42 protein-coding genes (1 of these 42 only partly in view) are annotated in these 42,028 nt (G+C 39.1%); 32 read left to right on the plus strand and 10 right to left on the minus strand.

Features of this window, described 5'->3' with window-relative positions; translation table 11 throughout:
• The 4 genes from hemY to SLH51_RS11750 form a co-directional block, all read left to right on the plus strand.
• Positions 1 to 144, plus strand: the 3' portion of a protein-coding gene (hemY, locus tag SLH51_RS11735; RefSeq protein WP_335961449.1) for a protoporphyrinogen oxidase. It extends 1,260 nt beyond the left edge of the window; only the last 144 of its 1,404 coding nucleotides appear in the window; its start codon lies beyond the left edge, outside the window; it ends in the stop codon at positions 142 to 144.
• Between the two features lie 348 nt (positions 145 to 492).
• Positions 493 to 2,076 carry a sigma-54 interaction domain-containing protein gene (locus SLH51_RS11740; protein ID WP_335961450.1) on the plus strand — a complete coding sequence of 528 codons (1,584 nt, stop codon included), beginning with the start codon at positions 493 to 495 and terminating at the stop codon, positions 2,074 to 2,076.
• Positions 2,077 to 2,234: 158 nt separating this feature from the next.
• On the plus strand, positions 2,235 to 3,431 hold the full coding sequence (locus SLH51_RS11745) for an iron-containing alcohol dehydrogenase (protein WP_335961451.1): 1,197 nt from the start codon (positions 2,235 to 2,237) through the stop codon (positions 3,429 to 3,431).
• 48 nt (positions 3,432 to 3,479) lie between these two features.
• Positions 3,480 to 4,934, plus strand: a complete 1,455-nt coding sequence (locus tag SLH51_RS11750; protein ID WP_335961452.1) for a CoA-acylating methylmalonate-semialdehyde dehydrogenase — start codon at positions 3,480 to 3,482, stop codon at positions 4,932 to 4,934.
• 66 nt (positions 4,935 to 5,000) lie between these two features.
• Here SLH51_RS11750 and SLH51_RS11755 read toward each other — a convergent pair whose 3' ends face one another.
• The 5 genes from SLH51_RS11755 to SLH51_RS11775 form a co-directional block, all read right to left on the minus strand.
• Entirely contained in the window at positions 5,001 to 5,141 is a 141-nt protein-coding gene (locus SLH51_RS11755) for a YrzI family small protein (RefSeq protein WP_335961453.1), read from the minus strand.
• Positions 5,142 to 5,272: 131 nt separating this feature from the next.
• On the minus strand, positions 5,273 to 5,425 hold the full coding sequence (locus SLH51_RS11760) for a YrzI family small protein (protein WP_335961454.1): 153 nt from the start codon (positions 5,423 to 5,425) through the stop codon (positions 5,273 to 5,275).
• A gap of 402 nt (positions 5,426 to 5,827) precedes the next feature.
• Positions 5,828 to 6,835 (minus strand): aliphatic sulfonate ABC transporter substrate-binding protein, encoded by a 1,008-nt coding sequence (locus SLH51_RS11765; RefSeq protein WP_335961455.1) that lies wholly within the window; start codon positions 6,833 to 6,835, stop codon positions 5,828 to 5,830.
• Between the two features lie 121 nt (positions 6,836 to 6,956).
• Positions 6,957 to 7,712, minus strand: coding sequence for an ABC transporter permease (locus SLH51_RS11770; RefSeq protein ID WP_335961456.1), 756 nt, complete (start codon positions 7,710 to 7,712; stop codon positions 6,957 to 6,959).
• Entirely contained in the window at positions 7,645 to 8,490 is an 846-nt protein-coding gene (locus SLH51_RS11775; protein WP_335961457.1) for an ABC transporter ATP-binding protein, read from the minus strand. The genes SLH51_RS11770 and SLH51_RS11775 overlap by 68 nt, the downstream gene beginning before the upstream one ends.
• A 254-nt stretch (positions 8,491 to 8,744) precedes the next feature.
• On the opposite strand from SLH51_RS11775, the gene SLH51_RS11780 reads away from it, so the two are divergent.
• From SLH51_RS11780 to pheA, 4 genes are all read left to right on the plus strand, one after another.
• The gene (locus tag SLH51_RS11780; RefSeq protein WP_335961458.1) at positions 8,745 to 9,278 is read left to right on the plus strand and encodes a Spo0B C-terminal domain-containing protein; all 534 of its coding nucleotides are present in this window, start codon (positions 8,745 to 8,747) and stop codon (positions 9,276 to 9,278) included.
• 11 nt (positions 9,279 to 9,289) lie between these two features.
• Entirely contained in the window at positions 9,290 to 10,573 is a 1,284-nt protein-coding gene (gene obgE, locus SLH51_RS11785) for a GTPase ObgE (RefSeq protein WP_335961459.1), read from the plus strand.
• A gap of 297 nt (positions 10,574 to 10,870) precedes the next feature.
• Complete coding sequence (locus tag SLH51_RS11790) at positions 10,871 to 11,317, plus strand: ACT domain-containing protein (RefSeq protein ID WP_335961460.1); 447 nt, start codon at positions 10,871 to 10,873, stop codon at positions 11,315 to 11,317.
• Between the two features lie 15 nt (positions 11,318 to 11,332).
• Entirely contained in the window at positions 11,333 to 12,196 is an 864-nt protein-coding gene (gene pheA, locus SLH51_RS11795; protein WP_335961461.1) for a prephenate dehydratase, read from the plus strand.
• 48 nt (positions 12,197 to 12,244) lie between these two features.
• On the opposite strand, the gene SLH51_RS11800 is transcribed toward pheA, so the two are convergent.
• The 3 genes from SLH51_RS11800 to SLH51_RS11810 all read right to left on the minus strand — a co-directional run bounded on the left by SLH51_RS11800 (position 12,245) and on the right by SLH51_RS11810 (position 14,174).
• A complete protein-coding gene (locus SLH51_RS11800; RefSeq protein WP_335961462.1) occupies positions 12,245 to 12,379 on the minus strand; it encodes a hypothetical protein in 135 nt (44 codons plus the stop codon).
• Between the two features lie 125 nt (positions 12,380 to 12,504).
• Entirely contained in the window at positions 12,505 to 13,041 is a 537-nt protein-coding gene (locus SLH51_RS11805) for a transcription repressor NadR (RefSeq protein WP_335961463.1), read from the minus strand.
• A gap of 5 nt (positions 13,042 to 13,046) precedes the next feature.
• A complete protein-coding gene (locus SLH51_RS11810; RefSeq protein WP_335961464.1) occupies positions 13,047 to 14,174 on the minus strand; it encodes an IscS subfamily cysteine desulfurase in 1,128 nt (375 codons plus the stop codon).
• Between the two features lie 124 nt (positions 14,175 to 14,298).
• Between SLH51_RS11810 and nadB the strand changes: the two genes are divergently transcribed.
• The 12 genes from nadB to yajC all read left to right on the plus strand — a co-directional run bounded on the left by nadB (position 14,299) and on the right by yajC (position 26,264).
• Positions 14,299 to 15,864, plus strand: a complete 1,566-nt coding sequence (gene nadB / locus SLH51_RS11815; protein WP_335961465.1) for an L-aspartate oxidase — start codon at positions 14,299 to 14,301, stop codon at positions 15,862 to 15,864.
• A gap of 15 nt (positions 15,865 to 15,879) precedes the next feature.
• Positions 15,880 to 16,719, plus strand: a complete 840-nt coding sequence (gene nadC / locus SLH51_RS11820) for a carboxylating nicotinate-nucleotide diphosphorylase (RefSeq protein ID WP_335961466.1) — start codon at positions 15,880 to 15,882, stop codon at positions 16,717 to 16,719.
• Positions 16,720 to 17,826 carry a quinolinate synthase NadA gene (gene nadA, locus SLH51_RS11825; protein ID WP_335961467.1) on the plus strand — a complete coding sequence of 369 codons (1,107 nt, stop codon included), beginning with the start codon at positions 16,720 to 16,722 and terminating at the stop codon, positions 17,824 to 17,826.
• 425 nt (positions 17,827 to 18,251) lie between these two features.
• Positions 18,252 to 19,319 (plus strand): SafA/ExsA family spore coat assembly protein, encoded by a 1,068-nt coding sequence (gene safA / locus SLH51_RS11830; protein ID WP_335961468.1) that lies wholly within the window; start codon positions 18,252 to 18,254, stop codon positions 19,317 to 19,319.
• A 131-nt stretch (positions 19,320 to 19,450) separates the two neighbouring features.
• Positions 19,451 to 20,644, plus strand: coding sequence for a YhcN/YlaJ family sporulation lipoprotein (locus tag SLH51_RS11835; RefSeq protein WP_335961469.1), 1,194 nt, complete (start codon positions 19,451 to 19,453; stop codon positions 20,642 to 20,644).
• 192 nt (positions 20,645 to 20,836) lie between these two features.
• Positions 20,837 to 21,409: an intercompartmental signaling factor BofC gene (locus tag SLH51_RS11840; protein WP_335961470.1), complete on the plus strand. Its 573-nt coding sequence runs from the start codon at positions 20,837 to 20,839 to the stop codon at positions 21,407 to 21,409.
• A gap of 297 nt (positions 21,410 to 21,706) precedes the next feature.
• A complete protein-coding gene (gene ruvA / locus SLH51_RS11845; protein WP_335961471.1) occupies positions 21,707 to 22,321 on the plus strand; it encodes a Holliday junction branch migration protein RuvA in 615 nt (204 codons plus the stop codon).
• 15 nt (positions 22,322 to 22,336) lie between these two features.
• Positions 22,337 to 23,335 carry a Holliday junction branch migration DNA helicase RuvB gene (ruvB, locus tag SLH51_RS11850; RefSeq protein ID WP_335961472.1) on the plus strand — a complete coding sequence of 333 codons (999 nt, stop codon included), beginning with the start codon at positions 22,337 to 22,339 and terminating at the stop codon, positions 23,333 to 23,335.
• 2 nt (positions 23,336 to 23,337) lie between these two features.
• Positions 23,338 to 23,556 (plus strand): DUF2905 domain-containing protein, encoded by a 219-nt coding sequence (locus tag SLH51_RS11855; RefSeq protein ID WP_335961473.1) that lies wholly within the window; start codon positions 23,338 to 23,340, stop codon positions 23,554 to 23,556.
• A gap of 82 nt (positions 23,557 to 23,638) precedes the next feature.
• A complete protein-coding gene (queA, locus tag SLH51_RS11860) occupies positions 23,639 to 24,664 on the plus strand; it encodes a tRNA preQ1(34) S-adenosylmethionine ribosyltransferase-isomerase QueA (protein ID WP_335961474.1) in 1,026 nt (341 codons plus the stop codon).
• 16 nt (positions 24,665 to 24,680) lie between these two features.
• Positions 24,681 to 25,820, plus strand: a complete 1,140-nt coding sequence (tgt, locus tag SLH51_RS11865; protein WP_335961475.1) for a tRNA guanosine(34) transglycosylase Tgt — start codon at positions 24,681 to 24,683, stop codon at positions 25,818 to 25,820.
• A 180-nt stretch (positions 25,821 to 26,000) separates the two neighbouring features.
• Complete coding sequence (yajC, locus tag SLH51_RS11870; protein ID WP_335961476.1) at positions 26,001 to 26,264, plus strand: preprotein translocase subunit YajC; 264 nt, start codon at positions 26,001 to 26,003, stop codon at positions 26,262 to 26,264.
• 433 nt (positions 26,265 to 26,697) lie between these two features.
• Here yajC and SLH51_RS11875 read toward each other — a convergent pair whose 3' ends face one another.
• Complete coding sequence (locus tag SLH51_RS11875; protein WP_335961477.1) at positions 26,698 to 27,075, minus strand: TIGR04086 family membrane protein; 378 nt, start codon at positions 27,073 to 27,075, stop codon at positions 26,698 to 26,700.
• A 157-nt stretch (positions 27,076 to 27,232) separates the two neighbouring features.
• Between SLH51_RS11875 and SLH51_RS11880 the strand changes: the two genes are divergently transcribed.
• Positions 27,233 to 28,522: an ArsB/NhaD family transporter gene (locus SLH51_RS11880; RefSeq protein ID WP_335961478.1), complete on the plus strand. Its 1,290-nt coding sequence runs from the start codon at positions 27,233 to 27,235 to the stop codon at positions 28,520 to 28,522.
• A gap of 87 nt (positions 28,523 to 28,609) precedes the next feature.
• Entirely contained in the window at positions 28,610 to 29,269 is a 660-nt protein-coding gene (locus SLH51_RS11885; protein ID WP_335961479.1) for a DUF421 domain-containing protein, read from the plus strand.
• Positions 29,270 to 29,444: 175 nt separating this feature from the next.
• Here the strand turns inward: SLH51_RS11885 and spoVB are convergent, their stop codons facing one another.
• Positions 29,445 to 31,016 (minus strand): stage V sporulation protein B, encoded by a 1,572-nt coding sequence (gene spoVB / locus SLH51_RS11890; RefSeq protein WP_335961480.1) that lies wholly within the window; start codon positions 31,014 to 31,016, stop codon positions 29,445 to 29,447.
• 123 nt (positions 31,017 to 31,139) lie between these two features.
• Here spoVB and SLH51_RS11895 point away from each other — a divergent pair, with 123 nt between their 5' ends.
• From SLH51_RS11895 to dtd, 10 genes are all read left to right on the plus strand, one after another.
• Positions 31,140 to 31,625, plus strand: a complete 486-nt coding sequence (locus SLH51_RS11895; protein WP_335961481.1) for a COG2426 family protein — start codon at positions 31,140 to 31,142, stop codon at positions 31,623 to 31,625.
• Between the two features lie 158 nt (positions 31,626 to 31,783).
• Entirely contained in the window at positions 31,784 to 32,050 is a 267-nt protein-coding gene (locus SLH51_RS11900; protein WP_335961482.1) for a post-transcriptional regulator, read from the plus strand.
• 261 nt (positions 32,051 to 32,311) lie between these two features.
• Positions 32,312 to 33,616 (plus strand): protein translocase subunit SecD, encoded by a 1,305-nt coding sequence (gene secD / locus SLH51_RS11905; RefSeq protein ID WP_335961483.1) that lies wholly within the window; start codon positions 32,312 to 32,314, stop codon positions 33,614 to 33,616.
• A complete protein-coding gene (gene secF, locus SLH51_RS11910; RefSeq protein WP_335961484.1) occupies positions 33,606 to 34,544 on the plus strand; it encodes a protein translocase subunit SecF in 939 nt (312 codons plus the stop codon). The genes secD and secF overlap by 11 nt, the downstream gene beginning before the upstream one ends.
• A gap of 272 nt (positions 34,545 to 34,816) precedes the next feature.
• Complete coding sequence (locus SLH51_RS11915; protein ID WP_335961485.1) at positions 34,817 to 35,740, plus strand: cation diffusion facilitator family transporter; 924 nt, start codon at positions 34,817 to 34,819, stop codon at positions 35,738 to 35,740.
• Positions 35,737 to 36,069 carry a LapA family protein gene (locus tag SLH51_RS11920; RefSeq protein ID WP_335961486.1) on the plus strand — a complete coding sequence of 111 codons (333 nt, stop codon included), beginning with the start codon at positions 35,737 to 35,739 and terminating at the stop codon, positions 36,067 to 36,069. Before SLH51_RS11915 ends, SLH51_RS11920 begins: the two co-directional genes overlap by 4 nt.
• A gap of 53 nt (positions 36,070 to 36,122) precedes the next feature.
• Entirely contained in the window at positions 36,123 to 38,489 is a 2,367-nt protein-coding gene (recJ, locus tag SLH51_RS11925) for a single-stranded-DNA-specific exonuclease RecJ (RefSeq protein ID WP_335961487.1), read from the plus strand.
• A gap of 1 nt (position 38,490) precedes the next feature.
• Positions 38,491 to 39,006: an adenine phosphoribosyltransferase gene (locus SLH51_RS11930; RefSeq protein WP_335961488.1), complete on the plus strand. Its 516-nt coding sequence runs from the start codon at positions 38,491 to 38,493 to the stop codon at positions 39,004 to 39,006.
• A gap of 188 nt (positions 39,007 to 39,194) precedes the next feature.
• The gene (locus SLH51_RS11935; RefSeq protein WP_335961489.1) at positions 39,195 to 41,381 is read left to right on the plus strand and encodes a RelA/SpoT family protein; all 2,187 of its coding nucleotides are present in this window, start codon (positions 39,195 to 39,197) and stop codon (positions 41,379 to 41,381) included.
• A 10-nt stretch (positions 41,382 to 41,391) separates the two neighbouring features.
• Positions 41,392 to 41,829 (plus strand): D-aminoacyl-tRNA deacylase, encoded by a 438-nt coding sequence (dtd, locus tag SLH51_RS11940; protein ID WP_335961490.1) that lies wholly within the window; start codon positions 41,392 to 41,394, stop codon positions 41,827 to 41,829.
• The last annotated feature ends 199 nt before the right edge of the window (positions 41,830 to 42,028 follow it).

Here is a 42,028-nt window from a genome sequence, read left to right on the forward strand (position 1 = left end):
ACGTTTAAAATGAGTAAGATCAAAGAAGATATTGCCCGTAATCTCCCAGGGTTATATCTTGCAGGTGGGGGATATGAGGGAATAGGCTTACCTGATTGTATTGATCAAGCAGAAGTAGTTGTAGAGCGAATTTTAAAAAAATGATAGAGTAAACAGAGGATGACTGAGACGTTTTGTACCTAGTGCCTGCAATCAATTGATCGCACTTAGAGAGAATTCGTATGGTTATCCTCTTTTTCTACATTTATAAGAAAAGATAGGAAAGTTCATATAAAGGAGATGGAATCATGTTTACCTCTACTGACCAACTAAGTCTTATTGATCAAACTGATTTACAATCTGAATTGCAAATCCAACATTGGATGTCGCCTTCATTTTCTAATCTTTGAAAATCAATCAATAAAAGATATTTTAGAAGTATTAACACAAAAAGATGAAGACATTATCATCCTTAATAAAGATTATAGCGTGCGTGGAGTGATTTCGAACGAGATGATGTATCGTTTGTTATTAAATGGTACAGACATTGCTGAACGAATAAATGAATCATGGATTGAAAAAGTGCCCACGATTGATTCGGCTGCTTCTATTTTAACTGTCAAGTTTCATGGAAGAGTTATTCCTGTTATTGATCAAGAACAAAGAGTTATTGGGAAAATCAGTGCAAGAGAAATGATAATGGCTCAAGAGTTCTTAATTCATTCGATTCAACACAATGTAAATATAATTGATATTATTCTTGATATTGCATATGAAGGAGTTACCGTAGTCGATCGAAACGGTTTTATTGTAAAAATGAATCAAGCCTATCGTAATTATTTAGGGATCGATACAGATGAGGTTATAGGTAAGCATGTGACAGATATTATTGATAACACACAACTACATAAAACAGTTAAAACAGGAATTCCTCAAAGAGGAGAGCTGCAAGTTATTCGTGGTCAAAAAATGATCGTACACCGTATTCCGATTTGGCGAAATAATGAATTAATAGGCGCAATCGGAATGTTGATTTTTGAAGGTGTTACTGAGTTGTATCGTATTTTGGAGAATGCAACAAAGGCCCCTAACAGCTTAACAAAGCAACTAGTAGATAAGAACATTGAGGTTCCTAAAAAAGGAACTCATTCAAAAACATTTGATCAAATTTTAGGAGTAAGTGGGGAACTAACGGCATGTAAAAGGATCTCAAAAAAGGCAGCAAAATCGAATGCGACGGTTCTCATCACGGGAGAAAGTGGGACAGGGAAAGAGGTATTTGCTCAAGCCATCCATTCCGCTAGCTCAAAAAATGAGGGGTCTTTTGTCGCTATTAATTGTGCAGCCATACCGGAGAATCTTCTTGAATCTGAACTATTTGGTTATGAAGATGGAGCCTTCACAGGTTCTAGAAAAGGAGGAAGTCGGGGAAAGTTTGAAATGGCTAATGGGGGTACGATGTTTCTAGACGAAATTGGAGACATGCCAAAGCAAATGCAAACAAAGATACTTCGAGTTCTAGAAGAACGAGAAGTAGTAAAGGTTGGCGGGAGCAGTAGTATTCCTATTAATGTGCGAATCATTGCTGCAACTAACCACAACCTATTTGAGCGAGTAAAAGAAGGTTTATTTAGGGAAGATTTGTATTACCGGCTGAATGTTATTCATATCGAGATTCCTCCTTTAAGACGAAGAAGAGAGGATATTCCTTTGTTATTCTCCCACTATTTAAAACACTTTTCAGAAGTTTATGGTGTTAATGAAAAGAAAGTTGATCATAGCGTGATGGAGCAGTTAAGAGTGTATGAGTGGCCGGGAAATATACGTCAGCTAATAAATATTGTTGAACAACTTATTACGTTAGTTGATGATCATACGATAAGGATTACTCACTTACCAAACATAATCAAGGAACAGAAGGTAGAATTCGTAGAAGAAGAAAACTCTCTTAAGTCAGAACGAATTGAAAAAGAAAAACTATTAATTAAGCGTATTTTAGAAGAAGTAGACGGTAATAAGACGAAGGCAGCCAAACGACTAGGAATTCATCGGACAACGATTTATAAAAAAATAAGACAATATGGTTTAAACCATTAGAGAATTGTATCCAAAAAGCTACAGTGTAGCTTTGTAGTGTTGCTTTATTTATACAGTGTTGTAGATTGAGATATCTAAAAAAAGGCATATTTTCAACATTTTAAAAGTTGGCACAGCTCTTGCATAATAAAAAGTATAACGATAAGGGGGGAAGTTATATGGATGGTGCAATAGTTCATTTACCGAGAAGCATTTTCTACGGGAAAAGGAGCTTCAGAAAAGTTGGCGAGGAAACAGCTAAGCTTGGAAAAAAAGCATTGATCATAAGTGATCATGTTATGAAGGGTTTAGGAAATTTAGAGAAGTGTCATGAGTATTTACGAAAATCTGCAGTAGACTATGTGGATTATTTAGATGTTTCTAGTGAACCCACTGATGAATACGTTCACAATGCCCTTTCTTTAAGAAAGGCAGAAAACTGTGATGTTATTATCGCTTTGGGGGGAGGGAGTTGTATAGATACAGCTAAAGCGGTGGCGGTCTTAGCAACGAATGGTGGAGAGGTTAGCGACTATATGAATTTGAAAACGCTCGCATCAAGCAAACCTTTACCACTTATTGCAATCCCAACGACTGCTGGTACAGGTTCAGAGGCAACCGATGTGACAGTCATAACCAATACAAGAAATGATGTAAAAATGATGATTAAACAACCTGCCTTTATGCCTGAGGTTGCAATCGTTGATCCAGTATTAACTATTTCATCACCGAAAAATACAACAGCTGCCACAGGGGTAGATGCCCTAACACATGCATTAGAGGCATTTATCTCAAAAAAGGCACATCCTTTCACTGACCATTTAGCCTTATCAGCTATCAAATTAATTACAGAAAATATATTAGAAGCCTATCATAATGGGACCAATTTAGAGGCAAGAGACAAAATGATTTATGGCTCGATGCAAGCTGGTATGGCATTTTCTAACGCTTCTGTATGCTTAGTCCATGGGATGTCACGGCCACTTGGGGCACTGTTTCATGTACCGCATGGAATTTCAAATGCAATGCTTTTGCCAACAGTTTTAGAATACACGAAAGATTCATGTTCCATGAGACTAGCTGAAATAGGGCGCTACTTATATCCTGAGTTGAAAGGGTCTCCAGATGAATTGGTAGCAAACAGATTTGTCTCTGCTATTTTGCAACTTTGTCAAAGTTTACATATACCTAATATCAAAACTTGGGGTGTCGATGAACAAGAGTTTGAAGGTGTTCTTTGGAAGATGGCAAAAGATGCGATTGAAAGTGGAAGTCCGGCAAATAACCCAAATGTACCAACAGTAGAAGAGATTGTTTCTTTATATCGTCATGCCTATTCATATGAGTATTCATTAAAAAAGGCTAATTTATTCTGATGGAGAATATAAACAAATAATAAAAAAGTGAAAAGGAGTTCATAAAAAATGACAATTCAAACAAAAGCAGTTTTAAAAAATTACATTAACGGCGATTGGATCACTTCTAGTTCAGGTGAATATGCAATTGTCCCCAATCCGGCAACAGGTGAAGAAATTGCTCGAGTTCCACTATCTACAAAAGAAGATGTAAATTTTGCAGTTAAAACAGCTAAAGAAGCGTTTAAGTTATGGAAAAAAACACCGGTACCAAAAAGAGCTCGTATTCTTTTTAAATACCACCAACTTTTAATGGAAAACAATGAAGAGTTAGCGCGTTTAATAACGAAAGAGAATGGCAAGTGTTATGATGATGCATATGGAGAAGTATTGCGTGGGATTGAGTGTGTGGAATTTGCAGCGGGAGCTCCTAGCCTAATGATGGGAGAAGTGTTACCGGATATTGCAACAAACATAGAATCGAGCATGTACCGATATCCAGTAGGAGTAATCGGCGGCATTTCACCTTTTAATTTTCCAATGATGGTGCCATGTTGGATGTTCCCATTAGCTATTGCTTGCGGTAACACATTTGTGTTGAAACCGTCTGAACGAACGCCATTGCTTGCTGAACGTTTAGTTGAGTTGTTTACAGAGGCTGGTTTACCAAAAGGCGTTTTAAATTTAGTTCATGGCGCACATGATGTTGTTAATGGATTACTCGAGCACAAAAATGTTGATGCTATTTCATTTGTAGGATCACAGCCAGTTGCTGAGTATGTATACAAAACGGGTGCTAGTTATGGCAAGAGAGTTCAAGCTTTAGCTGGTGCAAAAAACCATTCTATTGTTCTAGCAGATTGCGATATGGAAAAAACAATTCAAGGGATTGTTGGTGGAGCATTTGGAAGTGCTGGTCAACGTTGTATGGCGACTTCGGTTGTTGTCGTTACAGAAGATATTGCTGATGAACTAATTTCAAAATTAATAGAAGCTGCTGATGAGTTAGTTTTAGGAGATGGCTGTGATAAATCTGTGAATTTAGGTCCGGTCATTCGTAAGTCACATTTAGATAAGGTCAACCAGGCGATTGAAGAAGGTGTTTCCGAGGGAGCAACTCTAGTTCGTGACGGACGATTAGATGGAAAAGATCTTGATGGATACTTTCTAGGTGCCACCATATTTGATCATGTGACAACTGAGATGAACATATGGAAAAATGAAATCTTTGCTCCAGTTCTTTCGATTGTTCGAGTGAAAGACTTAACGGAAGCGATTGATGTGACAAATGAATCTGATTTTGGTAATGGTTCTGTTTTGTATACGGATAGTGGAGCGGCTGTGCGTCAGTATCGAGAGGATATTGAAGTAGGAATGCTTGGTGTAAATGTAAATGTACCGGCTCCAATGGCATTTTTCCCTTTCTCTGGCTGGAAAAATTCATTCTATGGCGATTTACATGCCAATGGAAAAGATGGGCTGAACTTTTATACGAAAAGAAAGATGTTAACTGCGCGTTGGTAATTTCTTAAATTGTGGAGAAGACAGAAGTGATGAATGACTCTTTTCTGTCTTCCTTTTTTGCGTGGTTTACTCCCAGTTTTGAATACGAGCTATTTGCTCTTGGCGTTCTTGTTCCAATTTTTGTTGTTCAAGGACTCGCTCCAAGTCTAGCCCAGAATATTTGCGTTTTTTGATTGTAATCGTAAATAAAATGAAGTGAAATGTCACATTTATTGCCTCCTAGATTGTAACTTCTTGTCATTCAGGTGAGGCCCTTCACCTGCTCATACCAACCTTGTAAAATCGTCCCTTTTAGAAAAATCATTGCTATTACCTCCTTTTTAGAAATTTTTGATGAGTTATTGCATGAATTTGTGAATTTGTTGATCATGGTACTCCTGTAGTTTTTGTTGTCTTACGAGCTTTTCCAGTTCCTCACCAGTGTATTGTCTTTTCTTTATTGATATCGTAAATATTAAAAAGGTAAATGTCATGTAATCACCACCCTTCATATTAGGATACAGAAAGCGTAAAGAAGATCATTTTCCATAAAATGATAATTAAAAAGCGTAAAAAAACCACAGGGAAACGTTCCTGTGGTTTTGGTAATAAAAAAGACCACAGGTTTACGTTCACCTGTGGTCTGTAGATTCGGCTTAAAACAGAATTAATACACTTCTCGGTTGAGGCCAGCAGGTATTGAACGTGAGATATATGAAGTTACATTTAATGTTCCGGTTCTTTTCATCATCTTGTTCAACCTCCTTTGCTCTCAAATTTGCTTTCATAAGGAATTATATCCAAACTATGGTAAAGTGTAAACAGAAAATGCGAATTTTCCTTGCCTATTTGACAATTATGATTGACAAAGGCAAAACCCGCCCATTTCGATTGAATGTGAGCGGGTTAGATCATTATTGATTTAGAATAGCGTCAAGACGAGTGGTATCAACAAATCCATCAAGATCAGGGTCTGTATCCATGAACTTTAATTCATAAGAAGCATCAGCCCAAGCTTGTAATGCTTCAGGATGAGTATCTGTTGTCACAGCTAAACGCGTCCAAGCTTTTTCAAGAACTGTTTCTGGCAAACGGTTTTGAGTTAAGTCAAATAGATGATCGTTAATTGTAGTAAGGGTATCATCCGTGTTTTCTTGGGTGTAGGCAACAGCTTGTTTATGACCTCGTAGTACAGCATCAACAGCTTCTGGATTTTCTTCTAGGAATTTTTTAGATGTAACAACGACAACACTTGCTAATTCTTCACCTAAGAAAACGTTGTTCCATTCAGTGACTACATTTGCATTTAGTTCTTCAACTAGATATGTTCCCCAAGGTTCTGGAGCTGCGGCAGCATCAATTTGTCCTTGCTCAAACATCGCAACCATATTGGCTGGTGCAATACGAGATTGATGTTCTACTGTTCCACCAACACGGTTTGATTCAAGACCGATTTCTTTTAACATCATTTCAAGCTGAACGTTATGAGTGCATCCATTTCCTGGTGTGCAAAATGATTTTCCGCCAAAATCTTCAAGCGTTTCAATTCCAGAATCCTCACGAGAAACAATTAGAGTAGCGCCATTTGCAGCTGCACCTAACACAACGATATCTCCACCTGTAAGAAAGTAGTTAATTGCTGGACCTGGTCCAACATAGCCAATATCTAGATTGCCAGTTTCAAGAGCTTCAATAAAATCATTTCCATTAGGAAAATGAGTATATTCAGCTCCTCTCTCTCCTAATTCTTCATCAAAATAACCTTTTTCTTTTCCGATAATTGCAGCTGCATGATCAAGATTTGGAAAGTACCCAATGCGAACGTCCTCTTCTGTATTTGAACCACCTGTACTTCCAGCGCCACAAGCTGTTAACGCTCCTAGTACGAAGGCGATACCGGTTGCTTTAAACCATTTTTTCATTTTATTCTCTCCCTTTTCTCTTTTCTCTTTATATTTTGTGTAATTCGGATAGTTGCAAATTGCTTCACTCATTGCGTAGGAATTATTCAGAGGGTAAAAAGCTCCTTTTGGAATAATCTCTCTACTTTGCATATCCCCAACGTGTAAGAACTTTACGTTCAATCGGATTGAAAATACAATACTCTACAATAAGACCAATGACTGCGATAATAATCATAATTGCAATAACAAGTTCCATATTAAAAAAGTCTCTTGCATCTAGTAATGTACGACCGAGTCCGCCTCGACCTAATAATTCAGCAGCCATTAATGCACGCCAACCGAAAGCCCAAGATAAACGAACACCTGTTAGTGCTGAGGGGATTGAAGCCGGAATCATAACTTTCCATATCAATTCATACCCGCGATAGCCCATTGTTCTAGCAGCCCGAATTAGTAAAGGCTGAACATTTTTTATCCCCATTCGAACATTCATTGTCATCGGCCAAGTTCCACCTAACACAATAACGAATAAAATCGCTGTTGTTCCGCCTTGAAACATAACAAGAGCAAGAGGTAACCAAACAATACTTGGCACAGATTGTAATGCAACGACTAAAGAGCCAAGTGTTTCATCCGCAAGTTTAGAAGTAGCTAGAATAATTCCAAGAATCGATCCAATAATAACAGCTAGAGCAAATCCAAGTGCTATTCGGCCTAAACTAGTTGTTAAGGCAACCGTCAAAATTCCTGTTTCAAAAAAACCTTTATACAGCTCTACGAATGAGAGGAGGGGGGACGGAAACATTCGCGTCCCAAAGGCATCGAGTTTATATATGATCTCCCATATCGCGATGAGAGCTGTAAAGAAGAGTAGCCTTCTGACTATTGTAATCATCACCCATTTCCTCCTTCATGACCTTTTCAATCTCACCAGCTAATTGTTTGCTGATTTTTTCTTCAATTGTAGCAAACGCTTCATCAGATGGCTTTCTAGGACGAGGTAAGGGAACATCAAATATATTTAATATCCCTCCTGGCCTTGTGCCCATTAAAACAATACGATCTGATAATAAAATCGATTCGCGTATGTTGTGAGTAACAAAAACAATCGTTTTTCCGGTTTGTTCCCAAATGTATTGAACTTCCTTATGAAGCATCGACCGAGTTTGCTCATCCAATGCTCCGAATGGCTCATCCATTAAAAGAACTTCAGGGTCCATTGCAAGGGCACGAGCAATGGAAACCCGTTGTTTCATTCCTCCGGATAACTCGTGTGGATAAGAATCAATAAACTTACTAAGATGGACAAGTTTCAAATAATCAATGGCACGTTCTCTAGCTTGTTGTTTGTTGTATTGTTTTTTGATTCCAAACATGACATTATCGAGTACAGTCAGCCATGGCATTAAGGCAGCTTCTTGAAAAACCACTCCACGGTCTACACCAGGTCCTGTTACTTGACGATCCCCGACGAGAACGACTCCAGAGCTGGCTTTATCTAGCCCTGCAATAATATTAAGTAAAGTGGACTTTCCGCATCCGGATGGACCTAGCAAAGAAACAAATTCACCTGATTTAACATGTAAATCTATATCATCAAATACAGTATAGGACGTTTGTTCCTGTTTATTTTCAAATGTCTTGCCAACATTTTTTATTTGTACTTCTGCCATATATATCCCTCCCTACCTATATGAGGAAATTGTAATAATTCACATCATTTTAGTTGGTTTTTTAGATAGACTTAGTATATGTAGAAGTTTAGTATCTGTCAATTGTTTTTGATTATTTCCGAGTGTATTTGTAAGAATTGGAAAATATCATTGTGCATAACATGGTTTATTGTAGCTACTTTGTGGTAAGATAATCCATGTAATTGACTTGGTCGAACCTGGTAATTTATTGGAAGGGCGAGGAGAGAACGGAAATGACTAACCAATTAGATGTCTTGAAGGCGTTACGGCAAACACGTCATGATTGGTTGAACGTTATGCAGTTAATAAAAGGAAACTTAGCACTTAAACGATACGATCGTATTGAAGAGATTATTGATCAAGTGACGCAACAGTCAATTTGCGAGAGTAAAATTTCAGAAATACAGGCAGCAAGTGTTGTGTATTTTCTATTAACGTATAATTGGTTCAGCACCAAAATGAAATTGGAGATAGACGTAGCAGGAGACATCTTTTCTCTTGAAAGGGAAGAAGTTCGACTTCTACGACTATGTGAAGAAATTACGGAGAAACTAACAATAGGAAGTTCTATGGATTCTGAAAATCATTTACTACTGACATTTTTATTCAAAGGCGATAAATGTGAAATGACGTTTGATTTTCAGGGAACACTAGATACGAAAAGAGAGGAATGGCAGCAATTCCTAAAGGATTGGGAGCCAGACGTGAAACTTGTTGAAATGAGTCAGCATGAATGCGTGGTCGTAGCAAGTTTTGCGAGAAGTTGAGGTGAAAAGGGATGTTTGTAGATAAGGTAAAAGTATATGTAAAAGGTGGAGACGGCGGCAATGGCCAAGTTTCGTACCGAAGAGAGAAGTATGTACCTGATGGTGGACCAGCAGGTGGTGATGGAGGTCGCGGAGCGAGTGTTGTCTTTGAAGTAGAGGAAGGCTTGCGTACGTTAATGGACTTCCGTTATAAGCGTCATTTTAAAGCTTCACGTGGTGAACATGGACGCCCTAAAAACCAGCATGGGAAAAATGCAGAAGATATGGTTGTAAAAGTACCGCCAGGAACAACAGTAATGGATGAAAAAACAGGACAAGTAGTCGCTGATTTAACGGAACATGGTCAACGTGCCGTTATTGCAAAGGGTGGTCGTGGTGGCAGAGGAAATACTCGTTTTGCTACTCCTGTAAATCCAGCTCCTGATATTGCGGAAAACGGTGAACCAGGGCAAGAGCGAGATGTAATTTTGGAGCTCAAAGTTCTTGCAGATGTTGGTTTAGTTGGTTTTCCAAGTGTTGGGAAATCAACATTGCTTTCGGTTGTATCTGCAGCAAAACCGAAAATAGCTGATTATCATTTCACAACGATTACTCCGAATTTAGGTGTTGTTGAAACTGATGATAATCGTAGCTTCGTAATGGCAGACTTACCAGGGTTAATAGAAGGAGCACATGAAGGTGTCGGCTTAGGCCACCAATTTTTGCGACATATCGAACGAACAAGAGTTATCGTTCATGTAATTGACATGTCGGCGTTAGAAGGACGAGATCCTTATGAGGACTTCCTAAAGATTAATGATGAACTAAAGCAATATAACATGAGATTGCTCGAGCGCCCACAAATAATTGTCGCAAATAAAATGGACATGCCTGAATCGAAGGAAAACCTTGAGATTTTCAAGGAGAAGTTAGATGAAGACTATCCAATCTTTCCTATTTCAGCTATTTCAAAACAAGGGATACGCGAACTCCTTCTAACGGTAGCGGATAAAATTGAGCAAACACCTGAATTTCCGTTATACGAAGAAACAGAAGACTCAACTCGTGTTATTTACCGTCATGAAAAAGAAGAAGTTCCTTTTGTCATAACAAGAGATGACGATGGAACATTTGTCTTATCTGGTGAAGCATTAGAACGCTTATTTAAAATGACTGACCTCACTCGAGACGAATCCATTCGTCGCTTCTCACGTCAAATGAGAGGCATGGGTATTGATGACGCGCTTAGAGAAAGAGGAGCCAAAGACGGAGATTTAGTAAGAATAATGAAATTCGAATTTGAATTTATTGACTAAAGAAGTTTCGCAAAATGGACGGTTTTCCCATTTTGCGAAACTTCGAAGCAATGAGCGTAGCCGATGCAAGGTTTTAAGCTCACTATGAGTGATTTTCTCAAAGTGAGCGCGCATCGTGCGTAGCCATTGTAAAGCCCAAAGAAAAATGGACGGTTTTCCCATTTTGAAAAGCTATATGAAACTGTCTCTCTAGAAGAGACAGTTTTTCTTTGTAAATGGACATTTTTGTGTTGTCAAAAAGTTTCGGCAATTTTATAATGGGAAGATAGCGCTTCGGTGAAAGAGGGTGAATACAATATGACATCAAGAAAATCATTTTATCTTGTACGAGAAGATATGCTAACAGAAGCAATGGAAAAGACACTAGCAGCCAAAGAGCTTTTGCATTCAGGAAAAGTAAAGAAAATTAATGAAGCAGTAAGCAAAGTAGGCCTTAGCCGAAGTGCTTTTTATAAATATAAAGATGGGATTTTTCCTTTTCATACAATGGTAAGAGAGAAAATAATCACACTATCAATAATGTTAGTTGACCGTTCTGGTTCGCTTTCACAGTTACTTGGTAAAGTGGCGGAGACTGGTGCAAATGTATTAACGATCAATCAAACGATCCCTTTACAAGGTAGGGCTAATATGACATTATCAATTGATACAACTCCGATGAAATTAGAATTGGATGAATTGATGGAGTGGCTTGAAAAATTAGATGCAGTAGAGAAAGTTGAGCTAGTTGGTACTGGTTCTTAAGGAGGAGTGGAAGAAATGAGAATTGGATTTTTAGGTCCTAAGGGAACATTCACAGAAATGGCTGCACGAGGCTTGTTTGAGCAAGGAGAATTTGTCTCTTATCGAACAATTCCTTCTTGCATGGATGCAGTGTCAGCAGAGGAAGTAGAAGTCGCTGTTGTCCCAATTGAAAATGCAATTGAAGGGTCAGTTAATTTAACGTTGGATTATTTAATTCATAAGCAAAGGCTCCCCATTGTCGGTGGGATAACGGTCCCGATCGAGCAACACTTTCTTGTGAATCAAAAGAACTCAAGTGAGAAAATTGAAAAGGTTGTTTCTCATCCGCATGCTATTGCTCAATGCCATGAGTTTTTACAAAAGTATTACCCTGATGCTGAGTGGGAATACATGAATTCAACAGGTGCAGCTGCATCATTTGTGAAAGACAATCCAGGATTACCTATTGCCGCGATAGCTAATGAAATCGCTGCAAGTGAATACGAGTTAACGACACTACATGCAAACATTCACGATTTTGCTAATAATCGAACAAGTTTTGTTGTATTAAGTAAAAAGCCAATTATGTTGAGTTGCAACGGACCAACTCATACAGAGGATAAAACAACATTAATGGTAACACTCCCTTCAGATTATTCTGGAGCATTGCACCAAGTATTATCGGCTTTTGCCTGGAGGAAACTTAATTTAACGAAAATTGAGTCGAGACCAACGAAAACAGGATTAGGTAATTATTTCTTTCTAATTGATGTTGAAGGAGTAATGGATGACGTACTGATTCCAGGAGTAACATCAGAGCTTAAAGCACTCGGTTGTGGAGTTGAAATTCTAGGAAGCTACCCGTGCTATACCCTCGAAAAAAGCAAAGCAAAAGCATAACCCTCTTTATTGGTGGGTTATGCTTTTTTCTTAATGAAAGGTGTTATCCTATTTTGCATTGCGCGGAGGCTTATTTGTAGGATAAATTGCTTTTTCAACGTCTTCCGCGGCGATCATGGGATCGACTGTATTGCTAGTTGGTTTGCCTTTTTGACTATAGCCTTTATCACGTTTTTGGCTCAATTTCATACCTCCTTTCATGCATCTTCCTTTAAGATGAGTTAATAAGTAGAAGCTTATACAGGGAATGCAGGAGAACCAAACTATTTGCAATTGGAAATCTAGACCTTATCTACAAAGGTCAGTAGCTAATCACTCAAAATAAACCCGTTTTCTTCTAAAGCTTGTACTGCTGCATTTAATTGATGGTCATGGTCGGCTTCAATTACGTGTAAGTGCACGCCATTTGTTAGTTCAGATAATAAAGCTGACTTGGTATGCCGAACGGATTCGCAAAATTTTTCAACATCAAGTCGAGTAGAAAGCATCAAAGAGGCTGTTATTTCACCATAGATGGCATGCTCAACGATGACCTGTTTCACAGTAACCCCATGATCTACCAGTATAAATAGTTCCTCTTTTGTTTCTGCGGGAGTATGTTGGCACGCAATGATTCGGCTAATACGCATAGAGGGAGTGCTCTGTACATAGATATAGCCTTGAGCTGTTGCGATGATTGGATGTTTCTTTGCTTTTAATATTGAGATATCTTGAACGATGACTTGGCGACTGACATTCGTCCGGCTTGCTAATTCTCCTCCTGTTATCGGCTCGTTTGTATTTGATAACCATTGAATGATCAAGTCTCTTCTTCTGTCTCCTAGTATTTTTTTTCCTTCTGTCACTATCATCAAACCCCTTTAAATTGAACCACGATCTGTTTTAATGTTTCAATAAAATGCAGTACTTGTTCTTCTGTTGTCCCTCGGCCAAATGTAATTCTGAAAAGTTCATGAGCTTCTTCCTTTTTTCGTCCGATGCTTAGAAGTGTACGTGGTGGCTGACTATCACCTACACGACATGCAGATCCTGTTGAGATAGCAAAGCCTTTTCGGTTACATTCCAGCAAGATGAATTGCCCCTCTATTCCTTTTATTCTAAGGCCTATGTGAAAAGGCAAACGGTCTGTTGGATGACCTTCAAATACAAACCTCTTGTCATCACAAAAAGCATCAATTACAAGTTGGCGTAAATTGCCTAAACGTTTCATCTCTTGCTCTGCAATTGGCAAATACTCATCAACTGCTGCTGCAAAGGCAGCTATGCCAGGTACATCAACAGTACCAGCTCTAAAACTAGTTTCATGTGTTGTGCCGTGAAGAAAGGGTGTCCAAGGAGTGTCTTTATCAATGTACGCAGCTCCTACCCCTTTTGGCCCGTAACATTTATGAGCGGTTATACTAGCACTAGTTAATATGTCAGTTGGAATTGGAAGCTTACTAAATGTTTGAACGCAATCACTATGAAAAAGTATACCATTATCCGCCAATAAGTTTCCAAGTAATTCCAAGTCTTGGATAGTTCCGATTTCACTATTGGCATGGGCTATCGAAACTAATATTGTATCTGAAGTAAGAGACGATCGTAAAGACTCGACTGTAACTTGACCATATTCGTTAACAGGAGCAAATTTAATGATAAACCCGTGTTCTTTTAAATAAGTCATAGCTTGTTGAACGGAGTGGTGTTCTCCTTCAGTCGTAATTATTGTTTTTCCTTTAGATTGATGAGCAAAAGCAAGACCAGTCAATGCAAGAAAAGTAGCTTCAGATCCTGATCCTGTAAAATAAACCTCACTACTATCTACATGTAACGCGTCTGCTATTGTTTTTCTGCTTATTGATAAGACATCATCACTTTCAAGACCATTATTATGAAGGCTGCGACTATTTGCAAAAAAATCAGTTGCGACACGATAATATGTTTCAAGTGCAAGTGAAGACATTGGTGTTGTGGCGCTATAATCAAAGTAAATCATGAAACAGTTCCTCCTTTTCTCCCCAATATTTTCCCAATTTAATCATAAAAAAACGCTTGTCACAACTCTCATTTTATGTAAAGATAGGTGACAAGACAACTGTAATTTACATGGGGGGATGGAAATGTCTAATAAGACAGTTGATGTTCTTGTCATTGGGAGTGGCATTGCAGGCCTTATGACAGCACATTTATTAGCTGATCATTTAAATGTGATGATTATCACAAAGGCAAATGTTATGACGAGCAATTCAAGTTGTGCCCAAGGTGGAATGGCTGCTGCCCTTAGTCCTCAAGATGGTTGGCAATTACATTTTGCAGATACATTAAAAGCTGGTCAAGATCATCATAATCCAAGACATGTTGAGATGCTCGTTAAAAGAGCTCCTGCAATTGTCGAAACACTAGTTAATTTAGGAGTTTCTTTTGATAGAAATGAAGATGGTTCGATTACTTTGGGGATGGAAGGAGCTCATCAGCAAAGACGAATCGTCCATGTAAATGGTGACAAAACTGGTCGGGCGTTTACAAGTGCATTAATTGAAATAGTGAAAAATAGAGTAACGATTCAAGACTATACAATGGTTTCTAGGCTTGTTACGAATGAAGGACGTGTAATAGGTGTTGAGACAGAAGACGAAATTATTTATGCTAATGCAACCGTACTTGCAACAGGTGGAATGGGACAACTATATTCGCATACTTCAAATGTTGAAGAAGCAACAGGTGACGGTTTTGCCCTTGCATATAGAGCAGGAGCTCAATTGACCGATATGGAATTTATCCAATTTCATCCAACCTTACTAATGAAAGATGATCAAACTTATGGGTTGATCAGTGAAGCGGTTCGTGGTGAAGGAGCTAAACTGATAGATGAACATGGCATTAGAATCATGGACCATCATGAAGGTCGGGAGTTAGCGCCAAGAGACGTCGTAAGTAGAGAGATTCATCGTGTGCTTTCTAAAGGGCGTAACGTTTATCTTGATTGCACAATGATTGAAAATTTCCATGAACGCTTTCCAAGTCTTGATGAACGTTGTGAACGGTTGAACATAGATGTGTCAAAAACACCATTACAAGTGGTGCCAGGTGCTCATTTTGTCAGTGGGGGAATAGAGACCAATTCTGTTGGAGAAACGACTTTACCGGGCCTTTATGCTGTTGGTGAAGTAGCTTGTACAGGGGTTCATGGAGCAAACCGACTTGCAAGTAATTCGTTGTTAGAGGGACTTGTATTTTCTGAACAAGTGGCTACCCATATTTTAACAAGTAAACGTGAGCTACACCTTGCTCCACTTTCTGAAGCAGCTGAAGTGCAGTTTGGAGAATTACATTTACCAACGAAGATAGAAATCCAAAAGAGAATGACAGCTAATGTAGGAATTGAAAGGGAATTAAAGGGCCTCCTTGATATGAAAAGATGGTTACACACATTTTTACCTGCTATCCCAATTTCATCTAAAGATGATCGTGACACATTGGAAAGGAAAAATATGATTCTTGTTGCGTGTCTAATTACGGAGGCGGCAATCCAAAGAACGGAAAGTCGAGGAGGTCATTATCGATCTGATTTTCTCAATCGCGATGATCAGAATTGGATCGGTCAGTACATTACTTTTTCTAAAAAAAGTGGAGTGGAAGTTGTTGATAGAGGGAACGAACAAGAGGTGGCAATGCAGAGTTTGTAGGAGGGAGAGGAAAAAATGAATAACATTTTGGTGAAGAAACAATTAGAGAGCTTCTTACTTGAGGACTTAGGAGAAATAGACATTACAAGTGAAACAGCAATTTCGCATGAGGCAATTGGTCAGGCGAAACTAGTTGCAAAAGAAAATGGAATCATGGCTGGAGCGGATATATGGACAATTGGCTATAGCATCATAGATCCAACGATTTCTGTAAACGTATTGGTAGATGATGGTGAGGCTTTCCAAAAAGGGGATACAATTGCACAATTTAAAGGAAAAGTCATTCCAATGCTTGCAGGTGAACGTGTGTTATTAAATATTCTTCAACGAATGTCTGGAATAGCTACAATGACTCAAACAGCAATAAATACTTTGGAGGACCCTTCTATTCGAATTTGTGACACGAGAAAAACGACTCCGGGTTTAAGAGTTTTTGAAAAATATGCAGTTCGCTGTGGTGGTGGATTTAATCATCGTAGAAATCTCAGTGATGCCGTAATGTTAAAGGAAAACCATATTCTCGCTTGTGGGGGAATAACCAATGCAGTAAATACCGTTCGAGCACAAATTGGCCATATGGTAAAAGTTGAGGTTGAGACAACAAACGAAGCGGAAGTGAAGGAAGCAATTGAAGCAAAAGTTGATGTTATCATGTTTGATAATGCTACACCGGAAGAAATAAAGAGTTATGTCAAACTTGTACCAGAATGCATCAAGACAGAAGCGTCTGGAGGAATTACTCTTAATAACCTGTCCTCGTTTCGCGGAACGGGAGTCGGCTACATTTCGTTAGGCTGTTTAACACATTCAGTTAAGGCAACAGACATTAGTTTTTTACTTGAGGAGGAACTTTAAATGAATTTTCTTGAAAAAGTGGCAACCGTTGATCGAGTACCTGAACATTATGCCAAAATGTCCAATGATGAAAAACGTGAACGGATTTATGAAGTGAAACGGAAATTAGGAAATCGTTTGTTTATACCAGGTCATCATTATCAGCGTGATGAAGTCATTGAATTTGCTGATGTGACAGGAGATTCCTTGCAATTAGCGCAACTTTCTAAAGAAAATCGAGATGCAGAATATATTGTCTTTTGCGGCGTGCATTTTATGGCGGAAACTGCAGATATGCTTACGACTAATGATCAACATGTAATTTTGCCAGATTTAAAAGCAGGCTGTTCAATGGCTGATATGGCCGACATTTCACAAACAGAATTTGCTTGGACCGAGCTTCAAAAGGTAATGGGTGATACGATCTTACCACTTACGTATGTAAACAGTACGGCAGCTATAAAAGCATTCTGTGGTCGAAATGGTGGTGCAACGGTTACGTCATCTAACGCAAAGGCAATGGTACAATGGGCTTTTACTCAAAAACAAAGGTTACTTTTTTTACCAGACCAACACTTAGGTCGAAATACAGCATTTGATTTAGGAATTAACCTTGAGGAAATGGCCGTTTGGGATCCGATCGCTCGTGAACTTATTTATGATGGTACTATTGATGATATAAAAGTTGTTTTATGGAAGGGACATTGTTCTGTTCATGAGAAATTTACAGTTGGGCAAATCCAAGAACTCCGTAAGAATTCGCCTGAGACAAATGTGATTGTACATCCAGAGTGTACATTTGACGTCGTTCAAGCAGCTGATTTAAATGGGTCTACTCATTATATTATTGAAACCATTCGCAATGCAGATCCTGGAACTTCTTGGGCTGTTGGAACGGAGATGAATTTAGTAAATCGTTTAGCGAGTCAATTTCCGGATAAAAAGATTTTTTCTTTAAATCCGACGATGTGTCCATGTTTAACGATGAACCGAATTGACTTGGACCATCTACTATGGTCGCTTGAGGAGCTTGTAGAAGGACGTCTGCATTATCCAATTACAGTTGATGAAAAAACAACAGAAGAAGGAAATTTAGCACTTAAACGTATGCTCGAACGCCCATCGTAATGATGGGTTTTTTTATAGTTGCAGAGAATTTAAGATTTTGGCTCACTAAATAAGAGAAGAAAGGGAGGCTCCTGAAAAAGGTGAGAACCGGAGGCCGCTGAAAAAGTCCATCGAGGAAGCGGCAATGGCCCCGCACGTTGCGCGCCCACTATGAGAACTCACTCATAGCGGGCTTTAAAACAAGGCAACGTCTACGCTCAGTGCCCTCGAAAACCGATCTTTTTCTGTGGTCTCTAGAAAGGAGTGGACATTTTTTCGGACGATTATAGGCATAAACCTATTTTTACTGACATAAGCTGTGCTGAGACGCATTGATTTATTAAGGTTTATTTAGATTTTTAACTAATTATATAGGCTAGAGTTTCGTGTCAATTCGCCTACATCAACATACGATGTAAAGAACGGTAAGAGGAGGGATTGGAAACGTGAAAATTCATATTGTGCAAAAGGGTGATACACTCTGGAAATTAGCTCAAAAGTATGGTGTAAATTTTGAACAGTTAAAAGCTGCTAATACACAATTATCAAATCCAGAAATGATTATGCCAGGTATGAAAATTAAAATTCCTACAGGGAGTGTGCCTGTCAAAAAAGAAAGTCAAATTGCACCCCAAGCAGCACCGATGAAAGAACAACCAGTTAAGAAGAAAGAAGTTCAAACACCACCACCGATGCAAATGCCAGAGATGCCCAAAAAGCCGGTGATGCCACAGCAAATGGCACCACCAACAAAGAAACAAAAAACACATGTCGATTTTAATACCTTTGAAACAAATATTAATTTTTACCAGCCACAGCAGGTTAAACCTAAAAAGGAAATGCCGACCGTTCAAAAACCGCCTGTGACAAAGCCTAAAAAAGAAGAGGTTAAGCCAAAGGAAGAAGTAAAACCAGTAGCTCCACCACAGCATTACGCGCCTAAGCAACCAATACAACCTAAGATGAAGCCACCAATGCAACCACCAATGAAGCCACAGTTGCAACCGCAGATGCAACCACCAATGAAGCCGCAGTTGCAACCGCAAATGTATCAGCCTAAGCATCAGCATTTGCCTTGTCCTCCAGAATATATGCAACCAATTAGTCCGATGATGCCTGGTTGTCAAAGTGGATGTGGTCCAACATTTCCACAGCATATGCCTTATGGTGAACATAAGATGCAGCCAATGCAACAACAACCATTTTACCCGCAACAACCAATGCATCCGCAATACCAGCCAACTCAATCACCAATGCCATATTATCCACAGCAACAACATATGCCACAGCAAATGCCGCAGCAAATGCCGCAGCAAATGCCGCAACAAATGCCGCAACAAATGCCGCAACAAATGCCAATACAGCAATCTCCACATGGCATGAACAATGATTGTTGTGGACCTAGTCAGCCGATTATGTATGGACCAAATGGTCAAATGATGCCTATTCAACAACATCCACAACAGCCCCAGTTTATGAATGGATATCACGAATCAGACGATTACGATGATTAATAGTCAAGGACAATCCAAAGGTCAAACACCGACCTTTGGATTGTCCTTTTTCTCATGGAATAGCAACCAAGATGTAACAGAGTAATCGTTCTCCTATTCAGCCATGATAAGTGGTGAAAGGGGGAATTCAAATGAAAAAAATCGCAATGTCAGTAGCAACAGCTACAATGCTCTTAGGTGGACTTGCAGGATGTGGAGTCGATAATCAAGCAACCGATATGGGGGCCAATCAGCAAACAGGATACCATGCACAAGACATGCGTGATGGAACCGCAACAACTGGACGTCATCGAGGTGAAGGTCCTATAACTGATATGATGACACCTGATAATCGTAGGGGTGTTACTGGTCAAGGAACTGGTCAACGAACTGGTCAACGAGGTGGATTATTTGGAGGTCAGGGAACTGGTCAACAACGTGGATTATTCGGAGGCCAAGGAACGGGTCAAACTGGTCAACGTGGCGGAATGTTTGGAGCTCAGAGAACTGGCCAAACTGGTCAAGGATATGGCCTTAGTGCTGGTGAGGGACAAGCGCGTACGCATTTAAACAATTACCAAACACGTGATCAACGTGGTGTTGGCTATACAAATACTGGAAGAGATAACTTTGGAACAAATCAAGGGATGTTTGGTGCGCAAGGTACTCATGGAGTAAATGATCGTCAAGGAACGCGAACTCCAGGAATGGGACGTGCTGGAACTGAACGTGCTGGTTTAACTGGTGGAAATCGTCCAGGGATGGTTGATGAAGATGGTATTTTACGTGGCAGAGCACGAGGTGGAACAGGTGCATTAGGAACAAGATACGGACACCGTCGTCAAGGTCAAGGTGCAATGAACCTTGAAGCGCGTGATCGTGGAAATGTTAACCAAGGAACACGTAACCGAGCTCAATATGGTACAACTGATCGTGGTAACCGCACGGGAGTTCACCAAGGTCAACAACGTACTCGTACACAAGATGCAGTTAAATATCACAAGGATTATGAAGGAAAAACGGTACAACAATTATCAAGAAGAATAGAACGTGTGGATGGTGTTGATGAAGCACGTGTTATTATGCATGATGATGATGTAGTCGTAGGAATAACCACTTCAGGTAATATGAACGATGTGAAAAAAGATGTAGAGCGTACAGTAAAAGGTTTAGCTGATGGCAAAGACGTACGTGTCGTAACAGATTCTGATGCTGTTGGTCGAATCCGCACGATGGATAATGAATTAAGAACTGGTGCAGCGTTTGAAGAGGTTGGAGCGACATTTACTGAAATGCTAAATGACTTAGGTCGAGCGGTACAACGACCTTTTGAACGTTCACGTTAATAAACTAAGTAGGCGGTGAGCATAGCTTTGCTCACTGCCTTTTTTTGATTAGGGATTGAGCTAATCAATAGGGAAAAAATGAACTGAAGGGAATATTTATTAAAAGCGAATGGTACTTTCCATTTGTGGGAAAGATTAAACTAAGAATCAAAAGAATTATTTTGATATTTTTCATATGGTGGTGAAAAGCTGATGAAACTATTTCAACGGACTCAGCGAAAAAATATTTACACTCTTAGTATTATTATAATGCTTCTGGTTACTGGCTATATGAGTTGGAATGCAAATGTAATTGAAGGAAGTCAATCTAAAGACATTAAGGAGAATAATCGACCGGAAGCTTTTGAAGTAATGGGGCCACAAACAATTAATGTAGTATTAGAACGTGTTTACTTGGATGGAGAGAAAAGTCAGGAGCGTATTCAAGAAACCATTTTATCTATGGAAGATTTTTGGGCTCATTATGAGGGCTGGGATTTAATTGATCAAAGTGAAAATGAATTAGTCTTTCGCAAGGAAGTAGAAGATATTTCGCCGCTCTTGAAAGTTAACGGATATTTTGGTATTACTGAAGACGGTATCTTATCGATTTACGAAGGAGAGCCGACTGAAGAAAGAGTGATTCAATCATTTTTTCAATTGGATACAAGTAAATTAAAAAGTTCAGACCATACTGAACTGATTAAAGGAATACCTGTTCAAGACCTTAATCATTATGAGGAAGTTCTACAAGTATTTCGCCAATACAAGTCTGTTCGAATGTGAAAATCAAGAAAGGCTGACTCAAAACCTAGGGTCTGATCCGATAGCACAATACATGAGATCTTCATAGGAGATCAACATTGGTTGCGTTGACTAGCTGGGGCAGAGCTTTTTTGAGGCAGTCTTTCTTTTTTTGGGGTGAATACTACATTCGTTGAGCAGACAGATTTCGTTCGAATGCAATGAAAAGAAAAGTTGTTTATTTTTATAGGGACTTTGATGAGCCTGAGTTTTTCTATGACGGTTGGTCGTGGCTTATGATAAAATAGAAATAAATGTTCGTATGAGAGGAAGAACGATTTGATTGAATACGTAAGGGGTATATTAGTTGACATTGATACGCAGTATATTGTAATTGATCATGATGGTTTAGGCTATCAGCTGTATTGTCCGAACCCATATAGGTTCCAAAAAAGAATAGACGAGACGGTTCGAATCTTTACATACCAGCATGTTAGAGAAGATCTAATCCGCCTTTACGGGTTTGAAACAAAAGAAGAGCGTGCTTTATTTGAGAAGCTTTTAAATGTTTCTGGCATAGGGCCCAAAGGCGCATTAGCCATTTTAGCCTCAGGACAACCAGAGCATGTCATTCATGCAATAGAAGAGGAAGATGAGACGTTTCTTGTGAAGTTTCCTGGTGTGGGTAAAAAGACGGCACGTCAGATGATTCTTGATTTAAAGGGGAAATTAGGTGATTTCGCACCTAATTTATTACAGCAAGGCGAAATGATTACAAAATCAAGTAACCACCGTGCAACAGAAAATGAGATGTTGGAAGAAGCGTTTGAAGCGTTACGTGCACTTGGGTATGTTGAGAAGGAATTGAAAAGAGTTCGTCCGCATTTAGAGAAAGAAGAGATGTCAATCGATGGGTATATTAAGAAAGCACTTCAATTATTGTTGAAGGTTTAGTGTAGGGGGGATTACGTGGAAGAGCGAATGGTATCTGCTGAGGAACAAGGGTTGGAAGATTCTCTTGATCAACGTGTCAGACCACATAGACTCAAGCAATATATTGGCCAAGAAAACGTAAAGAAAAATCTGCAAGTCTTTATGGAAGCTGCTAAAATGCGTGAGGAATGCTTGGATCATGTTCTGTTGTATGGACCTCCTGGACTTGGGAAAACTACGTTAGCTGGAATAATTGCAACAGAGATGGGCGTGCAAATGAGAACGACTTCTGGTCCAGCGATTGAGAGGCCGGGTGATTTAGCGGCAATTTTAAGTGGACTTGAACCGGGAGATGTCTTATTTATTGATGAAATTCACCGTTTAAATCGAATGGTGGAAGAAGTTCTATATCCTGCAATGGAAGATTTTTGTCTTGATATTGTTATTGGGAAAGGACCAACAGCACGATCGGTCAGATTAGAATTACCACCCTTTACCTTAGTTGGTGCAACGACACGTGCAGGGATGTTGTCTGCGCCACTTAGGGATCGATTTGGAGTCCTGGCTCGGCTTGAATATTATACAGAAGATGATCTTGCTGTAATCGTCAGCCGTACTGCAGAGATTTTTGAGACGGTCATAGAGGAAGAAGCTGCTGTTGAAATTGCAAGGCGCTCACGAGGTACGCCAAGAATTGCCAATCGTTTACTAAGACGTGTACGCGATTTTGCACAGGTGAAAGGTGATGGAACGATTACTCTTAAACTTGCGAAAAGTTCTCTAGAAGAATTACAAGTTGATCGATTAGGACTTGATCATATTGACCATAAATTATTATATGGAATGATTGAGAAGTTTCGGGGAGGACCGGTTGGACTTGAAACCATTTCGGCAACGATAGGAGAAGAACCAGACACGATTGAAGATGTGTATGAACCATATTTGCTTCAGATTGGTTTCATACAACGAACACCACGTGGGAGAGTCGTAAGTCCAGCATGTTATGAACACTTTAAAATGGAGGTACTTGAGTAAGAATGAACACATTTCCGAAAGTACTTATAACAATCGGTGTTCTATGTATCGTCATAGGAGGTTTGTGGCTTTTACTCGGTCGGTTTATTCCACTTGGAAAACTTCCTGGGGACATCTTGATAAAACGAGAAAATTCGACTTTCTACTTTCCAGTTATGACAAGTATTATTATAAGCATTGTATTATCATTGTTATTTTTTGTTATTGGGCGATTTCGCTAAAATGTTGCAAGCAGTTCATAGATTGGGTATGATAACAAAGATGCAAAAAGTACGGATAACTCAAAAAAAGGTGAATTAGAACATGAATGTAGAAGAATTTGACTTTCAATTACCTGAAGAACTAATCGCTCAGACGCCGCTTCCTGACAGGACGGCGTCTCGTTTGCTTGTTCTTGACCGCAAGACGGGAAAAACAAAAGACCTTCAGTTTTTATCAATCATTGACGAACTAGCTGAAGGTGATTGTTTAGTTTTAAATGATACACGAGTGTTACCAGCACGACTGTATGGGACAAAGAAAGAGACCGGAGCAAGTATCGAAGTTCTCTTATTAAAACAGCAAGAGGATGATCAGTGGGAAACGCTAGTCAAACCTGCTAAGAGAGTGAAAAAAGGGACAGTCGTTGAATTTGGAGATGGGCGGCTTACGGCAACTTGTATAGGTGAATCTGAGCATGGAGGCCGTATACTAAAAATGAACTATAAGGGGATTTTTCATGAAGTATTGGATGAGCTTGGTGAAATGCCATTACCCCCCTATATTAAAGAAACTCTTCCGAATCAAGAGAGGTATCAAACAGTCTTTGCTAAAAATAGAGGGTCTGCAGCAGCCCCGACAGCCGGGTTGCATTTTACTCAAGACCTGTTAGAAAAGATTGAAGAAAAAGGTGTTCATATTGCCTTTATTACGCTTCATGTCGGCCTTGGGACATTTAGGCCTGTCAGTGTGGACAAAATAGAAGAACATGAAATGCATACAGAATTTTATCAAATGAGTGCCGGTACAGCAAGATTATTACATGGAGTGAGAGAAAAAGGCGGGCGGATTTTTGCAGTTGGTACAACGTCTGCACGTACGCTTGAGACAATTGTAAAAGAGCATGGTGATTTCGAAGAAGCTTCGGGATGGACTTCAATTTTTATTTATCCTGGTTATGAAGTAAAGGCTTTTGATGGATTATTAACGAATTTCCATCTACCGAAATCGACGTTAGTCATGCTTGTAAGTGCCTTTGCTACAAGAGAGTATGTATTAAATGCGTATAGGCATGCAGTTAATGAAAAGTATCGTTTCTTTAGCTTTGGAGATGCAATGTTAATTAGGTAAATAAGGAGGAACATCTATGGCAGCAATTACGTATGAACATATCAAAACATGTAAGCAATCTGGTGCTCGTTTAGGCCTGGTTCATACTCCGCATGGCACGTTTGAAACGCCAATTTTTATGCCTGTTGGAACACTCGCCACAGTCAAAACAATGAGTCCAGAGGATTTATATGATATGAATGCTCAAATCATCCTTAGTAATACGTACCATTTATGGCTACGACCAGGTCATGATATAGTAAAAGAAGCCGGTGGTTTGCATAAATTTATGAATTGGAATCGTCCAATTTTAACCGATTCTGGTGGATTTCAAGTCTTTAGTTTAAGTGACCTGCGTAAGATAGAAGAAGAGGGTGTTCATTTTCGCAACCACTTAAATGGAGACAAGCTGTTTCTTAGTCCTGAAGGGGCGATGGAAATCCAAAATGCACTAGGGTCTGATATTATGATGGCATTTGATGAATGCCCACCTTATCCAGCTGAATTCGATTACATGAAGAAATCAGTAGAACGAACTAGCCGATGGGCTGAACGTTGTTTGAGTGCGCATGCTCGTCCAGAAGATCAAGGGTTATTTGGGATTGTTCAAGGCGGTGAATATGAAGAATTACGTAGGCAAAGTGCAACCGATCTAGTCTCACTTGACTTTCCAGGTTATGCCATCGGAGGACTGTCAGTTGGTGAGCCAAAGGATGTCATGAACCGAGTACTTGAATTCACGACACCTCATTTACCGGAAAATAAGCCACGTTATCTCATGGGAGTTGGATCGGCCGATTCGTTAATCGATGGGACAATACGCGGAATTGATATGTTTGATTGTGTGTTACCGACGAGGATCGCAAGAAATGGAACGCTCATGACAAGTGAAGGAAGACTTGTTGTCCGCAATGCTAAATATGCAAGAGACTACAGGCCTCTAGATGAAAATTGCGATTGTCACGTTTGTCAAAATTATTCACGAGCATATATTCGCCATTTAATTAAATGTGAAGAAACGTTCGGATTTAGATTAACCTCTTATCATAATTTATATTTCCTGTTAAACTTAATGGAGCAAGTCAGACAGGCGATCAGGGACGATCGTTTACTTGATTTCAGAGAAGAGTTTTTTGAGCAATACGGGTTCAATAAACCGAATGCAAAGAACTTCTAAGAGGCCTGACAAAACTTTCACGTTTTGTCAGATTCTCAAAGTGATGAGTGAAACCGTTGTAAATTGTGGGGAATGACTCCAAAGAAATAGCATAAAAGGTATTTGATACCTGCTATGAATGGATTCTCATCGTGGACACGCTTGCAAAGGTCTTTTTATTAATGAAAGGGGGGAAAACAGATGGAACTATTTGGAACTTTACTTCCGCTAATATTAATGTTTGCGATTTTTTACTTCTTACTTATTCGTCCTCAACAAAAGAAGCAAAAAAAGATTCGTGAAATGCATAATGCACTTAAACGTGGAGATAAAATCATCACGATTGGTGGGCTTCATGGGACAGTTGACTCTGTAGATGAAGATATTATGGTTATTTTAGTAAACGATAATCGTAAGCTCACTTTTGATCGTGCGGCAGTGCGTGAAGTTGTTAACCCAGACTGATGAAGTACATAAAGAAGCGCAGAAATCATTGCTGCGCTTCTTTTTATTAGGCTGTTTTCGTAAAGATTGTTGCTTTGGAATAGGGTAATTTCCTCTTAGTGAAATAGAGCGGAAGTCACTCGACTCATGCGTGATATAGAGGAAGGGGCGAGACCCCACAGGCTTAGCTGAGGAGGCTCGGCAGCTCCCCGCGGAAAGCGAGTGGCTATATAGGGCAATGGAACGAACACGTTACTTCCCCCTAACCGATAAAAACAACAAAGTATGCGAAAACAGCCTTTTATTAAAAGGAAGTGTAAAATATGTCAGAATTTAAAGAAGCATGAATTCGTTTCAAGCAGTGTGATGGTTTGTTCAATGCATGCTTTTGATTACTCAAAGATTGTCATAGCAACTTCCGCTCATTGCTTAAAAAGACGGCTGTGCCGTCTTTTTATTTATTACTACTAAGATTGACCCCAATAATCCCCCCAATAGCTGCGGCAAAAATGTAGCCAGCATGAAACATATACTGTTCGCTTGTAAATCCACTATCGTATCCTAAATATTGTACTAAAAATGTTAATACTGAAAACAACAATGCTGTAGTCGCTCCAGCGATCCAACCTTTTTCTTTCGCTTTTGCTCCTGCAATCGTTCCACCAAAAAACATCGTTACAAATGCAACAATTGTGATTAGCCATTTAACTGAATGCTCTGTAAATGACGTGAAAGATAACACAATTGATACAATTAAACTAAATGTTAAAGCGATGACTAGTATGGTTGTTAGACCAAATAAAACAGCTGGGAAAAATCCACGATAAGTCAAAGTACGTCCTCTCCTTTCAAATTGAAAAATAATCACTTACTACAGCTTATTCAGGCTTGTATAGAATAGACGCATAAATTGCTTGTCTTAGAAAACGGACATGTTTCAATCATGTATGTCATAGGATGGTAGAAATGCGAGGGAGAGGAGTACGAACATGGGGGTAACCTTAGCTTTAATCATTTTTCTCTGTAGTTACTTCTTTATTATCACAGAAAAACTAAATCGAGCTGTCATTGCCTGCTTTGGTGGAGTACTCATGCTTGTGTTTGGTGTGTATGAAATTAATGCAGCTTTTTTACATCATATCGATTGGCATACGATTACACTTCTATTAGCTATGATGATCTTAGTATCGATAACAAGCCAGAGTGGCTTTTTTGAGTATGTAGCCGTGTCACTAGCTAAATGGGTAAACGGACGACCTGTGCCACTCTTAATTGTGATTTCGTCTTTAACAGCATTTGGTTCAGCTTTTTTAAATAATGTGACAACTGTATTGTTACTTGTTCCCATTATTTTTACACTAACATCATTATTAAAGCTTCCTGCTGTTCCGTTTCTACTTACAATTGTGATGGCGTCGAATATAGGTGGTACGGCTACGTTAATTGGAGATCCACCTAACCTGATGATTGGGCAAGCTGTATCTCATTTAACTTTTAATGATTTTTTGTTTCACTTAAGTCCTGTTGTAATTGTTATCTTTGTTGTTGTAATGGCTGGACTTGTAGCGGTTTATAGAAAACAATTAGTGGTCACAAAAAAAGATCAGGCGAAATTGCTTGCCATTAATCCAACTACATATATTAAGGACAGAAAGCTTCTTATAAAATCAGTTTCAGTTTTAGCTATGACGACAATAGGTTTTATTATTCAACCTTTCATCCAAGTTGAATTAACGAGCATTGCGATGGTAGGTGCCCTTTTACTCATGTTAATTACGCATGAGGAACAAGATATGGAAGAAGTCTTTCGTTCAGTAGAGTGGGTGACGCTTTTTTTCTTTATCGGTTTATTCATGTTGGTTGGTGGTCTGAAAGAAGTTGGAATTATTGATGAAGTTGCTAAGTCAATTATTTATTATACAGAAGGTGATGTTCCTAAAACGGCGCTTTTTATTCTTTGGGGCTCAGGAATCTTATCTGGTTTTGTTGATAATATCCCTTTTGTTGCAGCGATGATTCCTGTCATACTTGAATTCCAAGAATTTGGAATGAATAACCTAGACCCGTTATGGTGGGCACTAGCATTAGGTGCATGTTTAGGTGGGAATGCAACCGTTATTGGTGCAACGGCTAATGTGATTGTTGCTGGGATGGCAGTAAAAGCGAAACATCCTTTTAGTTATTTAGAGTTCTTAAAAGTGGGGCTTCCAATAGCTTTTATCTCCTTTATCATTTCGACGATTTACTTGTACTTCAGGTACCTCATTGATTTTATGTAGAGAACTTCCAAAAGCTACAAATCATTTGTTCGTTCTCCCTTGGTCATACTAAGCATTAAAGTGATACATGGTGAGGGGGAATGTACGATGGATTATATGACGATTATGTTGCGGACGATATTCATCTACTTTATCATTCTCTTCGTGTTAAGGTTTATGGGGAAACGCGAGATTGGACAGCTGTCTGTATTGGATTTTGTTGTATCAATCATGATTGCAGAACTTGCAGTTGTGTCGATTGAAAACATAGAAGTTCCAATGATGTATTCCATTATTCCAATTGTGATTTTGTCTGCAATTCAAATTATGTTAGCTATCATTTCATTAAAAAATAATCATTTGCGCAAATTAATTGACGGAAAGCCATCCGTTTTAATTAATGAGGGAAAGATTGATGAAGGAGAAATGCGAAAGCAACGGTATAACTTTGATGATCTTCTTGTTCAATTAAGACAAAACAAGGTTAGCAAATTATCTGATGTGGAGTTTGCAATTTTAGAGCCTTCGGGGAAATTGTCAGTCATTGAAAAACAGGAAGATGAGAACGGGGATAATGGACCTAGAATGCCGTTACCATTGATTTTAGATGGTAAGATCCAAGATGAACATTTAGAGCAAATTAATCAAACGCAACTGTGGCTCCGTCAGCAAATGAGGAAAATAGGCTATCGTGATATTAAGAAGATTTCTTATTGTGCCTTAAAGGACCGAGATACTTTTTTTGTTGATATAAAAGATGAAAGATAATACCAAGTCTGTATCCTTAACAAAGAAGGAGGGACTTGGTGTTTTTGTATGGCGTGATGAAAGATATAGTTGGAGCAACATGGTGTTAAGATACCTCGTTATAAATGAAATAGACAGCTATGGGAATAGCTGTCTATTTAAGTTGCATCATATTCTGTTTTTAGAAAATGGTTTTCTATGTACGTGGGATAAACGAACTAATCCATTTTCCGATCAAGGGAATTCGCAACGCTTCTTCTTTTTTAATTAATCCAAGGATAAGCATAAGTCCACTATAGAAAAGAACGGTAATGCTTATTGCTACAATTGTTTGCCAAAGGTGAGATAATGATTGAAAAGCATATTTAGAAAGAATGAACCCTATCCAAGTTGAAAGTATGATTAATAAAATGGCCTTTCCGACCATTTTCGTATCGATTGTAAAGCTAATCGTTTTTGCAACGGATGCAAAATGAAGCAATGTCACTAAGACAAAGCCTATGACAATGGCAAGAGCGGCTCCCATGATTCCAAGTTCAGGCCTAGAAGCAAGAACAAAGATCGCAGCCATTTTAATTCCAGCGCCGAAAAGACTGTTCATCATGGCAGCTTTAGCAAGGTCTAAAGCTTGTAACGTGGATTGCAATGGTCCTTGGAAATACAAGAAGATACTAAATGGTGCCATTAATTTCAAATACGTTGCAACAGTTGGTGCATCAAACATTAAGTCCATTATGGGCTCGGCGTAAACATACAGTATGACAGCAGAGATGCCTCCGGATAAGAGGGCAAGACGCAGTGCTTGATTTAAGCGGTGATGAATGGTCTTAAAATGTTTTTTTGCAGCAGCTTCGCTAATAGCGGGTACAAGTGAAACTGACAGGGAGTAGGTAATAAATGTTGGTAATAATAAGACTGGGATAACAAATCCAGCAAGTTCTCCGTATTGACTAGTTGCTATGACTGTAGCGACACCAGCAATCGCTAAACTTTGGGCGACAATGATCGGTTCAAAAAATAGAGAAATGGAACCGATTAATCGACTTCCTGTAGCTGGTAACGATATAGCCATTAATTCATGGAATGTTTGTTTTCCTTCTTTAGCGTAATTAAAGAAACGACGACGAAGACGGAAACGTTTGTTCTTCTTAAACATCAAAATCATGTATAGTAGGGAAACGAGTTCGCCAATGACAACAGAAATCATTGCACCAGCAGCGGCAAATTCAACACCCATTGGTAAAAAGGCGCTTGTTAGCACAGCTACAAGGGTAATACGAACGACTTGTTCGATAACTTGTGAGTAAGCGGTCGGTTTCATATTTTGACGCCCTTGGAAATAACCACGCATGATGGATGAAAGTGCAACAATCGGGACAATGGGGGCGATCGCTATTAATGGATAATAGGCCCTAACATCAGTTAATAGCATATTCGCAACAAAAGGGGCGAAAGCAATCATAGCAACGGTAAAGATGATGCTTAATATACTCGTAACAGTAATTGAGACGACAAGAATTCTTTTTATACGTTGCCTATCTTCTTTTGCTTCTGCTTCGGCCACTAACTTTGAAATGGCAACAGGTAACCCTAATTGCGTTAGCGTAATGACAAGAAGCAATGTGGGAACAGCCATCATATAGAGGCCGACCCCTTCAGCTCCCATTATTCTTGCAACAACGATTCTATTTACAAAGCCTAGGAATTTTGTGATAAGTCCGGCGATAATTAAAATGAATGCTCCTTTGAGAAAAGTTTGCTTCGTCATGTATTTGCCCCTACCTTCATAAAAAAATGATGGATATTTTACGTTATTATTTATATGCTTAGTAGTGGGTCAAGCATGACAAGTTAGTGATAATTATATTGAACTTTAGAAAGGACGATAACAGTGAAAGAGGCAATTGAACAGTTTATATTTAATCATTTTGGTTTTTTACCACCGGAATTAATCGTCGTATTAATCTCGGCATTGCCAATAGTAGAGCTACGTGTGGGAATTCCAGCAGCGCATCAGCTTGGGCTTTCCTATTGGGAGGCATTGCTTTACGGAATAGGGGGAAACTTACTACCAATTCTACCAATCTTATTATTGTTTCAACCTATTAGTAAATGGTTTTTACGATTTAAACTATATAAACGCTTTTATGATTGGCTATACAATCGAACAATGAAAAAAAGTGATAAAGTGGAAAAGTTCGGTGCAATCGGTCTAATTTTATTTACCGCTGTTCCCCTACCTACAACAGGAGCTTACTCAGCAAGTCTTGCTGCCATTCTCTTTTTTATTCCATTTCGTTATGCATTTTTAGCTATTGCAACAGGAGTGGTCATTGCGGGGGTTGGGGTTGCTAGTCTCATGTATTCGGTCTTTTAAGACTAAGACTGCTATGTGTGGTCAGCTCTTAGAAGTCGTATAGAGAGAGTAGTGCCAGTGCAGCTATTGAACAACCTTGAGGCGATGAGCAGGGACAACTAATAATGTTGGGTGATTGCAAACATTTTTTGAACAGGCTCGCACAGAGGAGGAGAAAGATGAAACAGCAATTTGAAGTGTGGCGTAGTGATGTCGAACAAGTAATCATAAGCAAAGTTGATGAATTTCGCTTTCTTGGTTATGACAGGGCGACAGCTGATGATGTATGGGATTGTGTTCTTTATCAATTAAGAAAAAAGCAAGAGTTCATTCATTTGAATAGTTTCGTGAATGAAATATTAACACTAAAACCACATATATTTATGAACTGGCTCACGATTCGAGCCTATCAAGACCCAACAGATTGGTTTGCAGAATTTGATTAGGTTGAAGGAATGAGCGAAGCTGCTGCTTTGTTTTAAGCGCATTAGGAGTGGGTTTCTCCTAATGGGCGCGTAGCGAGAGAAGCCATTGCTATCTTTTTTAAACCGTGTAATTAAAAAAGGAGTCTTGTTACCTTTTTGTTTACCCTCTAAAGCTAAAATTGACAGAGATTTTCTATAAAAGCTATAATGAGGCTATTGTGTTTGATGAAAGGGACGGAATGTACAAGCACTCTGTTTTTATAAAGGAGGCCGAAAAGGAATATGGTCAAAAAAGGAAGGATTTTCGCTTTTTTTCTAATTGTTGCGATTCTTGCAGGTGTTATTAGTACAACTGTTATGGGGATTGCGAAGGAAATTAAGCTAGGTCTTGACCTTCAAGGTGGGTTTGAAATTCTTTATGAAGTGAAACCAGCTCACGAGGGTGACGTAATTGATAATGAAGCATTGCGAGCAACAGTCAGTGCTCTCAATCAACGAGTCAATGTGTTAGGAGTGTCAGAACCGAATATTCGTATTGAAGGGGACGACCGTATCCGTGTTCAGCTTGCTGGTGTAGCGGATCAAGCTACCGCGAGAGAGTTGCTCGCAACAGAGGCGAGTTTAACAATACGAGATGTACATGATGAAGTATTGGTAGATGGAGCAGATTTACGTCAAAATGGAGCTAGTTCGACATTTCATCCAGATACTAATGATCCAATTGTGACGTTGACATTAGAAGATGCCCGTCAAATGGAGCAAATTTCAAGAGAGATGCTTTCAAGACCGCCAGCTGAGAATTTACTCGTCATGTGGCTAGACTTTGAAGAAGGTGTTGACTCGTATGCAGAGGAAGCGTTGAAAGAAGATCCGAAGTATCTTTCAGCTGCAACGGTTCGAGAAATTATTTACTCTAATACCGCAACAATCAGTGGGAATTTCACACTTGAAGAAACTCAATTTCTTGCAGAAGTGTTAAATGCAGGTGCCCTTCCGGTTCAATTGGAAGAGCTATATAATAACTCAGTAGGGGCATCTTTAGGTGAGCAAGCAATGCAAAAAACGGTTTATGCTGGCTTTATAGGCGTTGCGTTAATTTTTGCCTATATGCTCTTTTATTATCGTTTTATGGGGATCATTGCAGTCGTTACATTGAGTACATATATTTACCTAGTTTTACTTGTATTTAATTGGATGAACGCGGTGTTAACCCTTCCGGGAATCGCGGCGTTAATTCTAGGTGTTGGGATGGCGGTTGATGCAAATATTATCACCTATGAACGGATAAAAGAAGAAATACGGTCTGGGAAATCTATCATGTCTGCATTTAAGGCGGGTAGTCGTAGATCACTTTCGACGATTCTTGATGCCAATATTACAACGATATTAGCAGCGGCTGTACTATTCTCTTATGGGACAAGCTCTGTTCAAGGGTTTGCTGTTATGTTAATTGTTAGTATATTAACAAGTTTTGTAACGGCTGTATATGGCTCGAGACTTCTTCTTGGCTTATGGGTGAATAGCCGGGTTCTTAACAAGAAACCTCGTATGTTTGGTGTAAAGGAGGGTGAAATTGATGAGCTTTAATTTCCAGAATCGAGAGATAGACTTCGTCCAACATCGGAAAAAGTTTTTCATATTTTCAGGAGCCTTTACATTGCTGGGAATTATTTTGTTGCTGACGCTTGGATTAAATTTAGGAATTGATTTTGAAAGTGGTTCAAGGGTAGACTTATTAGCTCAGGAAACTCTAACAACCGAGGCGGTAGAGGAAGAGTTCTCAAAGGTGGGGTTATCACCCGATGACATTCAGCTTGCTGGGGATAGAAATGAAATGGCAAGTGTTGGATTTATCGGTGTGTTAACGCCTGGAGAGATTACCGAGATTCAAGCGCACTTTGCTACTGAATATGGGAATGAGCCGAGCGTTAGCACGGTTGATCCAATTATTGGTCATGAGCTAGCTCGAAATGCCTTACTTGCTGTATTAATTGCATCAATTGGAATCATTATTTATGTAACGATTCGATTTGAACTTTTGTACGGGATTGCAGCGATAGTTGCCCTCTTGCATGATGCATTCTTTATTATTGCGGTATTTAGTTTATTGCAAATTGAAGTGAACGTGCCATTTATAGCAGCTGTCTTAACAATTGTGGGATATTCGATTAATGATACGATTGTTACTTTTGATCGAATAAGAGAAAATATGAAGCTTGCCAAACGTGTGAAGGATTTTGACGATTTAGCGAAAATCGTTAATACAAGTTTAGTTCAAACATTGGCTCGTTCGATAAATACAGTTTTAACGGTCGTATTTGCAGCAGCGGCAATCTTTATTTTTGGTGGAGAAGCAATTCGTTCCTTTGCGTTTGCTTTGCTTGTAGGTCTTGTAGCAGGTACATATTCATCTATGTTCCTTGCTTCACAGCTATGGTTGATTTGGAAAGCGAAACAATTACAGAAGAAGAAATACAAGCCTCAGCAACAACCAGATGGAGAACCAACTGTATAAAAAAGCAGAACATCTTTGAATGCTTATCGAAAGATCGCAGACCCTCTCATACTCGATGGAGGTGATTGCGATCTTTTTTATGTTATATGGAATAGTTGGTTGCAAGGGGAACTATTATTCAGGAAAAATGTCGAAAGTGAATCGAGAAACTACCGTACTTTTTATAGTGTTTGCGGAAATGGTGAATGATGTGACATCCAGATGGTAAAATAAGTACAGTATTTAACAAGTACGTCCTATAATGAAAATGACAATTTAAAGTAGGTGTTTATGTGTCCGAAGCAGATGTACGTTATCGAAAGGTCAGGTTTGCCGCATGGGTTGGGATTGTCGGGAATATTATTTTAGCTATCTTAAAAGCAGTTATTGGGATCATGGCAAACAGTCGAGCATTAATCGCTGATGCGGTTCACTCTGCCTCAGATGTTGTCGGTTCTGTTGTCGTGTTAATAGGAGTACGTGCTGCCAAATTGCCGCCTGACCGTGACCATCCATATGGACATGGAAAAGCTGAGTCTGTAGCTGCTATTATTGTTGCTGTATTGCTATTTATCGTAGGGTTTGAGATAGCACTTGGTGCTTTTCAGTCATTCTTTGAGCCAGTGGAAGTTCCTAAAATTATTGCAATCTATGCAGTCATTTTTTCAATTGTTGTAAAAGAATTAATGTTTCGTTATAAGTATCAATTGGGTAAAAAGTATAAGAGTGAGGCATTAATGACAGATGCTTGGCATCATCGTTCAGATGTATTTTCTTCTTTCGCGGCATTAATCGGAATTGGTGCTGCCATTTTAGGAGGGCATTTAAACATTTCATGGCTTGTGTATGGTGACTCCATAGCTAGTGCATTTGTGGCTATTTTAATTGGAAAGATGGCATGGTCGCTTGGAAAGCAGTCCATCCATAATGCCCTAGATCATGTTCTCCATGAAGAAGATACGGTTGAGATGAAAAAAGCTGCTGCGAACGTTCAAGGTGTATTGAATATTGATGCGTTTTTAGCGAGAGAACATGGTCACTATGTCATTATTGACATTAAAGTAGCTGTGGAGCCGTCTATTACGGTGGAAGAAGGACATACGATTGGGAAACGTGTGAAAGAGCGACTTCTAGAAGAAAAGAACGTTCATGATGTGCTAGTACATATTAATCCTTACAGAAAGATAAAAATAAAAGGAGAGGAGACTGATACATGAGGGGACAATGGACTTTAATTCTAGGATTAATTGCAGCTGTAATTATTGCCATCTTTGCAGTTATAAACGTGGAAGCAATTCGGGTGAATTATTTATTTGGGACGGCTGAATGGCCATTAATTTTAGTTATTTTAGGGTCGGTATTGATGGGGGCTATTATCGTTGGTGCTGTAGGAATGGTAAAAATTTATCAACTACAAGCTGAGATCAAAAGGGTAAAACATGCCAATAAGAACGTGATAGATCCAAACAAAGGAGAACGTTTGGAAAAAGGAGAATCTAGCAGTCAAAACAATGAAAAATTCCAGACTAAGGAAACAAACGATTGAACGTTGTAACCCCTTGAATGCTCCTGTATAATGAGCGTTCAAGGGGTGTTTTTATGTTAAAACCGAAAGCTAGATGGAAGATTAAAGAACAAGCATCCAGTCAAATTGAACAACTAGTAAATGAATTAAACGTTGCTCCACTTATAGCGACGTTACTTATTAATCGAGGTATTGACACAGTCGAGACAGCAAAGCGCTTTCTATATAAAGAGGAAATGACGTATCATGATCCATTTTTATTAGATGATATGGAACGGGTTGTAACCAGAATTCAAGCGGCCGTTGCGCAAAATGAACGAATTCTTATTTTTGGAGATTACGATGCTGATGGAGTAAGTAGTACGGCATTAATGTACAAAGCCTTGCAATCTATAGGAGCATCCGTAGACTTCTATATCCCAAATCGATTCACAGAAGGCTATGGCCCGAATGAACCGGCGATTAGAAGAGCAAAAGAAAATGGCTATCAATTGGTGGTAACGGTGGATACAGGTATTGCAGCTGTCGACGTTGCGAAGGTGGCAAAAGAAATCAACCTTGATTTTATTGTTACAGATCATCACGAGGCTCCTCCTGTATTACCGGATGCATATGCAATTGTGAATCCGAAGAAGCCAGGATGTCCTTATCCATTTAAAGGTTTAGCGGGAGTAGGGGTTGCATTAAAGGTAGCTCAGGCTTTGCTTGGTAGGGTACCAACAGAATGGCTAGACATAGCAGTGATCGGAACTGTTGCAGACTTGGTCCCACTTGTTGATGAAAATCGATTACTAGTGATGGAAGGACTGCACGTACTTCAAGCAACAGAGAAGCCTGGTCTAATTGCATTAAAGAAAAAATGTGGAATTGAGTCACAAGTCATTCAAGCTGATCATGTTGGATTTGGAATTGGTCCTAGAATTAATGCTGCAGGAAGGTTAGATTCTGCTGATCCTGCTGTTGATTTGTTGCTATCTGAAACACAAGAAGAAGCAGAGCAGTTAGCATCAGAAATTGATCACTTAAATAAAGAGAGACAAGCTATCGTGAGTGAAATTACAGAAGCCGCTGTAGCTGTAGTGGAGGAGCATTACCCTCCTAGCGATAATAGTGTGCTAATTGTTGCTGGTGAAGGGTGGAATCCTGGAGTAATCGGAATCGTTGCTTCGCGTCTTGTTGAACGGTATTACAGACCGACAATCGTCCTAAGTATTGATCAAGAAAAAGGTCTTGCGAAGGGTTCTGCACGAAGTATTGAAGGCTTTGATATGTTTAGTGAGCTTTCAAAAAGCCGAGACATCTTGCCGCATTTTGGTGGGCATCCAATGGCTGCAGGGTTAACAATGCAAGCGAGTGATCTAGATGAATTACGCAAGAGGCTCAATCAACAAGCAAAAGAAGTGTTAACAGAAGAGGACTTTAAGCCAGTCACATCGATTGATTTAGTTGCAACTGTGGATGAAATTTCTGTGCCTGTTATTAAGCAGTTAGAACAACTAGCTCCTTTTGGCGTTCAAAATCCTACTCCAAAAGTATTACTTCAAGAAGTCCAATTGGAGCAGATGAGAAAAATAGGAAGTGACTCCAATCATTTGAAGGTAGGTTTTACGGGGACAAGCTCGACTTTAGATGGAATTGGGTTTCACCTTGGATATTTGTGTGAAGAGATCACTTCACATGCCAAAGTATCAGCAGTTGGAACGTTGTCGATCAATGAGTGGAATGGACGTGTCAAACCGCAGTTAATGATAGAAGATTTGGCTGTTTTAGATTGGCAACTCTTTGATTGGAGAAGCATACAAAAGGCACGTTTACATGATCGTCTGTCAACAATTCCAGCTGAGAATCGAATCTTGATTGCGTTTAACAAAGATACGCAAGCTACATTAGGCCTTGAGAGTGAAATTGTTTTTCATTGCAGTGGTCAAGAAAGCTTACCTGATTTGTCAAAGCGATTTGTTGTTCTACTTGATATTCCAAATGAACGCAAGCAACTCACTTCACTTTTTGCAAACCACGGAGAACCGAGTCGCATTTATGCGATTTTTTCCCATAAGGAAGACGCGTTTTTTACGACCAATCCAAATCGTGAGCAATTTAAATGGTACTATGCATTTCTTTTGAAGAAGAAATCGTTTAATATAAAAAAGCACAGTGAGGAATTAGCTAAACACAAAGGATGGTCACGTCATACAGTTGACTTTATGTCAAAGGTGTTTTGTGAACTAGGTTTTGTTAAAATAGAAGATGGAGTGCTTCATGTGGCAAGCAATCCACAGAAGAAAAGTCTAGATGAATCAGCTACTTATCGAAAAAAACAAGAGTTAGCATATATTGAAAATGACTTTGTTTACTCTTCATATGTTGATTTACAGCAATGGTTTCAAGGAGTTCTTGAAACAAAAACTATAGGTGATACGATAATCAAGGAGACGGTGTAAAATGGATTTCAAAAAGTACATTCAAATTGTTGAAAACTACCCTAAAGAAGGGATTCGTTTTAAGGATATTACGACACTTATGCAAGATGGGCCTGCATACAAAGCTGCAATTAATAAAATGGCTGAGTTTGCAAAAGATAAAAATATTGATGTCGTCGTAGGACCAGAGGCTAGAGGATTTGTTGTTGGCTGTCCGATTGCTTATGCATTAGAAACTGGCTTTGTTCCAGTACGAAAAGCTGGAAAGCTACCACGTGAAGTCATTTCGGTCGATTATGGATTGGAGTACGGGAAAGATAGCTTAACAATTCATAAAGATGCGATTAAAAAGGGACAACGAGTTTTAATAACTGATGATTTGCTAGCAACTGGTGGAACCATTGAAGCAACGATCAAAATGGTCGAGCAGCTTGGGGGAGATGTAGTTGGTATAGCGTTTATGATTGAGCTAGGTTATTTAGAAGGTAGATCTCGTTTGGAGAATTATGACTTATTTTCACTTATGACTTATAACTAAAGATGATGTGGGTAGCTCAGGTGGCCTAGCTTAATTAGAAGTCGAAATTGATCTTCTAGAGTTAGTGCTTTTATTTTGAGTTGCCCCATTTTCGTATCAGTCCAACAATTTTTCATTGTTTTCCTTTACATAGCTTCGAAACTTACCCATAATGAAAAGAAATAATTGAATCGTAAATAGGTGATTCCATGACGATAGATCAAGTATTAGAGAAAGCAAGTCGATATTTAAATGAGAAAGACGTTGCTTTTTTACGTAAGGCTTATGAATATGCAGAGCGTTCCCATGAAGGTCAGTACCGTAAATCCGGAGAGCCATATATTTTACATCCGATCCAAGTAGCTGGGATTATTGTTGAACTTGAACTTGATCCTAACTCTGTTGCTGCAGCATTTTTGCACGATGTAGTTGAAGATACAGAAGTAACGGTAGAAAATCTAGAAGAAGAATTTAATGAACAAGTGGCAATGCTTGTCGATGGCGTTACGAAACTGAAAAAATTTAAGTACAAGTCAAAAGAAGAGCAACAAGCTGAAAATCATCGAAAAATGTTAATCGCGATGGCAAAAGATATTCGCGTTATTTTAATTAAGTTAGCTGATCGTCTTCATAATATGCGTACGTTGAAATTTATGCCGCCAGAAAAGCAACGTGTAACATCAAATGAAACGTTAGAAATTTTTGCTCCATTAGCACATCGCCTAGGGATTTCAACAATCAAGTGGGAGCTAGAAGATACGGCATTACGCTACCTAGACCCTCAGCAATATTACAGAATTGTGAATCTAATGAAAAAGAAAAGAGCAGAACGCGAAAAATATTTATCAGGGGTTATGGAGACAATCCAAGAACACTTGCGAGATGTGAACGTTAGTGCTGAATTATCTGGAAGGCCTAAACACATCTATAGCATTTATCGGAAAATGGTTCTGCAAAACAAACAATTTAATGAGATTTACGATTTATTAGCTGTCCGAATTATGGTTGATAGCATCAAAGATTGTTATGCGGTATTAGGTGTTATACACACATGCTGGAAACCGATGCCTGGCCGCTTTAAAGATTATATAGCCATGCCAAAGGCAAATATGTATCAGTCTCTTCATACAACGGTCGTGGGTCCATACGGAGACCCCCTTGAAGTTCAAATTCGAACAGAGGAAATGCACCGAATTGCTGAATTTGGGGTTGCTGCTCATTGGGCGTATAAAGAAGGCAAAGATGTTACCCAAAACAAAAATACCTTTGAAGATAAGCTTAGTTGGTTTAGGGACGTAATTGAATCGCAAACAGAAACAAATGATGCTCAAGAATTCATGGAATCATTAAAAATGGATTTATTCTCTGATATGGTTTTCGTTTTCACTCCTAAGGGAGATGTCATCGAATTACCAGCTGGGTCCGTCCCACTTGATTTCGCTTATCGAATTCATAGTGAAATTGGAAACAGATGCATAGGGGCAAAAGTAAACGGAAAGATGGTTCCTCTTGAGCACAGGCTTAATACAGGTGATATCATTGAAGTATTGACTTCGAAGCATTCTTACGGACCGAGCCAAGATTGGCTCAAAATAACGAAATCTTCTCATGCCAAAAATAAAATTAGGCAATGGTTTAAAAAAGAACGAAGAGAAGAAAACGTTGAAAAAGGACGAGAGTTAATAGAAAAAGAAATACGTACACTTGATTTTGAACCGAAAGAAGTACTTACAGCAGAAACTATTGCTGATGTGGCCCATAAATTTAGTTTTGCCGGAGAAGAAGACATGTTTGCTGCCGCGGGTTATGGTGGCATCAGTGTGAAACAAATTGTCAATCGAATGACGGAAAAACTAAGAAAACAGCAGGATCAAGAGCAAGAAGATAAAACATTAGCAGCAGCCCTATCAGATGTACAAACGCACAGGCCAAAGAAAAAAGTGAATTCTGGTGTCCGTGTAAAAGGTGTAGATAACCTTCTTATTCGTTTATCCCGCTGCTGTACGCCGGTACCTGGTGATGACATTATCGGGTACATTACAAAGGGGAGAGGCGTTTCCATCCATAGGTCAGATTGTGCGAATGTGCAAAATGAAGACGCACAAACAAGGCTGCTGCAAGTGGAGTGGGAAGGGAGTACGGAACAAAGCAAGTCTTATAATGTCGATATTGAGATTACTGGGTATGACCGGAATGGGTTATTAAATGAAGTACTACATGCGATAACAGAATCAAGAACAGTTATAAATGCCGTTTCAGGACGCTCTGATAATAGGCAAAAAGTGGCGACAATTCATTTAACTATTTCAATTCAAAACATTGACCATCTGCATAAAGTGGTAGATAAAATTAAACAATTACATGATATATATTCAGTGCGAAGAGTGATGCATTAGAGGTGAAATAATGCGAGTTGTCTTACAAAGAACAAAAGAATCATCCGTTCGTGTAAATGGAGAAACAGTTGGACAAATAGATGCTGGATTGACCTTACTTGTCGGTATCACACATGAGGATACGATAGAAGACGTGGAGTATGTAGCCGATAAGGTTGTAAACTTACGTATTTTTGAAGATGAAGATGGGAAAATGAACCAATCATTAAAAGATGTAAATGGCCAAATTTTATCAATTTCTCAATTTACGCTTTATGGTGATTGTAAAAAAGGGAGAAGACCTAACTTCATGAATGCAGCAAAACCTGAATTTGCTAAGGAACGTTACGACCAATTCAACGACGTGCTACGAACGAAAGGCTTCGATGTTCAAACCGGAGTATTCGGAGCGATGATGGACGTATCCCTTGTAAACGATGGCCCTGTGACATTGATTATAGAGAGGTAGTTCCAAAAGGGTGGTTTTCCCTTTTGGAACTACCTCGACGCAATGAGCGGAACCGCTACATCTTTTAAGGCTTTTATGAGTGGTTTTTTCATAAAAGGCGCGTAGCGAGTGAAGCCATTGCAAGTTCCAAAAGGGTGGTTTTCCCTTTTGGAACTACCTCGACGCAATGAGCGGAACCGCTACATCTTTTAAGGCTTTT

Source organism: Halalkalibacter kiskunsagensis (genome assembly GCF_037027555.1).
In the GTDB taxonomy this organism is placed as follows: Bacteria; Bacillota; Bacilli; order Bacillales; family Bacillaceae_D; genus Halalkalibacter; species Halalkalibacter kiskunsagensis.

What these genes read in the sequence shown, in the direction of transcription:
- obgE (WP_335961459.1), top strand. Translation starts at nt 9,290, where the DNA reads ATGTTTGTAGATAAGGTAAAAGTATATGTAAAAGGTGGAGACGGCGGC.
- secF (WP_335961484.1), top strand. Translation starts at nt 33,606, where the DNA reads ATGAGCTTTAATTTCCAGAATCGAGAGATAGACTTCGTCCAACATCGG.
- SLH51_RS11745 (WP_335961451.1), top strand. Translation starts at nt 2,235, where the DNA reads ATGGATGGTGCAATAGTTCATTTACCGAGAAGCATTTTCTACGGGAAA.
- SLH51_RS11750 (WP_335961452.1), top strand. Translation starts at nt 3,480, where the DNA reads ATGACAATTCAAACAAAAGCAGTTTTAAAAAATTACATTAACGGCGAT.
- SLH51_RS11810 (WP_335961464.1), bottom strand. Translation starts at nt 14,174, where the DNA reads ATGATTTACTTTGATTATAGCGCCACAACACCAATGTCTTCACTTGCA.
- SLH51_RS11900 (WP_335961482.1), top strand. Translation starts at nt 31,784, where the DNA reads ATGAAACAGCAATTTGAAGTGTGGCGTAGTGATGTCGAACAAGTAATC.
- recJ (WP_335961487.1), top strand. Translation starts at nt 36,123, where the DNA reads ATGTTAAAACCGAAAGCTAGATGGAAGATTAAAGAACAAGCATCCAGT.
- SLH51_RS11835 (WP_335961469.1), top strand. Translation starts at nt 19,451, where the DNA reads ATGAAAAAAATCGCAATGTCAGTAGCAACAGCTACAATGCTCTTAGGT.
- secD (WP_335961483.1), top strand. Translation starts at nt 32,312, where the DNA reads ATGGTCAAAAAAGGAAGGATTTTCGCTTTTTTTCTAATTGTTGCGATT.
- SLH51_RS11920 (WP_335961486.1), top strand. Translation starts at nt 35,737, where the DNA reads ATGAGGGGACAATGGACTTTAATTCTAGGATTAATTGCAGCTGTAATT.
- SLH51_RS11935 (WP_335961489.1), top strand. Translation starts at nt 39,195, where the DNA reads ATGACGATAGATCAAGTATTAGAGAAAGCAAGTCGATATTTAAATGAG.
- SLH51_RS11930 (WP_335961488.1), top strand. Translation starts at nt 38,491, where the DNA reads ATGGATTTCAAAAAGTACATTCAAATTGTTGAAAACTACCCTAAAGAA.
- queA (WP_335961474.1), top strand. Translation starts at nt 23,639, where the DNA reads ATGAATGTAGAAGAATTTGACTTTCAATTACCTGAAGAACTAATCGCT.
- spoVB (WP_335961480.1), bottom strand. Translation starts at nt 31,016, where the DNA reads ATGACGAAGCAAACTTTTCTCAAAGGAGCATTCATTTTAATTATCGCC.
- SLH51_RS11885 (WP_335961479.1), top strand. Translation starts at nt 28,610, where the DNA reads ATGGATTATATGACGATTATGTTGCGGACGATATTCATCTACTTTATC.
- SLH51_RS11790 (WP_335961460.1), top strand. Translation starts at nt 10,871, where the DNA reads ATGACATCAAGAAAATCATTTTATCTTGTACGAGAAGATATGCTAACA.
- SLH51_RS11770 (WP_335961456.1), bottom strand. Translation starts at nt 7,712, where the DNA reads ATGATTACAATAGTCAGAAGGCTACTCTTCTTTACAGCTCTCATCGCG.
- SLH51_RS11855 (WP_335961473.1), top strand. Translation starts at nt 23,338, where the DNA reads ATGAACACATTTCCGAAAGTACTTATAACAATCGGTGTTCTATGTATC.
- yajC (WP_335961476.1), top strand. Translation starts at nt 26,001, where the DNA reads ATGGAACTATTTGGAACTTTACTTCCGCTAATATTAATGTTTGCGATT.
- pheA (WP_335961461.1), top strand. Translation starts at nt 11,333, where the DNA reads ATGAGAATTGGATTTTTAGGTCCTAAGGGAACATTCACAGAAATGGCT.
- SLH51_RS11740 (WP_335961450.1), top strand. Translation starts at nt 493, where the DNA reads ATGATGTATCGTTTGTTATTAAATGGTACAGACATTGCTGAACGAATA.
- SLH51_RS11840 (WP_335961470.1), top strand. Translation starts at nt 20,837, where the DNA reads ATGAAACTATTTCAACGGACTCAGCGAAAAAATATTTACACTCTTAGT.
- SLH51_RS11775 (WP_335961457.1), bottom strand. Translation starts at nt 8,490, where the DNA reads ATGGCAGAAGTACAAATAAAAAATGTTGGCAAGACATTTGAAAATAAA.
- SLH51_RS11760 (WP_335961454.1), bottom strand. Translation starts at nt 5,425, where the DNA reads ATGAAGGGTGGTGATTACATGACATTTACCTTTTTAATATTTACGATA.
- SLH51_RS11880 (WP_335961478.1), top strand. Translation starts at nt 27,233, where the DNA reads ATGGGGGTAACCTTAGCTTTAATCATTTTTCTCTGTAGTTACTTCTTT.
- dtd (WP_335961490.1), top strand. Translation starts at nt 41,392, where the DNA reads ATGCGAGTTGTCTTACAAAGAACAAAAGAATCATCCGTTCGTGTAAAT.
- SLH51_RS11765 (WP_335961455.1), bottom strand. Translation starts at nt 6,835, where the DNA reads ATGAAAAAATGGTTTAAAGCAACCGGTATCGCCTTCGTACTAGGAGCG.
- SLH51_RS11780 (WP_335961458.1), top strand. Translation starts at nt 8,745, where the DNA reads ATGACTAACCAATTAGATGTCTTGAAGGCGTTACGGCAAACACGTCAT.
- nadA (WP_335961467.1), top strand. Translation starts at nt 16,720, where the DNA reads ATGAATTTTCTTGAAAAAGTGGCAACCGTTGATCGAGTACCTGAACAT.
- nadC (WP_335961466.1), top strand. Translation starts at nt 15,880, where the DNA reads ATGAATAACATTTTGGTGAAGAAACAATTAGAGAGCTTCTTACTTGAG.
- tgt (WP_335961475.1), top strand. Translation starts at nt 24,681, where the DNA reads ATGGCAGCAATTACGTATGAACATATCAAAACATGTAAGCAATCTGGT.
- nadB (WP_335961465.1), top strand. Translation starts at nt 14,299, where the DNA reads ATGTCTAATAAGACAGTTGATGTTCTTGTCATTGGGAGTGGCATTGCA.